We start from the raw sequence: 57,671 nt of genomic DNA, 5'->3' as shown, positions 1-57,671 counted from the left end.
TCGGCGACGAAGGCGGCCTTGACCTTGGTGGTCACGGTCGCATCGGAGGCGTATTCGCCCACGGACTGCTTGGGCTTGCCGTCATCAGCCGCAAAAGCCATGGAAGTGAAGACAGCGCCCGTTCCCAGTGCGGCGGCGGCGATCAGCTTACGAATTTCCATAGTTGTGCTCCTTAAAACGTAGTGTTCGGCGCGTCGTCCGAGGACGACGCGGACTTGCAGAAATCTTCGGGGGTACGCGTTCTATCAACGTGTCCTATTTTTTCCGGAGGGCGCCGCTCAAGATGGACAAGAGCGCCAGCACCAGGAATACGAAGAACAGGACCTTGGCGATACCCGCAGCGCCGGCGGCAATGCCGCCGAAGCCGAGAACCGCCGCGATGATCGCGATGACGAAGAAAACAACGGCGTAGTGCAACATGTCAGCTTCTCCAGTGGTTTCGACCGATCAAGGCGGTGGGGGCGTTCAGGGATTGCGGTCGAAGAAATCCCGGACTTCCTTTTGCGCTTCATCCTTCGTCTTGCCGTAACGCTCCTGGATCAGGCCAGCCAGCCGTTCGGCGTTGCCTTCGGTACGGGTCAACTCGTCGTCGGTGAGTTCACCCCAGGCCGCTTTGGCCTTGCCGGTCAGTTGCTTCCACTTGCCGGCGATGATGTCGTTATTCATGGTGACCTCTCTCTGTCTGCGTGCGACACAAGGCTTATGGCCTATAAGTCCTGCAATCGCGGTTGAGTTGGACACTGATCAGCTAGCCCCTACCGTACGAGCCGGCCGGGAGGCCTGTCAAACCTGGCTGTGGGTAAATGTAACGGCGCAAAGTGCGATATCTGCGCGGTTCTCCGTCGGGCCGGGCTATCAGGAGCACCAGAAGCGGGAGTTACATTTCCGCAATGTTTTGTCCCCTTTTGATCGGGGCTGGTAACGGGAGGTGCGGCGAAGTCACGGCGCGGCTGCGCTGGCTGCCGTGGACGAGCCCCGGTATAGTCGCGGTGGAACCCGCCGAGCGGTTCATGACAGGGAAAGGGAGAGGGGCACGCATGACGCAACGACTTTGCAGCGCTATCTTGTTGACGCTCGCCGCCATGGCGGCCATGGGGTGCACCCACGTGACGGACCGCTATCAGGCCACGGCGCCTGTCGAGGCCTCCCACGGCTGAGATGGCGGGGCAGGGAACGACGGCCGCGGCGGTCGCGCAGCGGAAACGACGGCACCGCGAAAACCATCACGTGCCGTTCAGTCGACAGGTAAGCGGCACAGCAAACGGGGCGCCAGAGCGCCCCGTTTGCTGTGCCGCAACGGCCTTGGACCATCGGGGAATCAACCCTCGGCGATGCGGCGGGCGATGTGATCCAGGGCCTCTTCCACCTGATCGACCAGGATCAGGCACAGGTCGCCGGGCGCCAGGCGGCCGAGCGCCGTGTCGATCGCCAGGAATTCGCCGTGGATCTCTTCGATGTGCGTCGTGCGCGGCGCGCCGACCAGGCCTTCCTGCAGCAGCGCCAACACTTCACCGTCGGCGCGGCCGCGTTGGCATTGGTCCTGATACAGCAGCACGTCGTCGAACGCGGCGCCCAGGATTTCGGTCTGCATGCGGATGTCTTCATCGCGGCGGTCGCCCGCCCCGCTGATGACGACCGAACGGCGCTTGGCGGGCATGGCGTCCACGGCACGCACCAGCGCCAGGATCGCGTCCGGATTGTGGCCGTAATCGGCGATCACCGTCGCGCCGCGGTGGTCGAACACGTTGAAGCGTCCGGGCGCCGTCTGGGCATCGTTCACGAAGGTGGCCAGGCCGCGGCGGATGGTGTCCCAGTCCAGGTTCAGCGCCCAGGCGGCAGCGATCGAAGCCATGGCGTTTTCGACCTGGAACGTGATCGTGCCGTTGCGCGTGAGCGGGATGCCGGCCAGTGGCAGGCGGACTTCTTCCGCGCCTTGCGCCGCGACGATCGCATCGCCGTCGCGGTAGACCGAGCGCAGGCCCTGCGCGCGATGGGTGGCCAGGACAGGATGGTTGCGGTCTTCGGCAAAGTAGGTGATCGAACCCGGGCAGCTTGCGGCCATTTCGGCCACGATGGGGTCGGCGGCGTTCAGCACCGCGGTGCCCGACGGATGCACGTGCTGCACGATCACGCGCTTGACCACGGCCAGGTCTTCCACCGTGCTGATGTAGCCCAGGCCCAGATGGTCGCCCATGCCGATGTTGGTGACGATGGCCACGTTGCAGCGGTCGAACGCCAGGCCTTCGCGCAGGATGCCGCCCCGCGCCGTCTCGAACACCGCGGCGTCCACATCGGGGTGCATGAGCACGCTGCGTGCGCTGCGCGGGCCGCTGCAGTCGCCGGTGTCGATGCGCAGGTTGTCCACGTAGACGCCGTCGGAATTTGTCATGCCGACGCGGTTGCCGGCCGCGCCCAGCAGATGGGCGGTCAGGCGCACTGTCGTCGTCTTGCCGTTGGTGCCGGCTACGGCCACGACCGGGATGCGGCCATCGTCGCCGTCCGCGTACATGTTGGCGATGATGGCCTCGCCCACCGCGCGGCCCTTGCCGAACGAGGGGGTCAGGTGCATGCGGAGGCCGGGCGCGGCGTTCACTTCGACCACGCCGCCGTGCTGGTCTTCCAGCGGGTAGTGCACGCTTTCGGCGACGACGTCCACGCCGCAGATGTCCAGGCCGATCATGCGGGCCGCGGACACGGCGCGCGCCGCCATTTCGGGGTGCACCTCGTCGGTCACGTCGGTGGCCGAGCCGCCGGTGCTGAGGTTGGCGTTGTTGCGCAGGAAGATCAGCGTGCCCGGGGGCGGCACGGAATCGGCGGCGAAGCCCTGCTTTTTCAAGGTGGCCAGCGCGATGTCGTCAAAGCGGATCTTGGTCAGCGAAGTGGCGTGCCCATCGCCGCGCAAGGGGTCGGCGTTGACCTGGTCCACCAGTTGGCGGATGGTTTGCTGCCCGTCGCCCGTAACCTGGGGAGGATCGCGGCGAGACGCCGCGACGAGCGCGCCGCCCACCACCAGCAGGCGGAAATCGTGGCCCGGGATGTAGCGCTCGACAATGACTTCCGAGCTGACTTCTTCGGCCACTTCAAAGGCCTGGATGACGCGTTCGCGTGTTTCGATGTTCACGGCCACGCCGCGTCCCTGGCTGCCGTCGCGGGGCTTGACGACGACGGGGCCGCCCAGCTCTTGCGCCGCTTCCCAGGCTTCTTCCGCCGTGGTCACCGAACGGCCCATCGGCACTGGCACGCCGGCGGCGTCCAGCAGCATCTTGGTCAGGTCCTTGTCCTGCGCGATCGATTCGGAGATGGCGCTGGTCAGGTCCGTTTCGGCGGCCTGGATGCGGCGCTGCTTGCTACCCCAGCCGAACTGCACCATGCTGCCCTGAGTCAGGCGGCGGTAGGGGATGTTGCGGGCGACGGCGGCGTTCACGATGGCGCCGGTGCTGGGCCCCAGGCGCACGTCTTCGTCCAGTTCCCGCAGGCGCTTGAGCGCATCGGCGAAGTCGAACGGCGTGTCGTCCAGCGCGGCGCGGACCAGCGCTTGCGCCAGTTCCATCGCCAGCTTGCCGACTTCCTCTTCGCTGTATTCGACCACCACCTGGAACACGCCGGGTTCAATCGTGGACGAGGTGCGGCCGAAGGTCACGGGGCAGCCGGCGTGCGCCTGCATCGTCAGTGCGACGATCTGCAAGACGTGGGCGATCGACACGGCGTCTTGATGGCCCTCGGGGCGCATCAGGCCGATCTGCGGCAGCCGCGCGCGCAGGCGGGCTTCGAACTCGGGCAGGTTGTCGATGGAACACTCGGCGTCGGCGCAGGAAACGATGGCCTCGATCGCGGTGTTCTTGCTCCACAGATTGGGGCCACGCAGGGCTCGGATACGGGAAACTTCCATGGCAGGTATTCCTGTCAGTATTGTTGAATCCAGCGGCGGACCAGATCGATGGTGGGGCCGGAGAATGCTTCGTCGGATTGCAGCAGGGCGAAGTCGCCCGCCGCGATGCCGTGCAGCACGCTCTCGATGGCCTTGCCATGGTCGGGCTCATCCTGGATGTCTTTCACGCGGCTGCCTTGCGACAGGCCCTGGCGCAGCAGCGCGCGCGCCTGGCCCTCGGGGCGCTTGCTGTTGACCGTCTTGTCGTCGTAGAGCACGACGCGGTCGAAGGCGTCGCCCAGCAAGCGGCCTTGTTCGATCAGGTCCGCGTCGCGGCGGTCGGCGCCGGCGGAATAGACCACGGCGCGGGTCGCCGACGGGAACTGGTCGATGGCGGCGATCAGAGGGCGCAGCGCCGAGGCGTTGTGCACGTCGTCCACCACCACCGTGCCGCCGTTGCGTTCGAACAGCGTGAATTGCCACGGCGCGTCGGCCTGGTCGATGTCGAAGGTCTCGATGCCGGCGCGGATCAGTTCCACGGGGATGTCCAGCGCCCACGCGGAGCCCACCGCGGCCAGCACGTTTTCAACCTGGAAGGCCACGCGGCCGCCATGCGTCAACGGGATCGCGGCCACGTCGGCCAGCCGTTCTTCGCGAGCGCCCTGCGCCAGGATGATGCTGCCGTCGCGCACGAACACCGCACGGCCGTCCTGCTGTAGATGGGCGGTGATGGCGGGCAGGGCGGGGTCGATGCCGAAGAAGATCACGGCGCCGTCGCAGAGCTCGGCCATTTCCACCACGCGCGGATCGCGCGCGTTGAGCACAGCGGCGCCGGTGGGCAGGACCACGTCGACCTGCGTGCGAAACACATTGAACATGCGCTCCGTTTCGTTGATGTCGAAGTCGCCCAGATGGTCGGCGTCGTCGATGTTGGTGACCACGCCCACCTGGCAGCGGTCATACGCCAGCCCTTGGCCGAGGATGACGCCGCTGTCGTTTTCGATGACGGCGGCGTCCACGTTGCGGTTCATCAGCAGGCGGGTGCCCGACGCGAAGTCGGCGCGGTCGCCCTTTTGCACCAGGCGGCGGTCCAGGTAGAGCCCTTCGCTGCAGGCCAGGCCGGTGCGCTTGCCCGACAGGTGCAGCAGGCGGGCCACCAGGCGCGCGACCACGGTCTTGCCGTTGGTGCCGGTGACGCCCACGATGGGGATGCGGCCGGCGTCGCCTTCGGGGAACAGATGATCGACGATGGCGCGGCCCACCGGGCGCGGCGTGCCGTCGGCCGGCTTCAGGTGCATCAGCAGACCCGGGCCGGCGTTGACTTCCACGATGGCGCCGCGCTGCTCGGCAAGCGGCCGGGAGATATCTTCGGCCACCAGGTCGACGCCGGCGATGTCCAGGCCCACCACGCGGGCGGCCAGCGTCACGGTGGCGGCGATGCTGGGATGCACGCGGTCGGTCACGTCGAAGGCGACGTTGCCGCTGCGCTGCACCAGCACGCGCTGGCCTTCGTCGGGCACGCTGTCTTCGGACAAACCCTGGCGCGCGATCTCCAGGCGGGCGGCGGAATCCAGGCGTACCGGATTCAGCGGATGGTTCTCGGTGCGGCCGCGTCGCGGGTCGGTGTTGATCTGGCTGTCGATCAGCTCGGTGATGGTCGACTTGCCGTCGCCCGTCACCCAGGCCAATTCACCGGCGGCGGCGGCCACCATGCGGTTGCCCACCACCAGCAGGCGGTGTTCGTTGCCCAGCACGAAGCGCTCGACGATCACGCCGCTGCCTTCATCCACCGCGACGCGGTAGGCGGAAACGACTTCGTCGCGGGTCGTCAGGTTGGTGAAGACGCCGCGGCCGTGGTTGCCGTCATAGGGCTTGACCACGACGGGCAGGCCGATGTCTTCGGCCGCTTCCCAGGCGTCGTCTTCGCTGCGCACCAGGCGGCCTTCCGGCACCGGCACGCCGCAGGTCGACAGCAGTTCTTTCGTCAGGTCCTTGTCGCGCGAGATCCCCTCGGCGATGGCGCTGGTGCGGTCGGTCTCGGCGGTCCAGATCCGGCGCTGGGCCGAGCCGTAGCCGAACTGTACGAGGTTGCCCTCGAACAGGCGGATATAGGGAATGTCGCGGTCGTCGGCGGCATCCACGATGCACGCCGTGCTGGGGCCCAGGCAGTGCTTGTCCACCAGGCTGCGCAGTCGGGCGATGGTGGCGGGCACATCGAACGGGCGGTCTTCGATGGCCGCCATGACCAGGTCGCGCGCTTCGTTCAGGGCGGTGCGGGTGACCTGTTCCTGCCAGGCGCGTACGACGACCTTATAGACGCCGCGGGTCGAGGTCTCCCGGGCTTTGCCGAAACCGCCGCGCAAGCCGGCCAAGTTCTGCAATTCCAAGGTGACATGTTCAAGAATATGGCCCGGCCAGGTGCCTTCTTTCAGACGGGCCAGGAAGCCGCCGCGCACGCCGGGGCTGCAACGGTGCTCGATCAGGGTCGGCAGCCAACTGGACAGGCGCTCGTAAAACCCGGGAATGGTGTTGGACGGAAAATCCTCCAGTTCACCAATATCCACCCATGCTTCAAGGACCGGGCGATACGTCCAAATGTTCGGGCCGCGCAAAGCCACGACATCGAGAAATTCAATGTCTTTCTTTTTCATGTTTTAATTTACTTGAGAAGCAGGTTGGCACGCGCGGACGCCCCTATGCAAGACCGCGAATTTATTGGCGAATTTGTGGGGATGCGCCTTAAGAATAATGCCAACGAGTGGGGGATCCCAGATATTCCTAATTAGAAAAATCGGCTGATACTATACGACGCCTTCAAGGCGTGAACTTGTTGTGTTGTAAGGAAGGGACACGTTTGCCGCCGTGGGCGGTAGACCGGTTGCCGCCTAGTAGGGCAGAGTCCTGGCCCGGTATGCGTTCCAATGAAAAAACCACACCTGTTTTCCGGCCTTGCCGATGCCTTTCCTGCCCGCTGGCGGGACGAAATCCGCGCTGAGTTAGCAGAGGGCGAAAGCCTGCTGGCCTGGGTTGAAATAGACCTGGATCAGCGGCTGAAGTTCCAGCCCGGATTGATCGCGGCCACCGACCGCCGCCTGTTGGCCCGCAATTCCGACGATAACGGTTGGGATTCCTGGGTCTATGGCCCCCAATTAACGCTGAACCTGTCCGACCACGCCGGCGCCGCCGTGCTGGAGCTGCACGACGATAACGCCCGCCTGGCCGTCTGGCGGTTCACGCTGGCCCGCAATCCGGCGGCGTTGCGCCTGTTGGCGCAGTTCGAAGCGCAGCAGGCGATCCGGCTGTCCGGCTATCAGGAACAGGAACGGGCGGAACGGACCTGCACCAACTGTAATAACGTCATTCCCGCAGGCGAGGAAGAATGCCCCGCCTGCCACCAGGAGCAGGCGGCGCCGTCCACCACCTGGGCGCTCCTGCGCCTGTGGCGTTTCGCCCGCCCGTACCGCGGCCCGTTGCTGGCCGGTTTCATCCTGACGCTGCTGGGCACGGCCGCCACCCTGGTGCCGCCGTACCTGACCATGCCGCTGATGGACGATGTGCTGATCCCGTTCCAGAACGGCGCGCCCATCGACTACAGCAAGGTCCGCCTCTACCTGAGCGGCCTCCTGGCGTCCGCCTTTCTGGCCTGGGGGTTGGGCTGGGCCCGGACCTACATTTTGGCCTGGGTCAGCGAACGCATCGGCGCCGACCTGCGCACCACCACCTATGAGCATTTGCAGCAGCTGTCGCTGGAGTATTTCGGCGGCAAGCGCACGGGTGACCTGATCTCGCGCATCGGCAGCGAAACCGACCGCATCTGCGTGTTCCTGTCGCTGCATCTGCTGGACTTCGCCAACGACATCCTGATGATCGTCATGACGGCGGTGATCCTGGTGTCGATCAACCCATGGCTGGCGCTGGTCACGCTGGTGCCGCTGCCGTTCATCATCTGGATGATCCACGCGGTACGCGACCGCCTGCGCCACGGCTTTGAAAAGGTCGACCGCATCTGGTCCGAGATCACCAACGTGCTGGCCGACACCATTCCGGGCATCCGCGTGGTGAAGGCTTTCGCGCAGGAAAAGCGCGAAGTGGCGCGTTTCCGCGAAGCCAACAACCGCAACCTGGAAGTCAACGACCGGGTGAACACGACCTGGTCGCTGTTTTCCCCCACCGTTACGCTGCTGACGGAAGTGGGCTTGCTGGTCGTGTGGATCTTCGGCATCTGGCAAGTCTCGCAAAAGCAGATCACCGTGGGCGTCCTGGCCGCGTTCCTGGCGTATATCGGGCGCTTCTACATGCGCCTGGATTCGATGAGCCGCATTGTCTCGGTCACGCAGAAAGCGGCGGCTGGCGCCAAGCGGATTTTCGACATCCTGGACCACGTCTCCAGCGTGCCGGAACCGCAGAATCCGGCCAAGCTGCCGCAGATCAACGGGCGCATCGAATTGCGCGACGTGGGGTTCCGCTACGGCAACCGCCAGGTCATCCGCGGACTGGACCTGACCATCGCGCCGGGCGAAATGATCGGCCTGGTGGGCCACAGCGGTTCGGGCAAGAGCACGCTGATCAACCTGATCTGCCGTTTCTATGACGTGTCCGAAGGCGCGATTCTGGTCGACGGCGCCGACATCCGCTCGGTGCGCGTGGCGGACTACCGCCGCAACATCGGGCTGGTACTGCAAGAGCCGTTCCTGTTTTTTGGCACCATCGCCGAGAACATCGCCTACGGCAAACCCGACGCGACGCGCGATGAAATCGTGGCCGCGGCCCGCGCCGCCCATGCGCACGAGTTCATCCTGCGCTTGCCGCACGGGTACGACTCGCTGGTGGGCGAGCGCGGCCAGGCCCTGTCGGGCGGCGAACGCCAGCGCATCTCGATCGCCCGCGCGTTGCTGATCGACCCGCGCATCCTGATCCTGGATGAAGCGACGTCGTCGGTGGACACCACGACCGAGAAGGAAATCCAGAAGGCGCTGGACAATCTGGTGCGCGGCCGCACCACCATCGCCATCGCCCACCGCCTGAGCACCCTGCGCAAGGCCGACCGCCTGGTCGTGCTGGACCGCGGCCAGATCGTGGAGCAGGGGCCGCACGAAGAACTGATGGCCCGCGAGGGCGCCTACTATCGCCTCTACCAGGCGCAGGCGCGCCAGGCGGAAGCCGACGCGCAGGCGTCGGGCAGCGAAGACATGGCCGCCGTGGCCTGACGCCGAACCGGGATTATCGTCATGACGTTGCCGTCTTTTCAACTGCGCCGCAACGCCTTCGGGCGCCTTGAATATCAATCCGCCGACGGCGAGACGCATGAAGGGGTCATCCCCGTGCGCGCCTTCCCGATCAGCGAAGCGGGCCGGGGCCTGTCGCTGGTGACCAGCGACGGCCACGAACTGGTGTGGATCGAACACCTGTCCGATGTGCCCGAGGGGCCACGCGCGCTGATCGAAGAAGAACTGGCGGGCCGGGAATTCATGCCCGAGATCCGCAAGCTGGCCAGCGTGTCCACGTACGCCACGCCCAGCACCTGGAAGGTGGAAACGGACCGCGGCCCCACGTCCTTTGTCCTGCGCGGCGAAGAAGATATCCGCCGGCTTAGCCCGCAGACGCTGCTGATCGCCGACAGCCACGGCATCTTCTATCTGGTGCGCGACATCCTGTCGTTGGACAAACATAGCCGCAAGATGCTGGACCGCTTCCTCTAGCGCTTGAACGGCGTGTGGCCTTCCAGTTCACCCAGGTAATCCGTCACGGCCGACGTCTCTTCGTCCAGAAAGTTCTGGATCGCCTCGGCGAAGCCGGGATGGGCGACCCAATGCGCCGACCACGTCGGCGTGGGCAGCAGGCCGCGCGCCATCTTGTGCTCACCCTGCGCGCCGCCTTCGAAACGGGCGATGCCGTGCGCGATGCAGTACGCGATCGACTGCATGTAGCAGGTCTCGAAATGCAGCCCCGGCACATATTCCGTCGCGCCCCAATAGCGGCCGTAGAGCGCGTCGCCGCCCGCCAGGTTCAGCGCCGCCGCGACCGGCTCGCCGCTGCGCTCGGCCAGGATCAGCACGAAGGCGTCGGGCTGCTCGCGGTGCGCGCGCACGAAGAAGTCGCGGTTCAGATAGGGCGGATTGCCATGCTGGAAATAGGTGCGGCAATAGCAGTCGTAGAAGAAACCGAGTTCCGCGTCGCCGATCTCGCCGCCACGCAGCCAGCGGTACGACAAACCGGCCGCGGCGACCTTCTTCCGGTCTTGCCGGATCTTCTTGCGCTTGTCGTGGCTCATCAGCGCCAGGAATGCGTCGACGTCCGCGTAGCCGGCATTGGTCCAATGGAACTGCACGCTTTCGCGGATCATGAAGCCGGCGTCGCGCAGCGCGCGCATGTCGGCATCGGACGGAAACAGGACGTGCAGCGACGACACCTTGATCTCTTCGGCGAAGGCGACCAGGCCGCGCACGAGCGTGGCGCGGTCTTCGTCGTTGGACGCCAGCAGGCGCGGCCCCGTCACCGGGGTGTAGGGGATGGCCGACAACAGCTTGGGGTAGTAGCGCATGCCGTGGCGCTGGAAGGCATCGGCCCACGCATAGTCGAACACGTACTCGCCGCGCGAATGCGATTTCAGGTAGAGCGGCGTGGCCGCGGCCAACGCGTCGCCGCGCCACAGCGCCAGGAAATGCGGCGCCCAGCCCGTGCCGGGTGAGGCGCAGCCGGTCTCGTGCAGGGCACAGAGGAAGGCGTGCCGTAGAAAGGGCTGGTCGCCCGCCAGCGCATCCCATTGCTGGGCGTCGATGCGGGACAGGTCGGTTTCGATGGTCAGGCGCAGGGAATCCATCCGTGAATGATAAAGTCATCGTCAACGCACGGTACTGAAACCGTGGGTGTTGTCAGGGTTTGAAGCGGCGCCGCGCCGCCTGGGGTTTGCAATCATCATGGACAGCGACACGATGCCTTCCACGCAGGAAGGACTGGGTCAGCACTGCCTGCGCGGGCAGGCACTGGCGGCCTTGGCCGCTTTGGAGTGGCCCGAAAAAATGGCGGCGGTGCGCGCCATCGCCGATACCGCGACGCTGGACCGCGAGCGGGCGTTCGCGACGCCTGCCGGCTTGCCCGGCCGTCCGGCACGGCCAGAACTGGTCGCGCCGGCGCAGGTCAAGCACCGTTCCATGGCCACCCAGGAAGGGCGCGCGGCGTTGCTGCATGCACTGGCCCATATCGAATTCAACGCGGTCAATCTGGCGCTGGACATCCTTTGGCGCTTTGCCGGCATGCCCGACGCGTTCTACCGGGATTGGCTGCGCGTCGCCCGCGAAGAGGCCTATCACTTCGACCTGCTGCGCCAGCGGCTGGCCGCGCTGGGGTTTGCCTATGGCGATTTCCCGGCGCACAACGGCCTGTGGGACATGGCCGAACGGACGCGCGGCGATCTGCTGGCCCGTCTGGCGCTGGTGCCGCGCACGCTGGAGGCGCGCGGCCTGGACGCCTCGCCCATGATCCGCAACAAGCTGGCCGGGGCGGGCGACGCCGACAGCGCGGCCATCGTCGACATCATCCTGCGCGACGAGATCGGCCACGTCGCCATCGGCAACCACTGGTTCAAGCGGTTGTGCGCCGAAGCCGGGCAGGAGCCTGTCGCCTGCTATGCCGAATTGGCGCAGCGCTACGACGCGCCCCGGCTGCGCGGCCCCTTCAACCTGGAGGCGCGCCGCGCAGCGGGCTTCGACGATGATGAACTTGCCGCGCTGCAAGCGGGCTGATTGGATCCGCCCGCATCCGCTCGCCCACGCCGAACATCCCAAGGAACCCTGCACATGAAGTCCCTATTGGCCACTGCGCTTTCCGGCGCCGCCCTGACCTTGTTGACGGGCGCCGCCCAGACCGCGCAGGCGGCGGAACCCTTTGCAGCCTGCCTGTCGCAACTGCGCGGCCCCGCGCTCAAGGCGGGTGTGTCGGGCGCCACCTTCGACAGGCACACGGCCGGCCTGGCCCCCGACATGGCGGTGATCGGCCTGCTGGACGCCCAACCTGAATTCAAGACGCCGATCTGGGACTATATGGCGGGGCTGGTCGATGACGAACGCGTGTCGGACGGGCAGGCCGGCATGGCGCGCTGGCAGTCCGAGCTGGATCGGGCCGCGTCGCGGTACGGGGTGGACCCGGCCACCATCGCGGCCGTATGGGGCGTGGAAAGCAATTTCGGCCGCACGCTGGGCGGCCGGCCGCTGCTGACGTCGCTGTCCACGCTGTCCTGCTTTGGCCGCCGCCAGGCGTATTTCCGGGGCGAATTCTTCGCCACCCTGAAGATCATCCAGGACGAGCACATTGCGCCCGACCGGCTGGTCGGGTCCTGGGCTGGCGCGTTCGGGCAGACCCAGTTCATGCCGTCCACCTATCTGCGGCTGGCCGTGGATTTCGATGGCGACGGCCGCCGCGACCTGGTCGACAGCGTGCCGGACGCACTGGCCTCCACCGCCAACTTCCTGAAGCGCGCCGGCTGGAATCCTGCGCTGGACTGGGGCTACGAGGTCAGGCTTCCGGCCGGCGTGGACACCGCGGGCGCGGGCCGCAAGAACAAGCGCCCGATGTCGTCCTGGGCCAGGCAAGGCGTGACAAGGGCGGACGGGCAGCCTTTGCCCGGGGGCGACACGCCTGCCGGCCTGCTGCTGCCGGCAGGCCGCAACGGCCCCGCCTTTCTGGTGACGCGCAACTTCGACGCCCTGTATTCCTACAACGCGGCGGAAAGCTACGCGCTGGCGATCGCCCATTTGTCCGACCGGTTGCGCGGCGCCGGCCCGTTGACGCAGGCCTGGCCGACGGACGATCCCGGGCTGTCGCGGGCGGAACGGCGCGAGCTGCAGCGCCTGCTGATTGCCAAAGGCTATGACGTGGGCGAGCCCGATGGCATGATCGGCGCCCGCACGCGCCAGGCCTTGCAGGCGGCGCAGCGGGAACTCGGTTTGCCCGCCGACGGCCGCGCGGGGCAGAAGGCGCTGAAGGCCTTGAAGGCGTCGGCGGCCGCCAAGGGGCCAGGCTGACCCGCCACGATTTACAAGTTTTGCAAAGATCGGGCCTCAGGTAACGGGGCTGACATGCGTTGCGCCCGTCGCGGCCCTATACTGGTTTTTCGACTTTTCAGGAGCATGGCGATGAGTCTGTTGGATACCTTGGCCTCGATGGCCGGCGGCGGTCAGCAAGGGGGCTCGGCATCGCTGCTGCCCGCGCTGATCGAACAATTGAACAAGTACCCGGGCGGGCTGAGCGGTCTGATCGCCAGCTTCCAGCAGGGCGGTTTGAGCGAGATCGTGGCCTCATGGGTGGGCACCGGGCAGAACCTGCCGGTCAGTGCCGATCAGCTCGGTTCGGTGCTGGACCCTGGCGTCGTCAATGATCTGGCCGCCAAGACTGGCCAGGATACCGATTCCGTGCTGGGTTCCCTGTCCTCGCTGCTGCCGCAGCTGGTCGACAAGGCCACGCCGGAAGGCGCGGTGCAGCCGGGCCAGCAGTTCAACCCGACCGACCTTCTGGCTTCGCTGTCCGGCCTGTTCGGCAACCGCGGCTGAAGGCGGCACAGGATCTTCTCCTGACCCGCCGTCTGCTGGCATCCCCCTTCCGCCGGCGCCTGCTTCAGGCGCTGGCGCTGGGTGCGTTGGCGCCGCTGGCCGCCTGTGCGCCGCCGCTGTCGCTGAACGCCACGTTCCTGCAATTGTGGCGCAGCCACCTGGACCTGAGCCCCGACGATTGGCGCTTGCGGCTGTCCGCCTATCGGCGGCTGGGCTGCCGCGAGGTCTTCCTGCAATGGGTCGGACTGGAAGGCGGGCGTCCGGACGACTGGATGGCGCCAGATGCCGTGCTGCGCAACATCTTCGACGAAGCCGAACGCCAGGGGCTTGGCGTGCATGTCGGCCTTCCCTACGACCAGCGCTGGTGGGATGTGCTGGCCGGCAAAGACAAGGCGGCGTTCACGGGCTTTTTGGACCAGACCCGCGCGCGGGGCGTGGCCTATATGGAATCTGCCTCCTGGCCCAAGCGCCGCGCATTCCGCGGCTGGTATCTGCCGTATGAGCTGGAGCAGTACAACTGGGCATCGGCCGAGCGCCAGGCGCAACTGATCCCGTGGCTGGATGCGTTCTCGCGTACGGCCCAGGCGACCAGCCCGGGCGTCCCCTGTATCTCGACTTATCACAGCCGACTGCCCGGCGACGGGTCGCTGATGGCGCTGTGGCGTGGCATCCTCGACCACGTGCGCATCCATCCGATGATCCAGGATGGCGTGGGCGTGGCTGGCCTGGCGAATTATCAGGCGCTGGAACCGTTGCACGACATGCTGCTGGCGCGCCGGGCCTCGTTCGACCTGATCATGGAACTGTTCGAGGAGCTACCGTCCGGCAGCACCGACGGATCTACCTTCAAGGCGCGTTCCGCCGATTTCGCCCGCGTGAAAGCGCAATGGGAAGTGGCCCGCGGCTATGGGGCCAAACGGGTCGTGGCGTTTGCGCTGGACCCTTGGGTCATCGATGACACGCCCGAGGCGCGCGCGTTGATGCGCGCGTGGCTGGCGGCGCGCGTGTGAGCGCGCGTCAGTTGAAACTGCGGCCGATGATTTCCAGCATGACTTCGCTGGTGCCGCCGAATATCCGCAGCGCGCGCGCGTCGACCCAGGCGCGGCCGATGCCGTATTCCGCCATGTATCCGTAGCCGCCATACATCTGCAGCAGGTCGTCCAGCACGCGGCCCTGGATGTCGGTGGCGTTCAGCTTGGCGATGGCAGCCGTCGTGGGGTCCAGCTCACCCGCCATCTGGCGCGCCAGGCAGTCGTCCAGGAACACGCGCAGCATCGTGGTTTGCGCGCGGGCGTTGGCCAGCTTGAAGCGCGTGTTCTGATAGTCGATCACGCGGCGGCTGAAGACCTTGCGGTCGCGGGTGTATTGCGCGGCTTCGTCCAGCATGCCTTCGACCGAGGCGGCGGCGCGCAAGGCGATCGCCAGCCGCTCGCGCGCCAGTTCGCGGGTCATGTATTCGAAAGCGGCGTTTTCCTGGCCCAGCAGGCAATCCGCCGGTACCCGGACGTCATCGAAGTAGAGCTCGCAGGTGTCCTGGCTGTGCTGGCCGATCTTGTCCAGCGCCGCGCCCTTGGTATAGCCGGGCAGGTTTTCTTCGACGCAGAACAGCGACAGGCCGCGCGCGCCGTGGTCCGGGTCGGTGCTGGCCAGCACGACGGCCAGACCGGCATTGACGCCGTTGGTGATGAAGGTCTTCTGGCCGCTCAGCACGTAGTGGTCGCCGTCGCGGCGCGCCCGCGTGCGGATGGCCTTCAGGTCGCTGCCGGCGCCGGGTTCGGTCAGGGCGATGGCGCCGATGATTTCGCCGCGCGTCATAGCAGGCAGCCAGCGTTCCTTTTGCGCCTCGGTGCCGAAGTTCAGCAGATAGGGCGACACCATGTCGGAATGGATCGAAAAGCCGATGCCCAGGAAGTTGGCATGGGCCAGTTCTTCGATTACGACGGTGGCGTGGCCGAAGTCGCCGCCCAGGCCGTACGGCTCAGGCAGGGCGCAGTTGAGCAGGCCTTCTTCGCCTGCGCGCCGCCAGAGCGAGCGCGGCGTGACGCCGGCCTTTTCCCATTCGGCATAGTGGGGCGCGATCTCGTTGGCGACAAAGCGCCGGACCTGATCGCGGAACAGTTCGTGGTCATCCCGGAAAACACGGCGCATGGCGTCTCCTTAGCGGCGGTAGGGGTCCGTGGCACTGACCTGGCCGCGCAGTACCGGCGCGGCCGCGGTCCCGGTCAGGAACAGGCTGTAGTGGTCGCCGGGCTGTAGCGCTGGCAAGGACAGCGTGGGGGAGGCGGCGCCGCCGCAGCCGGCCGCCAATGTGGCGCTGACCGGGTTGATCGCGCGGGCGGCCGCCGCGCCCGGCTTCACGTCCTGGAACAGCGCGGGTCCGGATGGGCTGACGCCCAATTGGCCGGCGGGGCAGTCGGCCACCAGGTTGTAGAAGCGCAGTTCCGCCTTCAGCGCGTCCTGCGCGCCGTTGCTGTCGTCGATGACGGCGAACGTCAGTTTGCCGTCCGCCCGCCGGGGGATCAGCGTGCTGAAGGTATCGGGAGCCACTTGCAGGCTGGCGGCCGGTTTACCGTCCACCTGCACGGTGAATGCCTGGTTGCCTTTTACGATGGCGTAGGTCGTGGCGGGCTTGGCCGCGCCGGCAGCCTGCGCCGGCCCGTCGGCGATCTGCACGCGCAATGGCGCGGCGTCCGGGTTCACGATGCGCACGAACGAGGATCCGGCTGGCGGACGGGCGGCATAGAGCTGCGCGAAGGCGCCTTCGGCCGCCGCATTGCCGGCCATGGCGGCCAGCGCAAGGACAAGCGCCGCATTGCGAGAAATGATGGGCATGGTTCAGGACTCCGGTTTTTTGCTGAGGCGGGCGTCCAGGTACAGGCGCTGCAGCTGCTTGCGGTCCGCCTTGTCCGTGCTGGTTGTGGGGAAGCGGTGGCAGGCGACCAGTTCGGACGGGATCATGTAGGGCGGCAGGCGGCGTCCCAGCTCGGTCTTCCAATCCTGCAGTTCCGGCGGCAACGGCTGCAAGCCGTCGGGGCCCGCGACCGCCGGTTCCACAAAGCCGATCAGCCGGACGATGACGCCATCGGGGCGGCGCAAGGCGACCGCGGTGCCCGCGCGCGCGCCGGGCAGCATGGCGATGGCCGCGTCGATCTCGGCGAGCTCGATGCGGTAGCCGTGCAGTTTGATCTGGTCGTCGACGCGGCCACGGAAGGTGACCAGGCCTTGTGCATCGATTTCGCCCAGGTCGCCGCTGCGGTATCCGCGCTTGCCGTTGCGCGTGAACATGCGCGAAGCGTTCAGATCCGGGCGGTTCAGGTAGCCGCGCATCACGTGATCGCCCGCGATGCTGATTTCACCGTTTTCGATGAAAACATCCGCGTAGGGCTTAGCCCGGCCGATCGGGAACGGGTTGGGCGCGGCGGCGCGCAGGGCCGGATCGATCTCGACCCAGGTCGTGGAGCAGGTGGCTTCCGTCGGCCCGTAGGAATTGATGATGCGGACCTGCGGAAACCGCTGCCACAATGCCTCGGCCATCGGCGGCGTCAGGGATTCCGCGCCGAACACGAAGACGCGCAGGTCAGGCAAGTGGGCGTGGTCGAAGTCGGGGTTGAACAGCTGCTGTCGCACGAACGATGGCGTCGAAGCCCAGACATTGATGCGGGTGTCGGCCAGGTACTGGATGAACGCGTCGCGTTCGGCGATGGTTTCGCGCGGGCACAGCACGCAGGCGCCGCCCAGCTCCAGCGCGCCCACCCAGTTGAACAACGAAAAGTCGAAGCTGAACAGCATCTGGTCCATGAACGCCGGCGCGAGGCCGAGGCCCAGGCAGTCCCGTATCCAGCCTGCGAAGAGCGTGACGCTTTCCCGCCCGATCTGCACCCCCTTGGGATCGCCCGTGCTGCCGGACGTGAACATGATGTAGGCCAGCCCCGCTTCGGCCAGCGGCGCCGGCGCGGCGCAGCCCGGGAGGAAGGCGCGCGCTTGCGCGTCGTAGCGCAGGCCTGCGCGGACCAGCTCGCCGATGCGCGCGATGCGCTCGGGCGGGTTGATGACGTCCACCGGCACGAAGGGCACGCCCAGCCGCAGGCACCCCAGGATGGCCACCAGGAACGCGGTTTCCTTGTGGCCCGAGATGGCTAGCGGCACGCCCGCCGTGGCGCCGGCCTGGCGCGCGGCCTGTTCCCACGCTTCGGTGGCGGCCTTCAACTCGCCCCACGTCGTGGCGCCGTGTGCGTCGACGACCGCGACGGCGTCGGCGCCGGCCACCGTGTCGGCAAAATCATAGGTGTTGAAATCGAAACGCATGGTCCCGTCCTCCTGGCGGCCGGCGTGCGCGTCACGCGCGGGCGTTCTCCGCAATGAATGCGGCAAGCGTGTGCACGGACTCCAGGTGCACGTCGATTTCGGTCGGGGGGATCTTGCAGCCGAATTCGCGTTCCACGGCAAGCGCCAGGTCCACGGCGGCCAGCGAATCCACGAGGCCGGAGTCGATCAGCAGCGTGTCGGGGTCGACCTTGGTCAGGATGATGCCTTCGATGATGTCCGAGACTTTGGCCTCGATGGTCTTGATGTCCATAGGATGCTCCAGGACCGCATCGCGGTCAGAATTGGAAATAGAGGAACCGGGTTTCCTTGTGCAGGTTTACCAGGCAAAGCAAGAGCAGCACCCCCATCGCGGCCAGCCAGGCCGCGTTGGGGCGCCACCGCATGAAGGCGCGAGGCGCTTCCTGCGTCTTGAAAAGCGCGGGCGAATAACGGCCCAGGATCTGGTGCGCATTGGGCGTGAACCAGGCGATGCCAAGCAACACGACCGCATAGACCAGTTGCAGGTGATGGCCCACGACGACGCGCCAGGCGTCGCCCCAGGCCAGACCGGCCACATGCGTGGACAGGTCCAGCGATTCCATGCCGCGCATGCCCACCATGCCCTGCATCAGCAGCATCGCGTCGCCCACGCCATGGGCGCGGAAGAACGCCTGCGCCACCAGTACCGCCACGAAGGTCAGCAGGATGCACAGCGCGCGCTTGGCGCCGCCCACCTTGCGCGCGGCGGCTGGCTTGCGGCCCACTACGAAGATCCGCCAGGCGTGGTTCACCGACAGGTACATGGCGTGCAGCAGCCCGAAGACGATGAACTGCAGGCCCGCGCCGTGCCACACGCCGGCCAGCGTCATCGTGAACAGTGTCGGGAACACGATGCTGCTGACGAATCCGCCCGCCGTGCTGATACCCGCGGACCCCACCGGCAGGTTCCGGTCCGTGCGCCATTTCGACACCGCCATCGCCACGGGGTAGTACAGGTAGGCGGTGATGTAGCGGGTCAGCGTCATGTGCCAGCGCGCCCAGAAATCGATGATGCTGCTGGCTTTGTAGGGTGAATTGAAGTTCAGCGGGAAGCGGATGCCGAACATTTTGGCCAGGCCCAGCGCCATGTCCGAGTAGCCCGAAAAATCGAAGTACAGCTGCAGCGCGTAGCAGACGCTGGCGCCCCACGATCCCCAGAACATCAATTCGCCCGGCGCGGCAAAGCCGGCGTCCGCATAGGGCGCGATGCCATCGGCCAGCAGCACCTTCTTGGCCAGCCCGATCACGAACAGCATGGCGCCGACCGACAGGTTTTCGGCCCTGAAGCGATAGTTCTCGGGTTGCGCGAACTGCGGCATCATCTCCTTGTGATGCAGGATGGGGCCGGCGATCAAGTGCGGAAAGAACGTGACGAACAGCACGTAGCTGAGCAGGCTGCGCTCCTTCACCACGCCCGCCTTGCAATCCAGCAGATAGCCGATCTGCGTGAACGTGAAGAACGAAATACCCAACGGCAGGATGATGTCGTCCATCGTTGTTTGAGTCACCCCCAGGTCGGTCAGGAAGTTCAGCAGCGTGGCGAAGTACTTGTAATGGAACAGCAGCACCAGGTCCGCGCCCACGCCCAGTCCCACGATCAGCCCTTGCAGCCGGGGCCGTCCCGCGTTGTGCAGGATCAACTGGCTGACCACGTAGTTGAACGCGATGGAGCCGGCCAGGAGCACCACGAACTGCGGGTTCCACCAGCCATAGAAGACCAGCGAAGTCAGGCACAGCCACAACGCCGCCAGGCGCACGTTCAAGGGTCCCAGCGCGTAATAGACGGCGAGTGTGACCGGCAGGAAGATCAGCAGGAACAGGTAGGAGTTGAATAGCATCTTGGTTCGCTACGGCAGGCCGGCCAGCACGGCCTTTTCGTCCGGGGTCAGCGGCAGGGACAAGGCGTTTTCCGAGAATTCCCAGATCAGCACCTTCAGGCTCTTGGGCCATTGATCGCGCTGCTTCAGCGCGATCTGCAACGCTCCCGAGAACTGCCCGCCGTCCAGGCTCATGTTCCAGACTTCGCGGCCCAGGCCGATGCCCAGCCGTTGCGCGAACTGGCTGCGGCGGCCGTTGGACGTGCCCGCCAGCAGCACTTGCACGGGCGGCGCTTCGTCCAGCAGCCCGCCGGCGCGCACGGGTTCGATTTTCTGTTCCGCAACCACTTCCAGCTCGGGGCGCCAGCCCGGCCGCGCATGCTCCAGCCCTGCCAGCACGATCAGGTCGCCCATCCGCGTCGCGGCGGGCGCTGGGGCATCGGTCTTGAACGCTTGCGTGCCGGGCCCTTGCAACAGGGGCAAGGCCGCCTCGGCCACGCGCTGCGCGGCGGCCTGCGCGCCCTGCGCATTCATGTGCACATCGGTGCGGAAGAAGCGGGGGGCGGGCGCGGCCTGCAGCGCATCGCGCAGGTCCACGAAAGGCACGCCCTGCGCGCGCAAGGCATCCTGCCATGCATCCAGCGTCCGGCGCATCGGCATCGACACCGGCAGGCCGCAGAGCCGGTCAGCTTCGATACGCGATTTATCCGGCACGGCGACGACCAGCACCTGCACCTGCTTCTTGCGCAGTTCATCCACCCAGTGCCGCATCAGGCGCACGCGTTCATTGAAAACATGGACGCCCGGTTGCGGGCGCAATCCGTCGCGGTAGAACAGCCATTGCGGGCAGCCCATCGCGACCTGGTCGCCCAGATCGCCCAGTACGCGGTAGCGCACCGAGGCGTTCCAGGTGTCCACGTCGGCCTGCCTGGGCAGATGCATGGCTTTGTTCAACACGCCGCCCGCCGATCCGTCGGCCCAGGCGGAGGGCGACACCTCGGCCGGGCTGATCTTGGCGTCGACCAGGCACCAGACGCCCCATCCCAGGCCGGCCGCCAGCAGCAGCGCGACCACGCAGGCGCTCAGCCGGTGGCTGGGCGCGACGGTTTTGTCGGAGGGCTCCACGGCGCTACTTGCCAATGGCGGCCTTCATGCGGCTGCGCCAGGTGTCTACGCCCATGATGGACGCGTTGTCCCATAAGCCCTTGGCGTCCGGCCCCTGCGCATAGGTCGGCTCGAACATCTGCCAGACCAGCACTTGCGGCTTGTTCTGCTTGAAGGCGGGCGACTCCAGGTATTCCAGCAGCATGATCCAGTGCCCGACGTTACCGGGCTTCCAATTCACGGAGACCGGGCGGTCCAGCACGTTAGACAGCTTTTGCGGAAAACCGAAATACGGCTGCACCATGCTGTGGCCGGTAACGTGGACGGGGGCGGGCGCGTCGTCCAGCAGGCTCTGGTTGTCGGCCTGGCGGCGCACGGTGAAGGTCTCGCGGCCGGCCTGCTTGCGCTGGTCTGGCGTCAGGAACAGTTCAGCCAGATCGCCGTACCGGCGTTCGTTGACCACGCTGCCCAGCGGCATGCCCGTGCCGGGTTTGCCCGCCAACGTCTTCACGTCTTGCTGGATGCGCTGCGCCAGCGCTTCGGCGGTGGCGTCGGCCGCCGCCTGCGTCCAGTGCTGGTCGGTGCGATAGAAGACATCCTTGCCGCCGTCCTTTACGCGCTTGAGCACGGCTTCGTCGTCAAAGGTCGACACGCCCGCCTGCTTCAGCTTGTCCTGGATGGTCTGATAGCGCTTCTTCACGTCTGCGCTAAGCGATTTCCCATCGGGCAGCTTGTCTTGATAGAACAGCGTTTTGTCCGGCAGCACCAGCACTTCCAGCTGGACGCCCTTGGCCGCCAGCGCGTCGCGGGTTTCGCGCACCAACTGGGTCGAGGCGTCGATGCCGCGCGTGTCGACCTGCGTGAGGCTGCCCCAGCCCGGGAACAACCAGTTGTCCTTGCCCTGGATCACGATGGACGAGCCTTCCTGCGCGTGCGCGGCAACGGCCAGCAGCGCGGCGGACAGGCCCATCGCCAGGCGGCGGGAGAAGGGGAAAGGGGTTTTCATGAAGACGGACTCCTTGTTCGGTGCGGGTCGGCGCGTCGTCAGTACGACAGGGTCAGGTTGATGAACAGGCCTCGGGCGCGGTCAGCCGCCCCACCGCCGATGTTGAAGCGGTATTGCGTCGTGAGGTCCAGATAGGAGCGCGGCGCGTTGTAGTGGTCCTCGCGGAACCAGTAGCGGACGTTGAAGCCGGGGCCGGCGCCCAGGGACCAGGATGAGCCGCCGCCAAGTAGCCGATATGAATCGACACCCTTGATTTCCAGGCCCGACACGCTGTTCTTGTTCCATAGCCAGTCGGCTCCCACGACCCCGTAGGGAAAGAAGACCAACTTGTCGCTGATAGCGTCAACGCGGTAGCTGCGGCCTACACGCAATTCCGCAGTGCCGAATGCCTGGTCTCGCTTTAATCGCCCGGACCGCTTTTCGTCGTCCTCACCCGTTGCGTTGTTGTGCTGCCAAAGCTTGGCCGGAGAATCCTGCCATGAGTAGCCGGCCTGGAGATAACCTTCCATCGTGAACCAATCGGGACGGTCGATCCTAAGGGTGGTGCCTTCATATAAGCCGTAAGTCACATAGGCCAGCCAGGCGCCGTTGTCCGCTGTGGTTTGGTAATGGGCCGTTTTGTTCTGGTTGTTCAGATCGCAGCGCAACTCAGCCGGGTCAGGGCTGAATGTGCCTCGTCGAGTCGCTGTTCCCAGATTGAACTGTCGTTCCAGCCCGAACGTAAGCCCGACGTCGGTCGACGGCGTGAACCGCATCCCCAGGGCACCAATCGTCGTCGGCAAGCCAGCGATCCCTTGGTTTCGTGTTTCGCTGACATTAATTACCTCTCCAGACGGGCAGGGATCCGACACCGTCTGTTCCTCGGTCCTTCCCCCCTTGTCATATAGCGTGTTGGAAAAACGTCCATACAGCTCGAAGGTCTGCGTAGAAGAATTAAGGAAGCTCGAGGGGCGCCAGAATATCTCCGCCGTACTGAACACGGCATCACCCGGCACCGTGATCGCCGCGCCGCCGAGGCCCGCCGACGCAGGCCGCGCGCCCCGGTAGCCGGCGGAAAAATAACCGCCCCATTCGCGGTCCAGCCCCGCGATGCCGTTGCGGGTGTCGAAGCGCTGCTGCGGCGTCAGTTCCAGCCTGCCGGCATCGGCTTCGTCGATGGCTTGCTTCAGTTTGTCGACCGCGCCGCGCTTGTCGCCCACGCCCGACAGCGCATAGCCCTCATCCAGGATCACGGTGGGGGGCGCCTTGCCTGTCGCGCGCGCCGCCTGGAAGTCCTGCAGCGCCAGCTTGGGCTGTTTCATGCGTTGGTGCAGATAGCCACGCTGCATCAGCAGCGTGGGGTCGTCGGGTTGGGCCGCCAGCGCCTCGGTCATGCGCTGGTTCGCTTCCGCCAATTGCGCGCGGTTGCCGGCGGCCAGCGTGGTGGTCAGCAGGCGCTGGAGCTCTTTGTTGGCCGGGTCTTGCGCCACCGCCTGGCGGGCCTGGGCAATGGCTTCCTGGTAGTCCTCGCGCGCATAGGCGGCATAGGCCAGCGAGGCCGGGCCGCCGCTGCCGGCCGCGTCCGAGGGCAGCAGCTCGCACGACGTGCCGTAGGGCGTGTCGCGACAATCCTGCACGGGGGCGGGGTAGTTGGCCAAAGTCAGCGTGGCAGGCACCGCCGGGCGCGAGCGCGCGCGCTTGATGCGGGTCTGCGCCGCGTCGTCCTTGGCGCCCAGCGGCTGCATCAAGGCCAGCGCGCGCGCGTTTTCGCCGGCGGCCAGCGATGCATCGGCCGCGATCAACCGGATGTTGCGGCGCTGGTCATCGTCCAGCCAGTCCTGTTTGAGGGCGGCGTCGAAGTCGGCATCCGCCAGATCGGTCTTGCCCTGGCGCTGGCGCAGATAGGCCCGCATGACCAGCGCCACGGTGTTTTCATCGTCCTGCTTCATCGCGTCCGTCGCGGCGTCTTCGGCGGCCTGCAATTGGTTGTCCAGCATCAGCGCGCTGATGAGCAGCAGGCGATGGCTGGCGGTATCGGGCGCCAGCGCCACGGCCTGGCGCGCCAGCGGCACGGCGTCGCCGGGCCGATTGGCGATCAGGGCCTGGTAGCCCGCTTCGGCCGGCTTGATCGCCATGCGCCGCTTCATCGTCTGCTGGCGGGCGGTCAAGTCGTTCTTGTTCGGTGCACCCAGCGCAATCGCCCGGGCGGCGGCGGCATCGGCGTCCTCGTACTTGCCCTGGGCTTCCAGCGCGTCCAGCCACAGCATGGCCCAGGCGCCTTGCTTGGGGTCGATCCGGAACGCCTGTTCGGCCCCGCGCGCGGCCGCCGGGTAGTCGGCGCGGTTGTAGTCAGCATAGGCGCGCGTGGCGATGGGAAAGCCACGGCGGTAGGCGGAAGTCGTGGCTGGGCCGCCGGATGCGCCGGCGGCCGCGTTGCCGGTCGGTTTGGGCGCGGCCTGTGGCTTGAGGTTGGCGCGGGCCTGCCGCAAGGCGGGCGTATCCAGGCCGTTGCCGATGGCGTCGGCGGCGGCCTGGTCGGCCTCCTTGAGCTTGCCTTGCTTCTGCAGCGAATAGATCAGCAGCAGGCGCAGCCGTTCCACGTCGGGGCGCAGGGCGATGGCGGATTCCGCCTGCCGCTGGGCAAGTTCATACTTGCCTGCGTCGTAGTTCTTGTAGCCTTCATCGGCAAACTGCCAAGCGGCGCCTTCCAGCGGCGCTTCCGTCTTGGCCGGAGCCTGGCCCGGGGTTTGAGCGGTGGCAGGCGCCGCCGCCCACACGCATGCCAGCGCGGCGGACAAGATGAGCGAACGGGTCAGCGGAGTCATGTCGTCGCGGGTTTGTCATCTGCATGCGGGGGCGGCGGCGCCTCCTGTCCCGCTTGTTGGAAATCGATGGCCTCATTGAGCGTGCGCTCGTCCAGCCACCCTTGCTCCATCAGGATCTTGCCCAATGGCTTTTTCTCGCGCGCCTGGATCTCAAGCGCGCGCGACAGCGTGTCCTGGTCGATGGCCTGCCACGACAGCAGCAGTTCGCCCAGCCGCTTGCGCTGCTGCGACAGCTGGTCGGTGCTGGGGAAGTCGTGCATGGTCTTGTCCCATGCCAGGCGCTTGCCGGTGATCAGGTGCATGATGAACAGGCGCCAGGCGCGTGCCGCCGCCATCGCATTGATGAAGTTGCCGACGATCATCCGGGGGATCGACAGCATGGCGTGTTCCCAGCCATACATGTGGCCGACGAAGTAGGCCCGCTGCACCACGCGCAGCAGCAGGGCCACCGCGTTGATCCACATCAGCGTCACCAGCCACCCGCCGGGCCGGAAGTAAGACGGGTAGTACACCGTCCACCAGCCGAACTTGTCCGCCAGGAAAAACAGGAAGAAGTTGGCCAGCAACACATACGCCAGAATGGCGATGAACGAGGTGACCAGCCCCTTGCGGTCCCGGAACAGCAGGTACTTGGTGGCCAGCGATCCGGTCCAGCCCACCTGCTGCCAGCCTTGCAGGCCGATCCCCAGGGTCCAGCGGGCTTTCTGCCGGTAGGCGGTGCGGAAGGTGTTGGGGAAATACTCGCGCACGCCCAGCGGCATCCTGATGGTCGATATCTTTTCAGGTCCCAGCCCGAACCACGAGCGCCGCCGGGTCACGTATTCCACGCGGAATTTGCCGAAGATCTGTTTCATGCCGCGCTGGGCCAGCCGCGCGCCGATGTCATAGTCTTCGGTCAGCGTGTCCGTGTTGAAGGGCTGGTTGTTGGTTTCGGCGGCAAGCGCCACCATGGCATGGCGCGAAAAGCAGGTGCCCACGCCGGCGGACGGAACCATCTTGGACAGGCTTTCGCGCACCACCAGGTCCTTGGTGTGCCATTCCGCGAACTCATCCATGTAGGTGCCGGCGACCAATTCATACCAATGGCGCTCCAGCGACGTCACCGGCAGCTGGATGAAATCGATGCGCGGCAGCAGGTAGTTGTAGTACTTGAGCTCCAGCGGGTGCAGCACGTCCTCGCTGTCATGCAGGATGACGCCGGCGAACGGCACCGGTTGCTTCTCGTCCTGGGCAAAGATGGCTTGCACGATCCAGTTCAGGCAGTCGGCCTTGCAGGTGGGCCCGTCATGGGGCACCTCCACGCGGACCAATTGCCGGTAGCGGCGGCGCATGCGCTCCACTTCGTCGATCGTCCGCTGGTCGTTCTGATACGTGCCGGCGAAGATCATGTAGTTCTTGTATTCCAGCGTCGACACCATCGTTTCCAGCATCGACGAGATCACGTCGTACTCCAGCCACGCGGGCACCATGATCGCCAGCGGCTGTTCCTCCTTGGCACGCAACTGCTCGGCCGACAGCGGGGTGTAGCGGCGCTTGACCGTCAGGGAACGCTTGAGCTCGCGCAGCCAGAACCAGGCGTCGATGAACAGGTCATCCAGGCTCGAGAGCAGGATGACCACGCCCACGATGGCGGTCACGATTTCCAGCCCGCGGTAATAGTCCGCGATGAAGTAGGGCCAGTAAAGCGAGGACATGGCGCTTCCGGGTTACTTGTTTTCCTTGTTCTTCCTGCGGTTCACGCGCAGGGCGACGATCAGGATCAGGATCAGGATCAGCATGCTGATGCTGATGGCGGGCACGCTCCACGAGATATAGCGGCGCCATTCGAAGAAGGCGCTTTCGCCTGCGCCGGGCGGGTGGCTGGCGTCGGGGTTGGCGCTATCGATCCAGGCTACCGGCCCCGTCGCGCCGATGATGGCGACGTTGCCGCGGTTCAGCACGAACGGCGCATCGAGCATGCCCGGATGCTCGCCCAGCGTATGCCACAGCAAGCCGTCCTGGCCGCCGCCACGGACGACTTCCGCAGTGCTCAAGTGATCCAGGCCGGAAATGTCCAGCCAGGTCGCGTTCTTGCCATCCACCTTCAATTGCTTGCGGTCGGTCACCTGGACCATGGGCTGGGCCCCGTCCACCGTGACTTCCATCGCCAGGAATGGCCGGGCGGGCTTGACCGCCTGGCCCGCGGTCGCCACGGTCAGTTCCGCGCGCGTCGCGGACACGCCGCTGGCAGATGCGATACCGATCACACGCTTGATGTTGTCGGGCGCATTGGCCAGATAGCTGTCTGGGATGATCAATTGCGGGCTGCCGGCCAAGAGCGGCAGCAGTCCCGCGAACGTGCCGTCGGGCTGCGCCTTGCCCGGCTTCACATAGCTGGTCGGCAGCACGTTCACGGGGTAGCCCTGGGGGATCTCGTTGCAGTCCACCGATACCGGTTGGCGCTGGAACGTGACGCGCACGGCATTGGTGACGCCCAGCGCATAGCCCGGCACGCGCGCGGTCAGGCGCTCGGGCCTGCCGTCGGCGTCCAGCTGCTTGGCGGCCAGCAGGATGCCGTTCCAAAAGACCGACGCCACCGGGCGCGTCGTCGACGCACCGGGCGCCGCGGCCAGGTCCATGACCAGTTCATCCGGCATCTGGCCGTCCGTGGACACCGATGCCAGCGGGAACGTCGCGTTCCAGTCGCCGCGGGCGACCACGTCGAAACTGTCCGGGGATCCGCCCAGCGTCGTCAGGCGCAGGCCGCCGTCCGCGAAGGTCTGGGGCGGCGTGGCGGTCTTCACATTGACCTGGCGGGTGACCAGGATGCGCCGCCATGCCGCGTCGAAAGCGCCCGCGCCCTGGGCGCCGGCGTCGGCGGCCACCGCGATCACGGCTTGGCGTCCCAGTGACAGCAGCCGGATATCCTTCGCGGGCAGGTCCGCGCCGGCCAGCGGCATGCGCTGCTGTCGCCAGGCCTTGAATGCGTCGGCGGCGTCGGCGTCCGAGGCCAATTGCGCTTGCAAAGCATCCAGCGCCTCGTTGTAGCGCGCCCGCAGCGAGGCGTCGACGATGACCACGTCACCGCTGACGGCCGGGGCGCCCAAGACCAGCAATGCGCCGATTTCGGCGGGGCTGGCCAGCTTGTGCTTCGCATTGTCCGCCACGGCGGCGAACGCGGGGATCTGCCCCAGGCCGGCCGGCGCCTGCAGGCCGCGCGTGTCGACCTCGTCGCCCACCGAGGGGAACGCCTTGACCGCCACGCGCTTGCCCGCGCGCTCCATCGCCACGCCGATGCGCCAGGCGCTGTCGAAGGCTTGCGCGTCCAGCTTTTCGCTGGCCACCATCAGGACGGGTTTGCCGGGCAGCGTACCCCAGGCGTCATCGAGGTTGCCGATGGCCGACGCGTCATAGCGGTAGCTCAAGCGGGTCTGCGGCGATATCGTCAGCGCATTGGCGGTGGCGCGATTGCTTTCGCAATGGCGCAGCGCGATCTCCGATTGCCAGTCCACGCCCAGCCTCAGGAAACCGGTTTCGCGGCTGCGGTGTTCCACGGACAGGTTGCGGGTCACGGACCCGTCGCCGTCGGCGATTCGCTGCGCGGTTTGCGGTACGCCGTCCACCCACAGCACCATGCTCGTGCGTCCCGGCTCGCCCTTGGTGTATTTCGCGTCGAAGTTCAGGGTCGCGTCTGAAATGGGCACGCCGCGCGGCACGGGCAGATAGAAGTCGTGCCGCGCGTCGCTGTTGCTCAGGACGACCGGCTCCGTGATGCCCAGGTCTTGCAGCGTGGTGTTGCGCGTCACCCAGTCATCGCTTTGCAAGTGCCGCAAGGCGTCGCCGGCGGGGCTGGCCATTACGGCCAGGGGAAGCAGCATGCCGGCGGCCATCAGGGCGCGGCAAAGCGTGCGGGTCACAGGGGCGGTAAGGGCAGGCTGGTGCATGGGGGCTCCGGGCAGGGAATACGGTGCGGGGCGTCAGGCGGCAGGGGCGGCCGCGGTTCCGTAGGGATCGAACTCCGATACGGCGCGTCCGCATAAAGCGTCCACGATGCGTTGGCTGGCTAGGCCGTCTCCATAGGGGTTGATGCGTCGCGAGAAAGACGCATGAAGGGTGGGGTCGTCCAGCAGGCGGGTCACTTCGGCCACGATGCGACGCGTGTCGGTGCCGACCAGCGCTACCGTTCCCGCCTGCACGGCCTCGGGGCGCTCGGTCACGTCGCGCATCACCAGTACCGGCTTGCCCAGGTGAGGGGCTTCTTCCTGAACCCCGCCGGAATCGGTCAGGATCAAGTACGACCGCTGCATGAACCAGACGAAGTCCAAGTAATCCAGGGGATCGATCAGGTGGATATGCGGCAGGCCGGCCAACTCCGTCATCACCACATTGCGGACCTGCGGGTTCAGGTGCACGGGATAGACGATCTGCAGGTCCTTGCGCCGGCCCAGTTCGGCCAGCGCCGCGCAGATATTCTTGAAACCGCCGCCAAAGCTCTCGCGCCGATGGCCGGTCACCAGCAGCAGGCGCCGGGACGGATCCAGCCAGTCATGGCGCGCCTCCAATTGGCGGGCCAGCGGGCCGTGCGGGTCGAGTTTGGCGCAGGTCATCGCCAGCGCGTCGATCACGGTGTTACCGGTGACGGTAATGTGCCCCGCCAGATTCTCGCGCAGCAGATTGCCGCGCGACTCCCCCGTGGGCGCGAACAGCCAGTCGCCGACCGCATCCACGACACGGCGGTTCATTTCTTCGGGAAACGGCATGGACAGGTCGCCGGTGCGCAAGCCGGCCTCGACATGGCCGATGCGGATACGGCGGTGGAACGACGCCAATGCGCAGGCCGACGCGGTGCTGGTGTCGCCGTGCACCAGGACGCAATCGGGCTGTTCCGTCTCCAACACGCTGTCCACGCGGCTGATCAACCGCGCATACATGCCGTTCAGGGTTTGATTGGGCACCATGATGTCCAGGTCGTGCTGGGCACGCAGCTCGAACAGCGCCAAAACCTGATCCAGCATTTCCCGGTGCTGACCGGTCACGCAAACCACGCTCTGGATCTGCGACTCCTGCACAAGCGCGGTGACCAGCGGCGCCATCTTGATGGCTTCGGGGCGCGTGCCGAATATGGAAAGGACTTTCATCGCAAGAATGACCTCACGGACGGTGGTGGCATTTCCTTGCGTTTATTATGTCTTGAAAGTATTGGTAATATGTGACGGATTATTTCGATCCTAACTAAGTTAGGGGACACATCCGGTAAAAGATTGGTCGCCTGTCCAGGTGTCGCAGCAGACCTCGCAAGTGACTTGGCCAACCTGGCGTGACGACGACCCGCCACGTCCCGCTGGCGGAAGCGCCTTGCCGCGTCTAGGAATGCAAGGGCAATAGTGAGCAGTTGATACGGTGCGAGCGCGCCGTCACGAACACAAAAAAAAATGGCCAACTCGAAGAGTTGGCCATTTTGCTAAGCACTGCGCAATAAAGCGGAATTTTGGTGGAGCCGGGGGGAATTGAACCCCCGTCCGCAAGCCCTCTGCAATCAGTTCTACATGCGTAGTCGATTTATTTAGTTTTAACTTTGGACTTAGCCAACCGACAGGCCGGACCAAAGCGATTCACGTAATTTAAATCTGAGCCGTGTGACCCCAGCGCAGACCGATTCCTTGTGAATGTCGCTGCTGTGGTTCGAGGGTTGCCCCCCTAGGAAGTTACCTTCCTCCACCTGACCCAAGGACAGATCAGTGCAGCGGCTCACCGCTTAAGCGGCGAGAGCGAAACGCTCGTCGTTGGCGTTTGTAGTGTTTCCAGTGGTTTAACGAGCGAACTGGTGCTCGGCATGCCCTGAGTTGTTTCGCGACCCACGTCGAATCCGGATCGGCCCCAAGAACTTCTATTGTACTGGTAAACGCAATAGCCTGCTGCAGTGTCCGCGCCCGCCCGCGCGCGGCGTGGCGCGGGGGACACAAGTGTGGTCAGGCCGCGTTGGCGCAGGCGGTTTTCGCCTGGCGCGGACGCGACGCGGCCATCAACGCGAAGGCCAGGGCGACCGAAACCGCCACGATGACCGACGCGGCCCACCCCAGCGACGCCAGGCCGTAATGGTCGATCACGTGACCGCCGACCACCGCACCCAATCCGATGCCGATATTGGCGCCCGAGATGTTCAAGGAGGCCGCGAAGGCCGGCGCTTCGGGCGCGGCTTTCATCAGGCGCACATGGCACACGATAAACAGCGCGGCCTGCGCGATACCCCAGATGCCCAGCGCCACGGCCAGCAGGCCGTGCGATTGCATCACGGGCGCCACGAACGCCAGGCCCGCGGCCATCATCGACGAGAACAGCGCGGTCGCGCCCAGCGGGCTGCGGTCCACCATGCGGCCGCCCAGCGTGTTGCCGATGAGGCCCACGCCGCCGAAGGCCATCATGGTCCAGCCGACAATCTGCCCGTTGAAACCGGCCAGCCGCTCCAGCATGTCAGCCAGGTAGGTGTAGGCCGTGAACATGCCGGTGAACACCAGCAGCGACAGCACCACGTGGCCCAGCACGATCGGGTTGCGCAAGATGCGCAGCTGCGTGACGAGTTTGACGCTGTCGGCGCGGATGCGGGTGCTGGGGAAGGCCAGCAGCAGGAGCAGCGCTTTGGCGAAGGCGACGCCTGACAACACCCAGAAGGCGGCGCGCCAGCCGAAAGCGTCTGAGATCAGCACGCCGATCGGGATGCCGAACACGGTAGCCGCCACGATGCCGAACGCCACCATCGAGATGGCGCGGCCGGCGCGCGCGGGTCCGACCAGCTCCACGGCGGTGGCGCTTGCCAGGGACCAGAACACGGGCAGTGCCAGGGCGGGCACGAAGCGGGCCACCGCCATGACCCAGATATTCGGGGCCATCGCCGCCACGGCGTTGGACAGGCCGAACAGCACCAGCACGCCGATGAACAGGCGCTTGCGTTCGACGTTGGCCATCAGCGCGGTCAGCAGGGGGCCGGTGGCGGCCACCGTGAAGGCGAACAGTGAAACCAGCAAACCGGCCTGGGACACCGTGACGTTAAGGTCGCGGGCCAGCCCCGGCAGCAGGCCGACGATCAGGAACTCGGTGGTCAGGATGGTGAAGCCGGCGGCGGAAAGTAGCAGGATAGGCAAAAGCATAGGCATTCCTCTGGCGCGATGCCGTCAGGCGGCGCGCGGGGCAGGGCGTTATGGGCGTATTGAAAGGTCTAAGGGGCGCGGCGGCACTTGGCCGGGCGCTGCGCGGCGGCAGAATGCCGTCGGCGCGATAGTTCTGGTTGCGGATGGGAACTGCCGCAACCCCGGCGTCAGCCGGAATGGCAATCGGGAGGCACCCGAATGCCTTGCATGAGTGACACTTTAAGGGACTTTGGAATCCGGATAAAGGGCCGGGTTTCGGATAAATTGTTCGGGCAGGTCAACTAATTCGCGCGAACAACGGTAGGAAACCCCGCTCAGCGCAAGTCGCTGGGCAGCAGCGGCTGAATCGCGGACCAGAGTTCGGCCGGGGTATTCGCGCAGGTTTCGGCCTCCCAGGTGCTGATGTTGTCTTCTTCACCCACATAACCGTAAGCGGCCGCCACGGCAGGCATGCCCGCCGCGTGCGCGGCCTGGATGTCGCGCAGGTCGTCGCCGACATACACGCACCGGTCCACGGCGAAGCCCGCTTCGCGCGCAGCGTGCTGCAATGGCAGCGGATGCGGTTTGGCGTGGGCCGTCGTGTCGCCGCAGACCAGCACGGCGCTGTCGCGCGTCAGGTCCAGGAATTCGACGATCGGCAGGGTCAGGTAGGTCACCTTGTTGGTGACGATGCCCCACGACAGGCCGCGACGGCGGATGTCGGCCAGCAGCGCTTCGATGCCGGGGAATAGCTTGCTGTGCACGGTCGAACTGCCCGCGTAGTCTTCCAGGAACTGCAAACGCGTCGGCTCGTAGTCCGGGTCGCCGGCCTTCAGGTCCAGCGCCACGCGCAACAGGCCGCGGGCGCCTTGCGACGCGACCGGGCGCAGTGCCTCGTAGGGCAGGGGTTCCAGCCCTCGGCGGGTGCGCTGCCGGTTGGCGGCAGCGGCCAGGTCGGGGGCGGTGTCGGCCAGGGTGCCGTCGAAGTCGAACAGGATCAGGGCGCTCATTTACGGGTAGCCATCAGGTAGTTGACCGAGGTGTCGGCCGACAGCGTATAGATCTGAGTGATCGGGTTGTATTCCATGCCGCGCATGCTGACCGGCTCCAGGCTCGCGGCGCGGGCCGCCGCCGACAGTTCGCTGGGCTTGATGAACTGGTCATAGCTATGGGTGCCGCGCGGCAGCAGGCGCAGGACGTATTCGGCGCCGACGATGGCGAACAGGAACGCCTTGGCATTGCGGTTCAGCGTCGAAAAGAACACCCAGCCGCCCGGTTTAACCAGCGTCGAGCAGGCCCGGACGATGGATGCCGGGTCCGGCACGTGCTCCAGCATTTCCATGCAGGTGACCACGTCGTACTGGCCGGGCTGCTCCGTCGCCAATTCTTCCACCGGCACTTTGCGGTATTCGACCTTCACGCCCGACTCCAGGCCGTGCAGGCGGGCGACCTTCAGCGACTTGTCGGCCAGATCGATGCCGGTGACGTCCGCGCCACCCCGAGCCATCGCTTCCGACAGGATGCCGCCGCCGCAACCCACATCCAGCACTTTCTTGCCGGCGAGGCTGCCGGCGCACTCCTGAATCCATTCCAGCCGCAGCGGATTGATGGCGTGCAGCGGTTTGAACTCGCTTTCAGGGTCCCACCAGCGGCTGGCCAGGGCGCTGAACTTGTCCAGTTCGGCCTGGTCGGCGTTGACGGTGGGGCGGGCGGAGTCGTGAATTTGCGTGGTCATGAGCGGTCCAGCGAAAAGCGACACTATATATAGAGGTCCGTCGCGCTAAGGCGGGGAGGAAACACGCCATTGCACTGTGTTGGTGCAAGATGGACGAAAAAAAGGGCCTCGCTATGCGAGGCCCTTTATTGTAGCTAGTCCGGCAATTACTTGCGGCTACCCACGATTTCGATTTCAACGCGACGGTTTTGGGCGCGGCCCTCTTTCGTCTTGTTGGAAGCGATCGGGTTCGACTCGCCCTTGCCTTCCGTGTAGATACGGTTGGGGTCGATACCCTTGCTGACCAGGTAGGTCTTGACCGAAGCGGCGCGGCGCTCGGACAGCTTCTGGTTGTAGGCGTCAGTACCGATGGAGTCGGTGTGGCCAACAGCAATGATGGTTTCCAGCTCGATACCGCGAGCTTGCTGGGCGACTTGATCCAGCAGCTGACGGCCTTCGGGCTTCAGGGTCGACTTGTCGAAGTCGAAGAACGTGTCAGCATTGAACACGACCTTTGCCGCCATCGGGGCCGGCTTCGCCTTCTGTTGTGCAACCGGGACACCGTCGCAACCGGGGATACCGGTGGCAGGGGTCCAGAAAGCATCGCGCCAGCACAGTTCGTTCGTACCGTTTTTCCAAACGTTACCGAACGGGTTGCGCCAGTTGTCCACGGTTTGCGCGGAAGCTACACCAGAGGCCGTGACGGCGGCGAAGGCGAGCGCCAGAGCGAATTTGGAGGGTTTGTTCATGTTTCTCCTCGTTGAGCTTGAAGCTGGATAAGTGACTCGCAGCGAACCCCCGCCGCATATCAGGAAAACGGGGCCAGTATAGCAACGCCAAGAGCTGGTTCAAAGGATTAGCTACTGGGTTTCCTGCGTGCTGGAAACAATCTTAAGGCATTTGGGGGGCTTTGGCTTCCCTGGACAGGCGCATTAACGCTGGATACGACGTTTTCGGCGCTCCATCGGTTTTCCATGTTGGTTTTTGACAACAGGGCGATTGGGCGCGGCCCGACGGTCGGCCGCGGCATTCCGGCGGCGACTCCCAAAAGGCCGCTCACCGGCCACTTCCCGCGGCCCCGCCCAAGGGATCGGAATCGGATGATAGAATTTCCTGTTTACCCGGCCCGGGTTCCTCCTTACACGATTCTGTCGTTATATATATGGATTCCTTTGCCAAGGAGACGCTTCCGGTTTCGCTGGAAGAAGAGATGCGCCGCAGTTACCTCGATTACGCGATGAGCGTGATCGTTGGGCGGGCGCTACCGGATGTGCGGGACGGGCTGAAACCCGTCCACCGGCGCGTGCTCTACGCGATGCATGAACTGAATAACGATTGGAACCGCGCCTACAAGAAGTCGGCGCGTATCGTCGGGGACGTCATCGGTAAGTACCACCCCCACGGCGACCAATCCGTCTACGACACCATCGTCCGCATGGCGCAGGATTTTTCCATGCGCTACATGCTGGTCGACGGCCAGGGCAACTTCGGCTCGATCGACGGCGATAACGCCGCGGCGATGCGCTATACCGAAATCCGCCTGGCCAAGATCGCCCACGAATTGCTGGCCGACATCGACCAGGAAACGGTGGACTTTGGCCCCAACTACGATGGCAGCGAGCAAGAACCGCTGCTGTTGCCGTCGCGCCTGCCCAACCTGCTGGTCAATGGCAGCTCGGGCATCGCGGTGGGCATGGCCACCAACATTCCGCCACACAACCTCCAGGAAGTGGTCGACGGCTGCCTGTACTGCCTGCGCAATCCGGCCTGCACGGTCGATGAGCTCATCGAGCTCATCCCGGCGCCTGATTTCCCCACGGGCGGCATCATCTACGGCATGTCCGGCGTGCGCGAAGGCTATCGCACCGGTCGCGGCCGCGTCATCATGCGCGCCAAGACGCACTTCGAAGACATGGAGAAGGGCAATCGCCAGGCGATCGTGATCGACGCGATTCCCTACCAGGTCAACAAGAAGACGCTGCAGGAACGTATCGCCGAACTCGTCAACGACAAGAAGATCGAAGGCATCTCCGATATTCGCGACGAGTCCGACAAGGACGGCATGCGCCTGGTCATCGAGCTCAAGCGCGGCGAGGTGCCCGAGGTTGTGCTGAACAACCTGTACAAGAACACGCAGCTGCAAGACACCTTCGGGATGAACCTGGTGGCGCTGGTCGACGGCCAGCCCCGCCTGCTCAACCTGAAGCAGATGATCGACTATTTCCTGCAGCATCGCCGCGAAGTGGTCACGCGCCGCACGGTGTTCCAGCTACGCAAGGCCCGCGAACGCGGCCATGTGCTGGAAGGCCTGGCCGTCGCACTGGCCAACATCGACGACTTCATCACGATCATCAAGGCGGCGCCGACGCCTCCCGTCGCCCGCCAGGAATTGATGGCCAAGTCGTGGGATTCGTCGCTGGTGCGCGAAATGCTGTCGCGCGCCGACGGCGATACGCCGGGAGGCCGTTCGGCTTTCCGTCCGGACGACCTGGATGCCGAGTTCGGCCTTCAGGGCGACGGCATGTACCGCCTGAGCGACACGCAGGCCCAGGAAATCCTGAACATGCGCCTGCAACGCCTGACCGGGCTGGAGCAGGACAAGATTGTCGGCGAATACAAGGACATCATGTCCACCATCGCTGACCTGCTCGACATCCTGGCCCGCCCCGAGCGCATCACGACGATCATCTCCGACGAACTGCAAGCCATCAAGGCCGAGTTCTCGACCGGTGTGAAGGACTCGCGCCGTTCGGAAATCGAGATGAATGCGACCGAGCTCGATACCGAAGACCTGATCACGCCCACCGACATGGTCGTGACCCTGTCGCACGGTGGCTACATCAAGAGCCAGCCCTTGTCCGAATACCGCTCGCAAAAGCGTGGCGGACGCGGCAAGCAGGCGACGGCGATGAAGGAAAACGACTGGATCGACCAGTTGTTCATCGCCAACACGCACGACTTCCTGCTGTGCTTCTCGAACCGCGGCCGCGTGTACTGGCTGAAGGTCTGGGAAGTGCCCCAAGGCACGCGCAACTCGCGCGGCAAGCCCATCGTCAACATGTTCCCGCTGGCTGACGGCGAGAAGATCACGGTGGTGCTGCCGGTCAAGGAATTCAGCGAAGACCATTACGTCTTCATGGCGACGACGCGCGGCACGGTCAAGAAGACCCCGCTGTCCGACTTCTCCAACCCGCGCAAGGCCGGCATCATCGCCGTCGACCTTGACGATGGCGACTACCTGATCGGCGCCGACCTGACCGACGGCAAGCACGACGTCATGCTGTTCTCGGATTCCGGCAAGGCAGTCCGCTTCGACGAAAACGACGTGCGTCCGATGGGCCGCAACGCCCGCGGCGTGCGCGGCATGATGCTCGAGGAAACGCAGACCGTCATCGCGCTGCTGGTTGCCGGCGACGAAACGCAGACCGTGCTGACCGCTACCGAAAACGGTTACGGCAAGCGCACCCCGATCGGCGAGTACACGCGCCATGGCCGTGGCACGAAGGGCATGATCGCGATCCAGACCAGTTCGCGCAACGGCAAGGTCGTGGGCGCGGTGCTGGTCAATCCGACCGACGAGATCATGCTGATCACCACTGGCGGCGTGCTGGTGCGCACCCGTGTCGCGGAAATCCGCGAAATGGGCCGCGCAACCCAAGGCGTTACGCTGATCAACGTTGATGACGGCAGCACGCTGTCCGGCGTACGCCGTGTCGTGGAAAGCGATGCGGACGACGACGGCGACCTGGGCGAAGAGGGCCAGGACGAAGGCGGCGACGACAGCAACGGTAACGCGCAAGCGACGGATTCGACGGAACCTACGGAGCAATAATGGCCCGCCCCTGGAACTTCTCGGCAGGCCCTTCGGCCTTGCCCGAGGTGGTATTGCAGCAAGCAGCAGCTGAGATGCTGGATTGGCACGGAAGCGGCATGTCCGTGATGGAAATGAGCCATCGCGGCAAGCATTTCGTGCAGATCTGCGACGAAGCAGAATCGGATCTGCGTGATCTGCTGGGCTTGCCCGCCGACTACGCCGTCATGTTCATGCAAGGCGGGGGTTCCGGGGAAAACGCCATCGTTCCCATGAATCTCATGGGGCGCCGCGGCACGCCGGCCGCCGACTTCGTCGTGACGGGCCACTGGTCCAAGCGTTCGTACAAGGAAGCCGGGCGCTATGGCAGCACCCATGTCGCGGCAAGCAGCGAGCAGGCCATCCAGCTGGATGGTCGCGAGCAGGGGCCACTGACCTGGGTGCCGCCGGTCGACACCTGGAATGTACGCAAGGAATCGGCCTACCTGCACCTGTGCAGCAACGAAACCATCGGCGGCGTCGAGTTCATGGACTGGCCCGACACCGCCGCGCTGGGCGCACCCGACGTGCCGCTGGTCGTCGACGCGTCCTCGCATTTCCTGTCGCGTCCCATGGACGTGACGCGCTGCGGCATGATGTATGCCGGCGCGCAGAAGAACGCGGGACCGGCAGGCGTGACCATGGTCATCGCCCGCCGCGACCTGATTGGCCATGCCTTGCCGATCTGCCCGTCGGCCTTCGATTACGCCAACGTCGCGGCTGAGCATTCGCGCTACAACACGCCGCCAACGTTCGCGATCTACGTCGCGGGCCTGGTGTTCAAGTGGGTCAAGGCCAATGGCGGCGTCGCAGGCATGGACGCGGCCAACCAGGCCAAGGCCGACCTGCTGTACGGCTATCTGGACAGCACCAATTTCTACCGCAATCCCATCCACGCGCCCGTACGTTCGCGCATGAACGTGCCGTTCGTGCTGCGCGACGAATCCCTCAACGACGCCTTCCTGCAAGGCGCCGATGCAGCTGGCCTGACGCAATTGAAGGGCCACAAGAGCGTGGGCGGCATGCGCGCCTCCATCTACAACGCCGTGCCTCTTGCCGGGGTGTCGGCGCTGGTCGAGTACCTGAAGGAATTCGAGCGCCGCTATGGATGAAGACCTGCAGCGCAAGCTGCGTCCCTTGCGAGAACGCATCGATGCGTTGGACGCGCAGATCCTCGACCTGCTGTCGCAGCGCGCCCGCGCCGCGTTGGAAGTGGGCGAGGCCAAGCATGCGGCGCAAGCCGACGGCCCCGTGTTGCGCCCCGAACGCGAAGCCGAAGTCATCCGCCGCTTGCAGCAGCTCAATCCCGGCCCGTTCCCGAACGCGGGCGTGGCGTCGGTCTGGACCGAGATCATCTCGGCCTGCCGCGGCCTGGAACGCGGCATGACCGTGGCGTACCTGGGGCCGCAGGGCTCGTTTTCCGAGCAGGCCGCGCTGGAGCATTTCGGCCACGCCGTGCAGAAGCTGCCGTGCGCCTCGTTCGACGAGGTCTTTCGTGCGGTCGAAGGCGGCCAGGCGGACGTGGGTATGGTGCCGGTGGAGAACTCCACCGAAGGCGCCGTCAATCGCAGCCTGGACTTATTGCTCAATACCCCGCTGACGATCCTGGGTGAACGCTCGCTGGTGATTCGCCATTGCTTGATGACCCAATCGGGAGGCATGGACGGCATCAAGGCCATTTCCGCGCATCCGCAGGCATTGGCCCAGTGCCAGGGCTGGCTGACGCGCAACTATCCCGACCTTGAACGCGTGGCTGCCTCCAGCAATTCCGAGGCGGCGCGGGCGGCAGCGGGCGATCCGGCCATCGCGGCGATCGCCGGCGAAGTGGCCGCGCCCGCCTGGAACCTGCAGGTCGTCGCGGCCGGCATCCAGGACGATCCGCACAACCGCACCCGCTTCCTGGCCATCGGCAACATCCAGCCGTTGGTCAGCGGCAAGGACAAGACCAGCCTGATCCTGGCCGTGCCGAACCGCGCGGGCGCCGTTTATGAAATGCTGGCCCCGCTGGCGGCCAATGGCGTGTCCATGACGCGCTTCGAGTCGCGCCCCGCGCGCACCGGCCAATGGGAATACTATTTCTACGTTGACGTCCTGGGTCACCGCAATGACCCGAACGTCGAGCGCGCCCTTGCCGCCTTGCAGGCGCAGGTCGCCTACCTGAAAGTGCTGGGTTCCTACCCGGCGCCGTGAGCCCCCACACACCATGACCACCGCATCCAAGCCCCTCGTTGCTCCCGCGCACGTCAGCGCCATCGCGCCTTACCAGGCGGGCAAGCCCATTGAAGAACTGGCCCGCGAGTTCGGGCTGGATCCGGCCGGTATCGTCAAGCTGGCATCCAACGAAAACCCGCTGGGCATGCCGAAGTCGGCGCGCACAGCCATGCTGGCCGCGGCCGAGTCGCTGGCCCGCTATCCCGATCCCAACGGTTTCGACCTGAAAGCGGCGCTGGCGGAACGCTATGGCGTGCCGATGAGCTGGATCACGCTGGGCAACGGTTCGAACGACATCCTGGAAATCGCCGCGCTGGCCCTGCTCGAGCCGGGCGCGTCGGCGGTGTATGCGCAGCACTCGTTCGCGGTGTACCGCCTGGCCACGCAAGCGCGCGGCGCACGCCACATCGTAGTGCCGGCGCAAGATTACGGCCATGACCTGGATGCGATGTTCGATGCGATTGCCGACGACACGCGCCTGCTGTTCATCGCCAATCCCAACAATCCGACCGGCACCTTCGTGCCGGGCGACAAGGTCGCCTCGTTCCTGGAACGCGTCCAGGCCGCTCACGGCGACCGCGTCACCGTGGTGCTGGACGAGGCCTACAACGAGTACCTGGATCCGGAACACCGCTTCGACAGCACCGCGCTGGCCCGCCGTTTCCCGAACCTGATCATCTCGCGCACGTTCTCCAAAGCCTATGGCCTGGCGGGCCTGCGCGTGGGTTTCTCGGTGGCGCAGCCGCCGTTGACCGACCTGCTGAACCGCGTGCGCCAACCGTTCAACGTGAACACGCTCGCCCAGGCCGCGGCGATCGCCGCGCTGGGCGACGCCGCCTACCTGGAAGAGGCGTATGCCTCGAACAAATCGGGCAAGGCGCAATTGTGCGAGGCGTTCGACCGCCTGAAGCTGCGCTACGTGCCCAGCTACGGCAATTTCGTGCTGGTGCATGTGGGCGATGCGCCGCGCATCAACCTGGAACTGCTCAAGCGGGGCGTGATCGTGCGTCCGGTGGCCGGTGACGGCCTGCCCGAATGGCTGCGCGTGTCCATCGGCCTGCCGCAAGAGAACGCACGTTTCATCGACGCCCTGACCGCCATTCTGTCCGCATGAACGACGCGTTACCTTCTACCGATCAGGGGGCCGCTGGCCCCCTGATTCCTGTATTGGCCGTCGTGGGCGTAGGCCTGATCGGAGGGTCTTTCGCGGCGGCTTTGCGTCAGGCGGGGCAGGTGGGCCGGGTGCTGGGCGTGGGGCGCAATGCGTCGTCGCTTGCACGCGCGGTCGAGCTGGGCTTGATCGACGAGGCCGTCAGCGCCGAAGGCGCGGCGGCTCGCGCTGACCTGATCCTGCTGTCCACGCCCGTCGGCGGCCTGAAGAACGTGCTGGCGCGGATGTTGCCGCATCTGGGCGCCGCCACGGTGTTGACCGATGCGGGCAGCACCAAGGCAGAAGTCGTCGAGGCGGCGCGCGAGGCGCTGGGAGACAGCATCGGGCGCTTTGTACCCGGGCACCCGATCGCGGGCGCCGAGCGCACCGGGCCGGACGCCGCCGATCCCTGCCTGTACCGCGGGCGCACCGTCATCCTGACGCCGCTTGCCGAAAACAGCGCGGCGTCGGCCGATCTGGTGCGCCGTGCCTGGCAGGCTTGCGGTGCCAACGTGATCGACATGGACGCCGGAGCGCACGACCGGCTGCTGGCCTCGGTCAGCCATCTTCCGCACCTGCTGTCGGCGGTCTATATGGAACAGGTGGCCACGGCTGCCGACGCCCGTACACGACTGGACCTGGCCGGCAGCGGTTTTCGTGATTTCACGCGCATCGCGGCGGGCTCGCCGGAGATGTGGCGCGATATCTTCCTATCCAATCGCGATGCGATGCTGGCCGAGCTTGCCGATGTGCGCGCCGTCCTGGATCGCGCCGAACGCGCGATCGCCGATGGCGACGATGCGGTGTTGCTGGCGCTGCTGGAGACGGCGGCCGAGGCGCGCCGCAACTGGCGCAAGGAGTAGCTGACATGGGCGCTTTGCCTTATCTGGACCTGCCGCGCGTGCGGCAAGCGCAGGGCGTGATCGCCTTGCCGGGTTCCAAGAGCATTTCCAACCGCGTGCTGCTGCTGTCGGCGATTGCCGAGGGCACGACCGTCATCACCGGCCTGTTGGATTCCGACGATACGCGCGTCATGCTGGCCGCGTTGCGCCAGTTGGGCGTGCAGGTGTCGGACCTTGAGGCTGGCTGCGTCACCGTCGAGGGCGTGCGCCGATTCCCGGTGGAAAGCGCCGACCTCTTCATGGGCAACGCCGGCACCGCGATCCGTCCCCTGACCGCCGCCCTCGCCCTCATGGGGGGCGATTACCGCTTGTCCGGGGTGCCGCGCATGCACGAGCGGCCCATCGGCGACCTGGCGGACGCCTTGAACGCGCTGGGCGCGCGGGTCGACTACCTCGGCCAGCCGGGCTATCCGCCGCTGCATATCGGCCGAGGCGAGATCGCCGCGGACGCCGTGACGCGCGTGCAGGGGTCGGTGTCCAGCCAGTTCCTGACCGCCTTGCTGTTGGCCGCGCCCCTGCAGGCGGGCGGCAGCGGCAAGCCCGTCACCATCGAAGTGGTGGGCGAGCTGATCTCCAAGCCCTACATCGAAATCACGCTCAACCTGATGGCGCGCTTCGGCGTACAGGTGCGGCGCGACGGCTGGAGCCGCTTCGTGATCGACGGCGGCGCCGGCTATCGCAGTCCCGGCCGGATCGCGGTGGAAGGCGATGCCTCCACGGCATCTTATTTCCTGGCGCTGGGCGCGATCGGCGGCGGTCCCTTGCGCGTGACCGGCGTAGGCGCCGACAGCATCCAGGGCGACGTCGCCTTCGCCGACACGCTGGCGCACATGGGCGCCAAGGTGGCCTACGGCCCGGATTGGATCGAAGTGACCGGCGTGCGGGTGGCCGACGGCGCACGCCTGAAGGCATTCGACACCGATTTCAACCTGATTCCCGACGCGGCGATGACGGCGGCGGCCCTGGCCCTGTACGCGGACGGCCCGTGCCGCCTGCGCAACATCGGCAGCTGGCGTGTGAAGGAAACCGACCGCATCCACGCCATGCAGACCGAGCTGGAAAAGCTGGGTGCCCAGGTGGAATCGGGGCCGGATTGGTTGCGCGTCATCCCGCCGGCGCAGGACGCCTGGCGCGACGCGCACATCGGCACCTGGGACGACCACCGCATGGCCATGTGCTTTTCGCTGGCGGCTTTTGGCCCGGCAGCGGTTCGAATCCTGGATCCGGGTTGTGTCAGCAAGACGTTCCCGGGTTACTTTGATGTCTACGCGGGCCTGGTATCGGCCTAGCGAAAAAACCCATGACTTTGACTTCTTCAACTGATTTTCCCCTGGCCGCCGTCATTACGATCGACGGTCCCACCGCTTCGGGCAAGGGCACCGTGGCGCATCGCGTCGCCAAAGCCTTGGGCTGGGACGTGCTGGACAGCGGCGCGTTGTACCGCCTGACCGCGCTGGCCGCCATCAAGCAGGGCGTCGCCGCTGACGACGAGGCGGGCGTGGCTCGCGTGGCCGAAACGCTGGACGTGCGCTTCGATGGCCCCCATGTATACCTGGAAGGCGCCGATGTCGGCCACGACATCCGCCGCGAGGAAGTGGGCAATTTCGCCTCCCGCGTGGCGGCGTTCCCCGGTGTGCGCCGGGCGCTGCTTGAGCGCCAGCGGGCTTTTCGCGTGCCCCCCGGCCTGGTGGCGGACGGCCGCGACATGGGCACGGTGGTGTTCCCGGATGCGTCCCTGAAGGTGTTCCTGGTCGCCGACGTGGTCGCCCGGGCGGAGAGGCGGCGTAAGCAGTTGATCGAAAAGGGAATTTCTGCTAATCTAGATGACCTTCTGCGAGACATGCGCGAGCGGGACGCCCGCGACACCGAACGGGCGACTGCCCCGTTGGCTCCTGCAGCAGATGCACACGTGCTGGATTCGTCTGATTTGACGATTGCAGAGACGGTGCAGGCAATACTGGATTTCTGGCAGCAAGCGCAGGCGAAAGTCTGAAAGGCGTAGGTCTGAAAGGCGAAAGTCTGAAACCCGAGCCTGAAAGCGATGCTCCTGAACGCGATGTTCGCCAGTCCCATTTGATTTTTTGATTAGGCCCTGTTCTAGCCAGGCGCAACCCCCACGGGACACCCCGCAGGGCAAACCGGCAGACAGGTATTTTGACTCCACTGTGGCGGGCAATCCGCTGCGGTGTGTTCTTAACGGCCATTTCGGCCCAATGGATTTCAACCCCATGTCTTCCGTTTCCACTACCGCCACCGGCGGCGAAAGCTTCGCCGACCTTTTCGCACAAAGCCTCAAGAGCCAGGACATGAAGTCCGGCGAGGTCATCAGCGCCGAAGTCGTGCGCGTCGACCATAATTTCGTCGTCGTCAACGCCGGCCTGAAGTCCGAAGCGCTGATCCCCCTGGAAGAGTTCCTGAACGACCAGGGCGAGCTCGAAGTGCAACCCGGCGATTTCGTCTCGGTGGCCATCGATTCCCTGGAAAACGGCTACGGCGACACGATCCTGTCGCGTGACCGCGCCAAGCGCCTGTCGGCCTGGCTGCAACTGGAAAAGGCCCTGGAAAACGGCGAGCTGGTTACCGGCACCATCACCGGCAAGGTGAAGGGCGGCCTGACCGTCATGACCAACGGCATCCGCGCGTTCCTGCCGGGTTCGCTGGTGGATCTGCGTCCGGTCAAGGACACCACCCCGTACGAAGGCAAGACCCTCGAATTCAAGGTCATCAAGCTCGACCGCAAGCGCAACAACGTTGTGCTGTCGCGTCGCCAAGTGCTGGAAGCCAGCATGGGCGAAGAGCGTCAAAAGCTGCTCGAAACCCTGCACGAAGGTGCCGTGGTCAAGGGCGTGGTCAAGAACATCACCGACTACGGCGCGTTCGTTGACCTGGGCGGTATCGACGGCCTGCTGCACATCACCGACATGGCATGGCGCCGCGTGCGTCACCCGTCCGAAGTCCTGCAAGTGGGTCAGGAAGTCGAAGCCAAGGTCCTCAAGTTCGACCAGGAAAAGAGCCGCGTCTCGCTGGGCGTCAAGCAGCTGGGCGAAGATCCGTGGGTGGGCCTGGCTCGCCGCTACCCGCAAGGCACCCGCCTGTTCGGTAAGGTCACGAACCTGACCGACTACGGCGCGTTCGTCGAAGTCGAAGCCGGCATCGAAGGCCTGGTTCACGTCTCCGAAATGGACTGGACCAACAAGAACGTCGACCCGCGCAAGGTTGTTACCCTGGGCGAAGAAGTCGAAGTCATGGTCCTGGAAATCGACGAAGACCGTCGTCGTATCTCGCTGGGCATGAAGCAGTGCCGTCAGAACCCGTGGGAAGAGTTCGCCACGAACTTCAAGCGCGGCGATAAGGTCCGCGGCGCCATCAAGTCGATCACCGACTTCGGCGTGTTCGTCGGTCTGCCTGGCGGCATCGACGGCCTGGTTCACCTGTCCGACCTGTCGTGGACGGAAACGGGCGAAGAAGCCGTGCGCAACTTCAAGAAGGGCGACGAGATCGAAGCCGTGGTTCTGGGCATCGATACCGACAAGGAGCGCATCTCGCTGGGTATCAAGCAGCTGGAAGGCGACCCCTTCAACAACTTCGTCGCCACGTTTGACAAGGGCGCCGTCGTTCCGGGCACCATCAAGTCCGTCGAAGCCAAGGGCGCTGTTGTTACGCTGTCCGTGGACGTTGAAGGCTACCTGCGCGCTTCCGAGATCTCCTCGGGTCGCGTTGAAGATGCCACCACCGTTCTGAACGCCGGCGAAAACATCGAAGCCATGATCGTCAACATCGACCGCAAGACGCGTTCGATCCAACTGTCGATCAAGGCCCGCGACAACGCCGAGACCGCCGACACGATCCAGCGCATGTCCGACGCCAGCGCTTCGTCCGGCACCACCAACCTCGGCGCGCTGCTGAAGGCCAAGCTGGACCAACAGCGCAACGACGGTTAATTCGTGACCAAGTCGGAGCTGATCGCCGCCTTGGCGGCCCGCTATCCTCAGCTGGCCGCCCGCGACACCGATTACGCGGTCAAGACCGTGCTGGATGCAATGACCCAGGCCCTGGCCTCGGGTCAGCGCATCGAGATCCGCGGTTTTGGCAGCTTCTCGTTGTCGCAGCGGTCTCCCCGAATCGGTCGCAATCCGAAATCCGGCGAACAAGTGCTGGTGCCTGGTAAACAGGTGCCGCACTTCAAGGCGGGCAAGGAATTGCGCGAGCGGGTAGACCTGGTCGGCGGCAATGACGAGGACGCTCAATCCTCTGGATCGAGTGAGCCGATGCCGTCCATGGCAAGCTTGCACGCCATGCATTGACGGATCGGCGTATAGGCTGCCTACGGGCAGATCGGACCGAGAACAGGCCCCTTGAGAAATCAAGGGGCTTTGTTTTTTCCGATCGCGGGCGCGCTGGCCGGACGCCCCGTGGGGATTTTTTTTCCTTGCGGCTTTGCGGCGTCGCTTACAATTGACAGTCTTGAATTCTCTGGAGCATGCGTCATGCGCTATCTCGTCTGGGCCCTGCGATTGCTCGTGTTTATTGCGGTATTGATGTTCGCCTTGAAGAACACCGATCCGGTTGCCGTGAAGTTCTACGCGGATTACGTCGTGCAAGACGTGCCGTTGATCGTTGTGATGCTGGTCGTATTCGTCGCCGGCGCCCTGTTCGGCCTGTTGCTGACCGTGCCTGCCGCCATGCGCCGCCGCCGCGAAGCCATGCGCTTGCGCCGCGAACTGGACCGTGTCCAGGCCGCCGTCAACGGCACCACGCCTGTCGTGCCGCCGGAAGCCGTTGCGCCGATGTCGCCGCTGTGACGGCGTGCCGTCCGCCGCACGCCCCCTTTTTGCACTGAATTACCGCAAGAGCCCGAACAGTGGATTTTGAACCTTGGTGGTTGATTTTCGTGCCGGTATTGTTTGCGCTCGGCTGGTTGGCCGCGCGCTTCGATATCCGGCAGATGCTTCGGGAAACCCGCAGCCTGCCCGACTCCTATTTTCGGGGGCTGAACTTCCTGCTGAACGAACAGCCGGACCGCGCGATCGACGCGTTCGTCGAAGTCGCCAAGCTGGATCCCGAAACGACCGAGCTGCACTTCGCGCTGGGCAGCCTTTTCCGCCGCCGCGGCGAGATGGAGCGCGCCATCCGCGTGCATCAGAGCCTGCTGAGCCGGTCCGACCTGCCGGCGGCCGAGCGAGAACACGCGCAGCACGAATTGGCGCAGGACTTCCTCAAGGCCGGCATGCTCGACCGTGCGGAAAGCGGATTCGAACAGCTCAAGGACACCCGCTACGCCTTACCGGCCCTGCGCTCCTTGATCCGCATCTTTGAATCCGAACACGATTGGCCGCGCGCCATCGAAGCGGTCAAGACGCTGCAAGGCCTGGTCGATGAGCCGGTGCCGCAGATCGTGCATTACTACTGCGAGCAGGCGCAGACCGCCTTGACCGCCAAGCCCGCCGACGTGGATGCCGCGCACAAGGCGCTGGATGCCGCCGATCATGCCCTCTCGATGACCGACGCGTCGCTGAGCAAGGGTGCGATGGTGCGCACGGCCATGCTGCGCGCCCGCCTGGCCCTGATGGAACAGGACCCCAAGCGCGAGCGCCTGTACCTGGAGTCGGTCATGACCGACGCGCCGGAGTACGCAGGCTTGGTGGCCGAACAGCTGTTGGCCAACTACCGCGCGGCCGGCCAGGTCGAAGCGGGGCTGGAATTCCTGCAAAAGCAGTATCTGCGCCACGCATCGCTGGATCTTTTCAACGTGGTGTTCCGCGAGTTGCGCGTCCAGCAAGGCTCGGCCGTCGCCTGGGCGTTCGCGCGCGGCGCGCTGCGCAGCCATCCGTCCCTGTTGGGGCTGGACCGGCTGTTGGAAGCCGAACTGGCCAGCCCGGAAGCGGGCGTCACGGAACAGGGCCCGGTGCCCGGCGCCGACCTGACGCTGCTGCGCAGCCTGATCCACAAGCATACGCAACGCCTGGACCGCTATGCGTGCCGCAGTTGCGGTTTTCAAGCGCGTCGTTTTTACTGGCAATGTCCCGGCTGCAACGCCTGGGAAACCTATGCGCCGCGCCGTCTGGAAGAACTTGAATGAAGCCTTTCCCCGCCGAAGCCATTTCGCATAGCCGCGTTCTAGTGGTTGGCGACGTGATGCTGGACCGTTATTGGTTTGGCGAAGTCGAACGCATTTCGCCGGAAGCGCCGGTGCCCGTGGTGCGCGTCGCACGCCGCGAAGACCGCCTGGGCGGGGCCGCCAACGTGGCCCGCAACGTCGCGGCGCTGGGCGGCCAGGTGACGCTGGTGGGCGTGCTGGGCGCGGACGAGGCGGGCGACAGCATCCGCCGCCTGTCCGCCGAAGCCGGTATCCATGCCGACCTGATCGCCGACCCATCCCTGCACACCACGCTGAAGATGCGCGTGCTGGGACGCCAGCAGCAGCTGCTGCGCGTGGATTTCGAACAGCATCCCGAGCAGGCGGCGCTGGATGGCGTCGAGGCCGCGCTGGCCCGCCATCTGGCCAACCACGACATCGTCGTGCTGTCCGACTATGCCAAGGGCGTGTTGACGCGCGTCGAGTCGCTGCTGGCCATGGCGCGCCATGCGGGCATACCGGTGCTGGTAGATCCCAAAGGCGACGACTACACGCGCTATCGCGGCGCGGCGCTGGTCACGCCGAACCGCTCGGAAATGCAGCAGGCCGTGGGCCGCTGGAATTCCGAGGCGGAATTGACCGATCGGGCGCAGCGTTTGCGCGCCGACCTGGACCTGGAAGCCTTGCTCGTGACGCGTTCCGAGCAGGGCATGACGTTGTTTACCGATACGGGGCGAGACCACATCGACGCGCAAGCGCACGAAGTGTTCGACGTGTCCGGCGCAGGCGACACCGTGCTGGCGACGCTGGCGGTCTCGCGCGCCATCGGACTGCCGTGGGCCGAGGCGATGGGCTGGGCCAACAAGGCCGGCGGCATCGCCGTGGGCAAGCTGGGCACGTCCGTCGTCACCGCCGCTGAATTGGCAGGAGAACCCTCATGATCGTCGTAACCGGAGCCGCGGGCTTCATAGGCAGCAATCTGGTGCGCGGACTGAACCGCCGCGGCATCCAGGACATCATCGCGGTGGATGATCTGACCGAAGGCGACAAGTTCGTCAACCTGGTCGATTGCCAGATCGCCGAATACATGGACAAGGATGATTTCCGCCGCCGGGTGGCCGATGGCAGCCTGCCAGCGGTGCGAGCCGTGCTGCACCAGGGCGCCTGCTCGGACACGACCGAGCGCAATGGCCGCTACATGATGGACAACAACTACCGCGTCACGCTGGAGCTGTTCGAGTTCTGTCAGGCGCGGCGCATCCCGTTCCTGTATGCCTCGTCGGCGGCGGTGTATGGCGGCTCGTCGATCTACGTCGAACATCCCGACAACGAAGGCCCATTGAACGTCTACGGCTATTCCAAGCTGCTGTTCGATCAGGTGCTGCGCACGCGTCTGGACAGCCTGACGGCACAAGTCGTGGGGCTGCGCTATTTCAACGTCTATGGGCCGCACGAGCAGCACAAGGGGCGCATGGCCTCGGTGGCGTTCCACAACATGAACCAGTTCCTGGAGCATGGCCATGTGCGCCTGTTCGCGGGCTGGGACGGCTATGTGGACGGCGGGCAAAGCCGCGACTTCATTTCGGTCGAAGACGTGGTGGCCGTGAACCTGCACTTCCTGGACCATCCGGAACAGTCGGGCATCTTCAATTGCGGCACCGGGCGCGCGCAGCCGTTCAACGACGTGGCCGCGGCGGTGGTGAACACCTTGCGCGCCGAGCGCGGCGAGGCGGAGCTGACGCTGGCCCAACTGGTGGAACTGGATCTTATCCGCTACATCCCATTCCCCGATGACCTGAAAGGGCGTTATCAGAGCTACACGCAGGCGGACGTCACGCAACTGCGCACCGCCGGCTTCTACGCGCCGATGCGCGATGTGCAGACCGGCGTGGCCGAGTACGTGCGCTATTGGCGCGCACGCCGTTAAGAACGGGCCTTGCCGGGGGGCTTGGCATCGCGCCTTGCCCCGCGTTAAACAAAGCCACGCTTGTGAACGAACCCTCGAAAGTTGGAGATAGATCCAACCGTCGGGGGGTTTTCATGGCGGTGGCTTTTTTTGCCCCCGTACTTGCCGGGGTGGATCTTTCCGTTCACCGGGCTGCCGTGCAGCGGGCTGGGTAGCCATGATTCAGGGGTGGCGCGGCAACCGTTGCGTCCGTCCATTCTGGAGACCCTCATGAATCCACCGTATCGATCCACGCCCGCCGGCAATGGCGCTTGCGCGCCCCGGCGCCTGCCCGGCCGGCCGGGCAGGCCCGCGTTCCCCCGAAGCGTCCCGCGCGCCCAGCGCGGGCTACGCCGGGCGTTGGGCGAGCTGCTGGTGACGGCAGGGCTTGTCGTCACCGCGGCCCCCGCCAACGCACTGGATGTCAACCAGGCCAGCGCGCAACAACTGGAAGGCATCCGGGGCATCGGCCCGCGCACCGCCGAGATCATCGTGGGCGAACGCGAACGCGGCGGCAAATTCGACTCGTTCGAGGACCTGGCCGAGCGCGTGCGGGGCATCGGGCTTAAAAAGGCGCAAGCCCTGGAATCGGCCGGTTTGCAGGTCGGGGCGGCGGCGTCCTCAGGCCCGCCCGCTGCGTCGGCGGCGTCGGCGGCGAAGTCGGTGGCGATTCCGGCTGCAGCGTCTGCCAACAAGGCCGGCGGCCGACCGGCTGCCACGGCGGCCGCGAATTCCGCGGCCAAGCCGGCAGCCAAGCCCGCGGCCAAGCCCGCAGTCCGATCGGGGCCGCCCTGAAGGCGCCGGCGCCGCGTAGGCGCTGAATGGCGGCAGCCGGTCGGGGAACCCCTGGCGGGAGCGCGGCTTTTGGCCGCGTCCGCTGCCGGGCGGAGTTATTATCGTCCGCATGACTACTACCTACCCCACTATCGAGCAGACCGTCGGCAATACGCCGCTGGTGCGTTTGCAGCGCATTCCCGGTGCCGCGGGCGACGCGCGTGGCAACGTCATCCTGGCCAAGCTGGAAGGCAACAACCCTGCCGGTTCTGTGAAGGACCGCCCGGCTTTGTCGATGATCAAGCATGCGGAAGCGCGCGGCGACATCAAACCGGGCGATACCCTGATCGAAGCTACCAGCGGCAACACCGGTATCGCGCTGGCCATGGCCGCCGCGATGAAGGGCTACCGCATGATCCTGATCATGCCGGACAACCTGTCAGTGGAACGCCGGGCGGCCATGGCGGCCTATGGCGCGGAATTAATCCTGACGCCAGCGGACAAAGGCGGCATGGAATACGCCCGCGACCTGGCCACCGAGATGCAGGCGGACGGCAGGGGCGTGGTGCTGGACCAGTTCGCCAACCCCGACAACCCCCGCGCGCACGTCGAGACCACCGGGCCCGAGCTCTGGGACCAGACCGATGGTCGCATCACGCACTTCGTCAGTGCGATGGGCACGACAGGCACCATCATGGGCGTATCGACGTACCTGAAATCGCGTAACCCCGCGGTGCAGGTGGTGGGCGCACAGCCCGCGGAAGGATCGCAGATCCCCGGTATCCGTAAATGGCCCGAAGCCTATCTGCCCAAGATTTTTGATCGCAGCCGTGTCGATGCCTACGAGTCCATAGAACAGTCGGAAGCCGAAGTCATGGCGCGCCGCCTGGCGGCGGAAGAGGGCATCTTCGGCGGCATTTCGTCCGCAGGCGCCTTGGTCGCAGCCTTGCGCGTGGCCGAGCGCGTCAATGACGCGACCATCGTGTTCATTGTGTGCGACCGGGGCGACCGCTATCTGTCCACCGGCGTGTTCAACGGATAGCGGTTTTTTCGGCGCCTGACGGGCTGCCGAAGCAAACAGCCCGGCCCAGGAATAGCCTTTCCTGGGCCGGGCTGTTTCTATTGCGGGGCTGCCATGCGGCCACAAGCGCCGCGGGGCGGCCCTGCGTTATTCAGGCTGAATATTGGCGTCTTTCATGACCTTGATCCAGCGGGCGCTTTCCGCAAGATTGAAGGCTTCCGCCTCCTGGTAGCTCATCGTGCTGGGCAGCGTGCCCTGCGATTTCAGGGCGTCGACGACCTTCGATGATTTCGATGCCTCGACCATGGCGTTGTTGAGCTTGGCGATGATGGGCTCGGGCGTATCCTTGGGCACCCACATGCCGTACCACGTGACGATATCGAAGTCAGGCAGCACGGCTTCGGCGATGGTGGGCACGTTGGGAAGATCGGCCAGCCGCGCTTTGGTGGTGACGGCAAGCGGAACGACCTTGCCGCTCTGGATCAGCGGAAGCGCAGGCGCCAGCGGGGCGTACATCAGATCGACATGGCCGCCTGCGACGTCGGTCAGGGCGGGGCTGCTGCCGCGGTAACCCACGTGCGAGATGGAGACCTTGGTGGACGTATTGATCAGTTCTCCGGCCAGGTGCGGTAGCGTGGCGACCCCGGGGGAGGCGAAGGTCAGTGTGCCCGGCTGCGCGCGGGCGTGCTGGATCAGGTCGGCAAAGGTCTTGAACTTGGAGGTGGGCGGGACGACAGCCACCATCGGCACCGTGCCCAGCACGCCAACCATCCTGAAGTCCTTGATTGGGTCAAAACTCAGGCTCTTGAACTGGGCGGGGTAGATCCCCTGAACGGACGGATTCATCAACAGCGTGTAGCCGTCGGCGGGGGCCTTGGCGACCTGTGCCGCGCCGATCGTGCCGCTGGCGCCGGCACGGGTTTCAATGACCAGCGGCTGGCCCAGAATTTCCCCCATTTGCACGGCGACGACCCGGCCCACGACATCGGTCGGGCCGCCAGCCGCCCACGGCATGATGACGCGTATCGGTTTGTCCGGATAGGTGCCTTGCGCTTGCGCGCCGGCCAAGGGGAGTCCGGCGGCGGTGATCATCGTGCATGCCGCGGCAAGAAAGCTGCGTTTGTTCATCTACTGTCTTCTCCAACAAAGGTGAGGTTGGCGGAGGGCAGGGCCGCATGTAGCAGCGCCTTGACCTCTTCCAGTTGTTTTCCAGTGGTGGCTTCGTTTTTGAGCATGCGGCCCAGGGGGCCGGCCACCACAATGGCAAAGGGTTGTTCATAGGCCCGGAAGCCGAGCGACACGGACATCACGTCTTCGACGTTTTCACCGACCGAACGCTGCCAGCCCCGCGCGACCCCTGCCTGCAGGTCGCGATCAAAGGCATCGCGGGCGGTGATGGTGCTGTCCGTGAACGCCGTGAATCCGCTATAGGCCTTGAACCATTTTTGGCGTTCATCCGGCGGCAGTACGGACAACAACGCCTTGCCTGAACTGGTGGCGTGCACCGCTTTGAATCCGCCGGGTTGGTGGGAGAAGCGGATCGTCTGCTTGGATTCAGCCACGATCAGGTAAACGACCTTGTCGTCCGCCAGCTTGGCCAGCAGGGCGGTTTCCCCGGTCAGGTCGCGGACGCGTTCCAGTACGGGTTCGATGACCGCGTTCAAGGGGTCGCTTCGGCAAATCAGCGTGGCAACGTGGATCAGCTTCTGGGTCGGGTAATAGCCGTGCTTCTTACCGATTTCATAGAGATAACCGCGGGCCACCATGGTCTTGAGCAAGCCATGGCAGCTGGAGAGCGGGATCTGCATCTGGGCGGCGATTTCGCTGTACAGCAATGGCTTCTGCTCCTCGGCAAAGAGGTTCAGTACATCCAGAACTCGAGCAGCAGTTTTCACATCCATGATGTTAGTATCCTATACGTGATAAATTTATGTCAATCCGCTTTCAACGCCAAGGAGTTGCGACGCATGAGATGGAAGAACCGTCCCGAAGGATCAAACTGGGGAGACTTCGGGCCCGACGATCAGCGCGGTTGCCTGAATTACATCACTGCCGAGAACGTGTTGATGGGCATAGGCGAAGTTCGCCAGGGCCTGAGCTTCTGCTTGTCGCTGCCGCTGGACTACCCCGGCGGCAACGGCGTGAATGTCAGGCGTCTTCCGCCCAAGCTGCGTCCAACGGAGCGGGACGGCGATCAGTACATGAATTTCCCGCTGGGGCGCCTGCGTCCGGGCTGCGTGGACGTGCTGAGCGACGACATTGTTGAAATGAGCCTGCAGTACTCGACGCAGTGGGATTCCCTGGCGCACGTAGGCGCGTTGTTCGACGCGAATGGCGATGGCCTGCCTGAACGCGTCTACTACAACGGCTACCGGCCCAACGATCACGTGGTCGGCCCGGTGGACTACGACGTAGACAACGGCTTTGCCAAGACCGATCTGGGGCAGGGCGTGGGGTCAAACGCGAAGAAACTGGACATCACGCAGCTGGCTGAATCGTGCTTGCAAAGCCGCGGTGTGATGGTCGACTTGGCCAAGCACTACGGCCGGGCGCAGAAATCCGTCGGCTATGACGATCTGATGCGTATTCTGGAAAGCGACCGGATCGAGATCGAGCGGGGCGATATCGTCCTGTTCCATACCGAGTTCGGCGACGCCTTGCTGGAGAAGCACCGCGAGCCGGATACGCATACGCTGCACGAGATCTGCGCGGGCCTGGATGGCAGCGATGAGAAGCTGCTGCAATGGATCTCGGATTCGAAAGTGGCGGCGATGGCATCCGACAACCATGCGCTGGAGATCTACCCCACACAAAAGCCCAACGCCTGCTGCGCCGCGTTGCCGCTGCATCATCATTGCATCTTCAAGCTGGGCATGCCGATTGGCGAGATGTGGTATTTGGGCAAGCTTGCGCGCTGGTTGCAAGCCCATGGCCGCAGCCGGTTTTTGCTGACGGCCCCGCCCCTGAATCTGCCGGGCGCGGTGGGCTCGCCCGTCACGCCGGTGGCCACCGTGTGAGGCCGTTGGCCAACCTGGGCGAGGTGGCCCGAGGCGTTCGGCGGTATTCATGAAAAAGCGGCGCTTGGACTCACGTCCAGGCGCCGCTTTTTTATGACAGGAAGATCAGCGGTTCACGCGGGCTTCAATCTCAGTGGCCAGGTCAGCAACCGATGTGGCGTAGAAATAGCTGCGGTTGTATTTCGTCAGCGCGAAGAAGTTGGGCGTGCCGACGCGGTACTGGGCGGTGCCCCGGGCTTCTTCCACCAGATCGACCACGCCCAGCGGCTGGTTGCTCCAGCCGGTGGCGGACGCGCCGGGCTGCAGCCGGGCCCCGGCCGTGTTGAGGGAGCCCCAGCTTTGCTTGGGCTCCAGGCCGCCGTCGACCAGCGCGCTGGGATCCGCGGGCAAGGCCACCGGCGCGAATACGGGCAGGCCGCGCTGCCAGCCGTGCTGCGCCAGGAAGCTGCCCACGGACATGATGGCGTCCCGTGTGTTGTTCGTCAGGTCGATATGGCCGTTGTCGTCGCCGTCCACCGCGTAATGCATGATGCTGGTGGGCATGAATTGCGGCATGCCGATAGCGCCCGCGTATGAGCCGCGCGTCTCCAGGTCCAGCTTGTCTTTCATGACCAGCGTCAGGAAGTCCGCCAATTGGCCGCGGAACATCGTGGCGCGCTCGGGCTTGTTGGGATCGGGGTAATCGAAGGCCAGCGTCGCCAGCGCGTCCAGGACCCGGAAATTGCCCATGTTGCGGCCATACAGGGTTTCGACGCCGATGATCGACGCGATGATGGGCGCCGGCACGCCGAAACGCTGCGCGGCCTGGTTGAGCAGGTCGCGGTTCTCGTTGTAGAAGTCCACGCCCCAGCCGATGCGCTTGGGTTCGACAAAGCGCGACCGGTACGTGAGCCAACTGCGCCAGATTTTCTTGCCCGGCGGGGAGGGCGCGATCAGGCGCGACACCGTGGCGTTGTAGCGCGACCCCTCCAGCGCCTTGACCATCGGATTCAGCGGCAACTGGCGTTCCGCGGCCAGTTCTTCCACGAAACTGCGCACTTCCGGGCGCAGCGCGCCGGTGGCGGTCAGCGTGGCGGGCGCGTCGTCCGGCAGTTCGGAACCCGGTGTCGGCGTACTGGGTCCGATGCGGATAGCGGTATTGGCGGTTGTGGCCGCAGGTTGCGCGGCAAGTGAATTAGGTGCGGTGGGAGCGGTGGTGGAGCAGCCCGCGAGCAGGGCGGAAAGCGTTCCGAGTTGCAGTAATCGCCGACAGATGAACATAATCTTCCTTATGGAGACCATGTATCTTACTCACCCGGCATGCCGCTTGCATGAAATGGGCAGTTGGCATCCCGAAAGCCCGCAGAGGCTGGACGCCATATCGGACCAATTGCTGGCAAGCGGATTGATGCCCTATCTGGACGACCGGCAGGCGCCTCAGGCATCGCGCCATGACTTGCTGCGCGTGCACACTGTCCAGTACCTGGACAGTTTGCGTGAACATACGCCGGACCAAGGGTATTACCCGATCGATCCCGACACGCTGATGAATCCCCACACCTACGAGGCCGCGCTGTATGCGGCCGGCGCAGGCGTGGCGGCCGTGGATGCCGTGATGGGCGGCGAGGCCCGCACGGCCTTCTGCGCCGTGCGTCCGCCCGGCCACCATGCCTGCCGGTCGCAAGCGATGGGATTCTGCTTCCTGAACAACGTGGCTATCGCGGCGCGCCATGCGCTGGATTTCCACGGCCTGTCGCGCGTGGCCATCGTGGACTTCGACGTGCACCACGGCAATGGCACCGAAGACGTGTTCGCCGGCGACGAACGCGTGCTGATGTGCAGCTTTTTCCAGCACCCGTTCTTTCCCAACAGTGGCGCGGAACACCCGGCCGCCAACATGCTGAACGTCCCGGTGGCCGCGTACACGACGGGCGCCGCGGTCAAGGCGATCGTCACGGACGCCTGGTTGCCCAGGCTCGAGGCCCATCGTCCGGAGCTGATCCTGGTGTCGGCGGGTTTCGACGCGCACCGGGAGGACGACATGGGGCAGATGGGGCTGGTCGAGGCCGATTACGCCTGGATGACCGAGCAGCTCGTGGCGGTGGCGGAACGCCACTGCCAGGGACGGATCGTCAGCACGCTCGAGGGCGGTTACAACTTGTCGGCCTTGGGCCGCAGCGTGGTTGCGCATATACGAGCGCTGGCGAAGCTGTAGAATCAGGAAAAAATTGTGCAATGCGATCCCGGCGCATCGCCGGGTCATTATTTCCATTTGGAGGCAGCGGGATGAAGGTGTTGGTACCTGTCAAGCGCGTCGTTGACTACAACGTCAAGGTGCGAGTCAAGTCGGATCAGACTGGCGTGGATATCGCCAATGTGAAGATGTCCATGAACCCCTTTGACGAAATCGCCGTCGAAGAAGCGACCCGCCTGAAGGAAAAGGGCACCGTCGCTGAAGTCGTGGCGGTTTCTTGCGGCGTTGCGCAATGCCAGGAGACGCTGCGCACCGCCATGGCCATCGGCGCCGACCGCGGCGTGCTGGTCCAGACCGACGCCGAGCTGCAGCCGCTGGCCGTCGCCAAGTTGTTGAAGGCACTTGTCGACAAGGAACAGCCGCAGCTGGTGATCCTGGGCAAGCAAGCCATCGACGACGACGCCAACCAGACCGGCCAGATGCTGGCCGCCCTGCTGGACTGGCCGCAAGCCACGTTCGCCAGCAAGGTCGAATTGGCGGACGGCAAAGTCACGGTCACGCGTGAAGTGGACGGCGGCCTGGAAACGCTGACGCTGAAGCTGCCGGCGATCGTCACCACCGACTTGCGCCTGAACGAGCCGCGTTACGTCACGCTGCCGAACATCATGAAGGCCAAGAAGAAGCAGTTGGACACCGTCACGCCCGAAGAGCTGGGTGTGGATGCCGCGCCGCGCCTGAAGACGCTGAAGGTCAGCGAACCGCCTGCCCGCAAGGCCGGCATCAAGGTCGCGGACGTTGCTGCCCTGGTGGACAAACTCAAGAACGAAGCGAAGGTGGTCTGAACATGACGACGCTGGTTATTGCCGAACACGATAACGCCCAGTTGAAGGGCGCAACCCTGAACGCCGTTGCCGCCGCCGCCAAGATCGGAGGCGACGTGCATGTGCTGGTCGCCGGCGCCAATGCGCGCGCCGTGGCCGACCAGGCCGCCGCCGCCGCAGGCGTGGCCAAGGTCCTGCTGGCCGATGCGCCGCAATTGGCCGACGGCCTGGCGGAAAACGTCGCGGCGCAGGTGCTGGCCGTGGCTTCCAACTACAGCCACATCCTGTTCCCGGCCACCGCGTCGGGCAAGAACGTGGCGCCGCGCGTCGCGGCCAAGCTCGACGTGGCGCAGATCTCGGACATCATCGGCGTGGAATCCGCCGATACGTTCCAGCGCCCGATCTACGCGGGCAACGCCATTGCCA

General features: G+C 65.4%; 49 protein-coding genes and 1 other RNA gene (2 of these 50 only partly in view). 25 read left to right on the top strand and 25 right to left on the bottom strand.

The genetic code is table 11. The annotated features are described in order from the left end of the window. The 5 genes from HG262_RS11075 to cphA (HG262_RS11055) all read right to left on the bottom strand — a co-directional run. Positions 1–161 carry the start of a BON domain-containing protein gene (locus HG262_RS11075; protein ID WP_169271059.1) on the bottom strand. It extends 178 nt beyond the left edge of the window, so 161 of the gene's 339 nt are visible here — the first part of the coding sequence; it begins with the start codon at positions 159–161; the stop codon falls past the left edge of the window. Positions 162–255: 94 nt separating this feature from the next. Continuing rightward, a complete protein-coding gene (locus HG262_RS11070) occupies positions 256–420 on the bottom strand; it encodes a DUF1328 domain-containing protein (RefSeq protein WP_006222909.1) in 165 nt (54 codons plus the stop codon). Between the two features lie 45 nt (positions 421–465). Next, on the bottom strand, positions 466–666 hold the full coding sequence (locus tag HG262_RS11065; RefSeq protein ID WP_006218180.1) for a CsbD family protein: 201 nt from the start codon (positions 664–666) through the stop codon (positions 466–468). A gap of 652 nt (positions 667–1,318) precedes the next feature. After that, on the bottom strand, positions 1,319–3,889 hold the full coding sequence (gene cphA, locus HG262_RS11060) for a cyanophycin synthetase (protein WP_169271058.1): 2,571 nt from the start codon (positions 3,887–3,889) through the stop codon (positions 1,319–1,321). 14 nt (positions 3,890–3,903) lie between these two features. Then, positions 3,904–6,519 carry a cyanophycin synthetase gene (cphA, locus tag HG262_RS11055; RefSeq protein ID WP_169271057.1) on the bottom strand — a complete coding sequence of 872 codons (2,616 nt, stop codon included), beginning with the start codon at positions 6,517–6,519 and terminating at the stop codon, positions 3,904–3,906. Positions 6,520–6,789: 270 nt separating this feature from the next. Here cphA (HG262_RS11055) and HG262_RS11050 point away from each other — a divergent pair, with 270 nt between their 5' ends. Both HG262_RS11050 and HG262_RS11045 read left to right on the top strand, forming a co-directional pair. Continuing rightward, positions 6,790–9,075, top strand: coding sequence for an ABC transporter transmembrane domain-containing protein (locus HG262_RS11050; RefSeq protein ID WP_169271056.1), 2,286 nt, complete (start codon positions 6,790–6,792; stop codon positions 9,073–9,075). Positions 9,076–9,096: 21 nt separating this feature from the next. Further along, positions 9,097–9,567: a DUF1854 domain-containing protein gene (locus HG262_RS11045; RefSeq protein WP_169271055.1), complete on the top strand. Its 471-nt coding sequence runs from the start codon at positions 9,097–9,099 to the stop codon at positions 9,565–9,567. Here the strand turns inward: HG262_RS11045 and HG262_RS11040 are convergent. After that, positions 9,564–10,688 carry a GNAT family N-acetyltransferase gene (locus tag HG262_RS11040; protein WP_169271054.1) on the bottom strand — a complete coding sequence of 375 codons (1,125 nt, stop codon included), beginning with the start codon at positions 10,686–10,688 and terminating at the stop codon, positions 9,564–9,566. The two genes, HG262_RS11045 and HG262_RS11040, sit on opposite strands and share 4 nt — an antisense overlap. 97 nt (positions 10,689–10,785) lie before the next feature. Here HG262_RS11040 and HG262_RS11035 point away from each other — a divergent pair, with 97 nt between their 5' ends. The 4 genes from HG262_RS11035 to HG262_RS11020 all read left to right on the top strand — a co-directional run bounded on the left by HG262_RS11035 (position 10,786) and on the right by HG262_RS11020 (position 14,423). Then, positions 10,786–11,610, top strand: coding sequence for a ferritin-like domain-containing protein (locus HG262_RS11035; RefSeq protein WP_169271053.1), 825 nt, complete (start codon positions 10,786–10,788; stop codon positions 11,608–11,610). 54 nt (positions 11,611–11,664) lie between these two features. Then, positions 11,665–12,888 carry a lytic murein transglycosylase gene (locus HG262_RS11030; protein WP_169271052.1) on the top strand — a complete coding sequence of 408 codons (1,224 nt, stop codon included), beginning with the start codon at positions 11,665–11,667 and terminating at the stop codon, positions 12,886–12,888. 111 nt (positions 12,889–12,999) lie between these two features. Continuing rightward, the gene (locus tag HG262_RS11025; RefSeq protein WP_006225169.1) at positions 13,000–13,413 is read left to right on the top strand and encodes a YidB family protein; all 414 of its coding nucleotides are present in this window, start codon (positions 13,000–13,002) and stop codon (positions 13,411–13,413) included. Between the two features lie 86 nt (positions 13,414–13,499). Beyond that, entirely contained in the window at positions 13,500–14,423 is a 924-nt protein-coding gene (locus tag HG262_RS11020; protein ID WP_248293325.1) for a DUF4434 domain-containing protein, read from the top strand. Positions 14,424–14,430: 7 nt separating this feature from the next. On the opposite strand, the gene HG262_RS11015 is transcribed toward HG262_RS11020, so the two are convergent. From HG262_RS11015 to ompA, 16 genes are all read right to left on the bottom strand, one after another. After that, positions 14,431–15,561 (bottom strand): acyl-CoA dehydrogenase family protein, encoded by a 1,131-nt coding sequence (locus HG262_RS11015; RefSeq protein ID WP_169271051.1) that lies wholly within the window; start codon positions 15,559–15,561, stop codon positions 14,431–14,433. 9 nt (positions 15,562–15,570) lie between these two features. Beyond that, entirely contained in the window at positions 15,571–16,245 is a 675-nt protein-coding gene (locus tag HG262_RS11010) for an alginate O-acetyltransferase AlgF (protein WP_169271050.1), read from the bottom strand. 3 nt (positions 16,246–16,248) lie between these two features. Continuing rightward, positions 16,249–17,718, bottom strand: coding sequence for an AMP-binding protein (locus HG262_RS11005; RefSeq protein ID WP_169271049.1), 1,470 nt, complete (start codon positions 17,716–17,718; stop codon positions 16,249–16,251). Positions 17,719–17,749: 31 nt separating this feature from the next. Then, positions 17,750–17,989 carry an acyl carrier protein gene (locus HG262_RS11000; RefSeq protein ID WP_169271048.1) on the bottom strand — a complete coding sequence of 80 codons (240 nt, stop codon included), beginning with the start codon at positions 17,987–17,989 and terminating at the stop codon, positions 17,750–17,752. Positions 17,990–18,014: 25 nt separating this feature from the next. After that, a complete protein-coding gene (locus HG262_RS10995) occupies positions 18,015–19,595 on the bottom strand; it encodes an MBOAT family protein (RefSeq protein ID WP_169271047.1) in 1,581 nt (526 codons plus the stop codon). Positions 19,596–19,604: 9 nt separating this feature from the next. Next, complete coding sequence (locus tag HG262_RS10990) at positions 19,605–20,699, bottom strand: cell division protein FtsQ (RefSeq protein ID WP_169271046.1); 1,095 nt, start codon at positions 20,697–20,699, stop codon at positions 19,605–19,607. A 4-nt stretch (positions 20,700–20,703) separates the two neighbouring features. After that, entirely contained in the window at positions 20,704–21,648 is a 945-nt protein-coding gene (locus HG262_RS10985) for a twin-arginine translocation pathway signal (protein WP_248293327.1), read from the bottom strand. 74 nt (positions 21,649–21,722) lie between these two features. Beyond that, on the bottom strand, positions 21,723–24,488 hold the full coding sequence (locus HG262_RS10980; protein WP_169271044.1) for a hypothetical protein: 2,766 nt from the start codon (positions 24,486–24,488) through the stop codon (positions 21,723–21,725). Continuing rightward, entirely contained in the window at positions 24,485–26,182 is a 1,698-nt protein-coding gene (locus tag HG262_RS10975) for a glycosyl transferase family protein (RefSeq protein ID WP_169271043.1), read from the bottom strand. The genes HG262_RS10980 and HG262_RS10975 overlap by 4 nt, the downstream gene beginning before the upstream one ends. A 12-nt stretch (positions 26,183–26,194) precedes the next feature. After that, complete coding sequence (locus HG262_RS10970; protein ID WP_248293324.1) at positions 26,195–28,411, bottom strand: cellulose biosynthesis cyclic di-GMP-binding regulatory protein BcsB; 2,217 nt, start codon at positions 28,409–28,411, stop codon at positions 26,195–26,197. A 33-nt stretch (positions 28,412–28,444) separates the two neighbouring features. Continuing rightward, positions 28,445–29,605, bottom strand: coding sequence for a UDP-N-acetylglucosamine 2-epimerase (non-hydrolyzing) (gene wecB / locus HG262_RS10965; protein WP_169271042.1), 1,161 nt, complete (start codon positions 29,603–29,605; stop codon positions 28,445–28,447). Positions 29,606–29,956: 351 nt separating this feature from the next. Next, positions 29,957–30,346, bottom strand: a transfer-messenger RNA (tmRNA) gene (ssrA, locus tag HG262_RS10960). Positions 30,347–30,436: 90 nt separating this feature from the next. After that, positions 30,437–31,612, bottom strand: a complete 1,176-nt coding sequence (locus tag HG262_RS10955) for an MFS transporter (protein ID WP_169271041.1) — start codon at positions 31,610–31,612, stop codon at positions 30,437–30,439. Positions 31,613–31,926: 314 nt separating this feature from the next. Continuing rightward, positions 31,927–32,601, bottom strand: coding sequence for an HAD-IA family hydrolase (locus tag HG262_RS10950; protein ID WP_169271040.1), 675 nt, complete (start codon positions 32,599–32,601; stop codon positions 31,927–31,929). Next, positions 32,598–33,326: a bifunctional 2-polyprenyl-6-hydroxyphenol methylase/3-demethylubiquinol 3-O-methyltransferase UbiG gene (gene ubiG / locus HG262_RS10945; protein WP_169271039.1), complete on the bottom strand. Its 729-nt coding sequence runs from the start codon at positions 33,324–33,326 to the stop codon at positions 32,598–32,600. Before ubiG ends, HG262_RS10950 begins: the two co-directional genes overlap by 4 nt. Before the next feature lie 146 nt (positions 33,327–33,472). Beyond that, positions 33,473–34,054 carry an outer membrane protein OmpA gene (ompA, locus tag HG262_RS10940; protein ID WP_006225153.1) on the bottom strand — a complete coding sequence of 194 codons (582 nt, stop codon included), beginning with the start codon at positions 34,052–34,054 and terminating at the stop codon, positions 33,473–33,475. Positions 34,055–34,467: 413 nt separating this feature from the next. Here ompA and gyrA point away from each other — a divergent pair, with 413 nt between their 5' ends. From gyrA to cysM, 15 genes are all read left to right on the top strand, one after another. Next, the gene (gene gyrA / locus HG262_RS10935; RefSeq protein WP_169271038.1) at positions 34,468–37,137 is read left to right on the top strand and encodes a DNA gyrase subunit A; all 2,670 of its coding nucleotides are present in this window, start codon (positions 34,468–34,470) and stop codon (positions 37,135–37,137) included. Then, on the top strand, positions 37,137–38,267 hold the full coding sequence (serC, locus tag HG262_RS10930; protein ID WP_169271037.1) for a 3-phosphoserine/phosphohydroxythreonine transaminase: 1,131 nt from the start codon (positions 37,137–37,139) through the stop codon (positions 38,265–38,267). Before gyrA ends, serC begins: the two co-directional genes overlap by 1 nt. Next, positions 38,260–39,345 carry a prephenate dehydratase gene (gene pheA, locus HG262_RS10925; RefSeq protein WP_169271036.1) on the top strand — a complete coding sequence of 362 codons (1,086 nt, stop codon included), beginning with the start codon at positions 38,260–38,262 and terminating at the stop codon, positions 39,343–39,345. Before serC ends, pheA begins: the two co-directional genes overlap by 8 nt. Before the next feature lie 13 nt (positions 39,346–39,358). Continuing rightward, on the top strand, positions 39,359–40,480 hold the full coding sequence (gene hisC, locus HG262_RS10920; protein WP_169271035.1) for a histidinol-phosphate transaminase: 1,122 nt from the start codon (positions 39,359–39,361) through the stop codon (positions 40,478–40,480). After that, positions 40,477–41,379 carry a prephenate dehydrogenase/arogenate dehydrogenase family protein gene (locus HG262_RS10915; RefSeq protein ID WP_169271034.1) on the top strand — a complete coding sequence of 301 codons (903 nt, stop codon included), beginning with the start codon at positions 40,477–40,479 and terminating at the stop codon, positions 41,377–41,379. The genes hisC and HG262_RS10915 overlap by 4 nt, the downstream gene beginning before the upstream one ends. 5 nt (positions 41,380–41,384) lie before the next feature. After that, positions 41,385–42,707, top strand: a complete 1,323-nt coding sequence (gene aroA, locus HG262_RS10910; protein WP_169271033.1) for a 3-phosphoshikimate 1-carboxyvinyltransferase — start codon at positions 41,385–41,387, stop codon at positions 42,705–42,707. A gap of 11 nt (positions 42,708–42,718) precedes the next feature. Next, the gene (gene cmk, locus HG262_RS10905) at positions 42,719–43,411 is read left to right on the top strand and encodes a (d)CMP kinase (protein WP_169271032.1); all 693 of its coding nucleotides are present in this window, start codon (positions 42,719–42,721) and stop codon (positions 43,409–43,411) included. Positions 43,412–43,646: 235 nt separating this feature from the next. Then, positions 43,647–45,359 (top strand): 30S ribosomal protein S1, encoded by a 1,713-nt coding sequence (gene rpsA, locus HG262_RS10900; RefSeq protein WP_006225145.1) that lies wholly within the window; start codon positions 43,647–43,649, stop codon positions 45,357–45,359. A 3-nt stretch (positions 45,360–45,362) separates the two neighbouring features. Next, entirely contained in the window at positions 45,363–45,722 is a 360-nt protein-coding gene (locus tag HG262_RS10895; RefSeq protein ID WP_049072346.1) for an integration host factor subunit beta, read from the top strand. A gap of 183 nt (positions 45,723–45,905) precedes the next feature. After that, positions 45,906–46,220, top strand: coding sequence for a LapA family protein (locus tag HG262_RS10890; RefSeq protein WP_006225143.1), 315 nt, complete (start codon positions 45,906–45,908; stop codon positions 46,218–46,220). Positions 46,221–46,279: 59 nt separating this feature from the next. After that, complete coding sequence (gene lapB, locus HG262_RS10885; protein WP_169271031.1) at positions 46,280–47,497, top strand: lipopolysaccharide assembly protein LapB; 1,218 nt, start codon at positions 46,280–46,282, stop codon at positions 47,495–47,497. Then, the gene (rfaE1, locus tag HG262_RS10880; protein ID WP_169271030.1) at positions 47,494–48,435 is read left to right on the top strand and encodes a D-glycero-beta-D-manno-heptose-7-phosphate kinase; all 942 of its coding nucleotides are present in this window, start codon (positions 47,494–47,496) and stop codon (positions 48,433–48,435) included. Before lapB ends, rfaE1 begins: the two co-directional genes overlap by 4 nt. Further along, entirely contained in the window at positions 48,432–49,421 is a 990-nt protein-coding gene (rfaD, locus tag HG262_RS10875; RefSeq protein WP_169271029.1) for an ADP-glyceromanno-heptose 6-epimerase, read from the top strand. The genes rfaE1 and rfaD overlap by 4 nt, the downstream gene beginning before the upstream one ends. 249 nt (positions 49,422–49,670) lie before the next feature. Further along, entirely contained in the window at positions 49,671–50,234 is a 564-nt protein-coding gene (locus HG262_RS31135) for a DUF655 domain-containing protein (RefSeq protein ID WP_169271028.1), read from the top strand. 109 nt (positions 50,235–50,343) lie between these two features. After that, positions 50,344–51,255, top strand: a complete 912-nt coding sequence (gene cysM / locus HG262_RS10865) for a cysteine synthase CysM (RefSeq protein WP_169271027.1) — start codon at positions 50,344–50,346, stop codon at positions 51,253–51,255. Between the two features lie 126 nt (positions 51,256–51,381). Here the strand turns inward: cysM and HG262_RS10860 are convergent, their stop codons facing one another. After that, positions 51,382–52,362 (bottom strand): tripartite tricarboxylate transporter substrate binding protein, encoded by a 981-nt coding sequence (locus HG262_RS10860; protein WP_169271026.1) that lies wholly within the window; start codon positions 52,360–52,362, stop codon positions 51,382–51,384. Further along, entirely contained in the window at positions 52,359–53,135 is a 777-nt protein-coding gene (locus tag HG262_RS10855; RefSeq protein ID WP_169271025.1) for an IclR family transcriptional regulator, read from the bottom strand. The genes HG262_RS10860 and HG262_RS10855 overlap by 4 nt, the downstream gene beginning before the upstream one ends. A 66-nt stretch (positions 53,136–53,201) precedes the next feature. Between HG262_RS10855 and HG262_RS10850 the strand changes: the two genes are divergently transcribed. Next, positions 53,202–54,251, top strand: coding sequence for a cyclase family protein (locus tag HG262_RS10850; protein ID WP_169271024.1), 1,050 nt, complete (start codon positions 53,202–53,204; stop codon positions 54,249–54,251). Positions 54,252–54,356: 105 nt separating this feature from the next. Here the strand turns inward: HG262_RS10850 and mltB are convergent, their stop codons facing one another. Continuing rightward, positions 54,357–55,511 (bottom strand): lytic murein transglycosylase B, encoded by a 1,155-nt coding sequence (gene mltB / locus HG262_RS10845; protein ID WP_169271023.1) that lies wholly within the window; start codon positions 55,509–55,511, stop codon positions 54,357–54,359. Between the two features lie 10 nt (positions 55,512–55,521). Here mltB and HG262_RS10840 point away from each other — a divergent pair, with 10 nt between their 5' ends. The 3 genes from HG262_RS10840 to HG262_RS10830 all read left to right on the top strand — a co-directional run. Beyond that, positions 55,522–56,445 (top strand): histone deacetylase family protein, encoded by a 924-nt coding sequence (locus tag HG262_RS10840; RefSeq protein WP_211187153.1) that lies wholly within the window; start codon positions 55,522–55,524, stop codon positions 56,443–56,445. 71 nt (positions 56,446–56,516) lie between these two features. Continuing rightward, positions 56,517–57,266: an electron transfer flavoprotein subunit beta/FixA family protein gene (locus HG262_RS10835; RefSeq protein WP_169271021.1), complete on the top strand. Its 750-nt coding sequence runs from the start codon at positions 56,517–56,519 to the stop codon at positions 57,264–57,266. 2 nt (positions 57,267–57,268) lie between these two features. Next, positions 57,269–57,671, top strand: partial view of an electron transfer flavoprotein subunit alpha/FixB family protein gene (locus HG262_RS10830; protein ID WP_169271020.1) — the 5' portion only. The gene runs 527 nt beyond the window's last position; 403 of the gene's 930 nt are visible here — the first part of the coding sequence; the start codon lies at positions 57,269–57,271; its stop codon lies off the right edge, out of view.

The organism is Achromobacter sp. Bel (assembly GCF_012928505.1).
Lineage (GTDB): Bacteria > Pseudomonadota > Gammaproteobacteria > Burkholderiales > Burkholderiaceae_B > Achromobacter.
Note: the sequence above shows the minus strand (reverse complement) of the source record. Positions and strands in the feature narration are given on the sequence as shown.

Coding starts and splice junctions, on each gene's coding strand:
- HG262_RS11005 (WP_169271049.1), bottom strand. CDS start 17,718: ATGCGTTTCGATTTCAACACCTATGATTTTGCCGACACGGTGGCCGGC.
- HG262_RS10890 (WP_006225143.1), top strand. CDS start 45,906: ATGCGCTATCTCGTCTGGGCCCTGCGATTGCTCGTGTTTATTGCGGTA.
- rfaD (WP_169271029.1), top strand. CDS start 48,432: ATGATCGTCGTAACCGGAGCCGCGGGCTTCATAGGCAGCAATCTGGTG.
- serC (WP_169271037.1), top strand. CDS start 37,137: ATGGCCCGCCCCTGGAACTTCTCGGCAGGCCCTTCGGCCTTGCCCGAG.
- HG262_RS10840 (WP_211187153.1), top strand. CDS start 55,522: ATGGAGACCATGTATCTTACTCACCCGGCATGCCGCTTGCATGAAATG.
- rpsA (WP_006225145.1), top strand. CDS start 43,647: ATGTCTTCCGTTTCCACTACCGCCACCGGCGGCGAAAGCTTCGCCGAC.
- HG262_RS10915 (WP_169271034.1), top strand. CDS start 40,477: ATGAACGACGCGTTACCTTCTACCGATCAGGGGGCCGCTGGCCCCCTG.
- HG262_RS31135 (WP_169271028.1), top strand. CDS start 49,671: ATGAATCCACCGTATCGATCCACGCCCGCCGGCAATGGCGCTTGCGCG.
- ompA (WP_006225153.1), bottom strand. CDS start 34,054: ATGAACAAACCCTCCAAATTCGCTCTGGCGCTCGCCTTCGCCGCCGTC.
- gyrA (WP_169271038.1), top strand. CDS start 34,468: ATGGATTCCTTTGCCAAGGAGACGCTTCCGGTTTCGCTGGAAGAAGAG.
- HG262_RS11010 (WP_169271050.1), bottom strand. CDS start 16,245: ATGCCCATCATTTCTCGCAATGCGGCGCTTGTCCTTGCGCTGGCCGCC.
- HG262_RS10995 (WP_169271047.1), bottom strand. CDS start 19,595: ATGCTATTCAACTCCTACCTGTTCCTGCTGATCTTCCTGCCGGTCACA.
- cphA (WP_169271058.1), bottom strand. CDS start 3,889: ATGGAAGTTTCCCGTATCCGAGCCCTGCGTGGCCCCAATCTGTGGAGC.
- HG262_RS11015 (WP_169271051.1), bottom strand. CDS start 15,561: ATGCGCCGTGTTTTCCGGGATGACCACGAACTGTTCCGCGATCAGGTC.
- wecB (WP_169271042.1), bottom strand. CDS start 29,605: ATGAAAGTCCTTTCCATATTCGGCACGCGCCCCGAAGCCATCAAGATG.
- pheA (WP_169271036.1), top strand. CDS start 38,260: ATGGATGAAGACCTGCAGCGCAAGCTGCGTCCCTTGCGAGAACGCATC.
- HG262_RS11025 (WP_006225169.1), top strand. CDS start 13,000: ATGAGTCTGTTGGATACCTTGGCCTCGATGGCCGGCGGCGGTCAGCAA.
- HG262_RS10860 (WP_169271026.1), bottom strand. CDS start 52,362: ATGAACAAACGCAGCTTTCTTGCCGCGGCATGCACGATGATCACCGCC.
- rfaE1 (WP_169271030.1), top strand. CDS start 47,494: ATGAAGCCTTTCCCCGCCGAAGCCATTTCGCATAGCCGCGTTCTAGTG.
- HG262_RS10970 (WP_248293324.1), bottom strand. CDS start 28,411: ATGCACCAGCCTGCCCTTACCGCCCCTGTGACCCGCACGCTTTGCCGC.
- cysM (WP_169271027.1), top strand. CDS start 50,344: ATGACTACTACCTACCCCACTATCGAGCAGACCGTCGGCAATACGCCG.
- HG262_RS11040 (WP_169271054.1), bottom strand. CDS start 10,688: ATGGATTCCCTGCGCCTGACCATCGAAACCGACCTGTCCCGCATCGAC.
- HG262_RS10980 (WP_169271044.1), bottom strand. CDS start 24,488: ATGACTCCGCTGACCCGTTCGCTCATCTTGTCCGCCGCGCTGGCATGC.
- hisC (WP_169271035.1), top strand. CDS start 39,359: ATGACCACCGCATCCAAGCCCCTCGTTGCTCCCGCGCACGTCAGCGCC.
- HG262_RS11035 (WP_169271053.1), top strand. CDS start 10,786: ATGGACAGCGACACGATGCCTTCCACGCAGGAAGGACTGGGTCAGCAC.
- HG262_RS10855 (WP_169271025.1), bottom strand. CDS start 53,135: ATGGATGTGAAAACTGCTGCTCGAGTTCTGGATGTACTGAACCTCTTT.
- mltB (WP_169271023.1), bottom strand. CDS start 55,511: ATGTTCATCTGTCGGCGATTACTGCAACTCGGAACGCTTTCCGCCCTG.
- HG262_RS11065 (WP_006218180.1), bottom strand. CDS start 666: ATGAATAACGACATCATCGCCGGCAAGTGGAAGCAACTGACCGGCAAG.
- cphA (WP_169271057.1), bottom strand. CDS start 6,519: ATGAAAAAGAAAGACATTGAATTTCTCGATGTCGTGGCTTTGCGCGGC.
- cmk (WP_169271032.1), top strand. CDS start 42,719: ATGACTTTGACTTCTTCAACTGATTTTCCCCTGGCCGCCGTCATTACG.
- HG262_RS10835 (WP_169271021.1), top strand. CDS start 56,517: ATGAAGGTGTTGGTACCTGTCAAGCGCGTCGTTGACTACAACGTCAAG.
- aroA (WP_169271033.1), top strand. CDS start 41,385: ATGGGCGCTTTGCCTTATCTGGACCTGCCGCGCGTGCGGCAAGCGCAG.
- HG262_RS11050 (WP_169271056.1), top strand. CDS start 6,790: ATGAAAAAACCACACCTGTTTTCCGGCCTTGCCGATGCCTTTCCTGCC.
- ubiG (WP_169271039.1), bottom strand. CDS start 33,326: ATGACCACGCAAATTCACGACTCCGCCCGCCCCACCGTCAACGCCGAC.
- HG262_RS11000 (WP_169271048.1), bottom strand. CDS start 17,989: ATGGACATCAAGACCATCGAGGCCAAAGTCTCGGACATCATCGAAGGC.
- HG262_RS10975 (WP_169271043.1), bottom strand. CDS start 26,182: ATGTCCTCGCTTTACTGGCCCTACTTCATCGCGGACTATTACCGCGGG.
- HG262_RS10955 (WP_169271041.1), bottom strand. CDS start 31,612: ATGCTTTTGCCTATCCTGCTACTTTCCGCCGCCGGCTTCACCATCCTG.
- HG262_RS10850 (WP_169271024.1), top strand. CDS start 53,202: ATGAGATGGAAGAACCGTCCCGAAGGATCAAACTGGGGAGACTTCGGG.
- HG262_RS11045 (WP_169271055.1), top strand. CDS start 9,097: ATGACGTTGCCGTCTTTTCAACTGCGCCGCAACGCCTTCGGGCGCCTT.
- HG262_RS11070 (WP_006222909.1), bottom strand. CDS start 420: ATGTTGCACTACGCCGTTGTTTTCTTCGTCATCGCGATCATCGCGGCG.
- HG262_RS10985 (WP_248293327.1), bottom strand. CDS start 21,648: ATGGGCCTGTCCGCCGCGCTGCTGGCCGTTGCCGCGCACGCGCAGGAA.
- HG262_RS11030 (WP_169271052.1), top strand. CDS start 11,665: ATGAAGTCCCTATTGGCCACTGCGCTTTCCGGCGCCGCCCTGACCTTG.
- HG262_RS10950 (WP_169271040.1), bottom strand. CDS start 32,601: ATGAGCGCCCTGATCCTGTTCGACTTCGACGGCACCCTGGCCGACACC.